Consider the following 44160-nt stretch of genomic DNA (forward strand, 5'->3'; position numbering starts at 1 on the left):
TATGTATCTTTTAAAGGACAAAAAGGTTGGATTCATAAAAGTAGAGTGAAAATAAATAACTAAAAAGTTAAGAATAGTAATAATTTTGAATATAAAAAGCGGAAGTATCTTAAAAAATCTTCCGCTTTTATTGATAGTAATGGCAAGGCAGAACTACAATTTACGATAGACGAGTGTTGGGAGCTGCAATATGCCAAAGAGGATAAAGGATATCTGGAGATTATACCAAAGGTTAACGATAATTTTTATGGGGGATTATCCACCAACCAGAACAATTATATCTACCGCCTTAAAGTAAGCCCCGAGGCAGAAAAACTAAATGTAGAAAAAAGCCCGCAAAGTTGTAATTTGGTACAAGTAGAGAAAGTAGCGGGGAGCAGGGATAAAAAGAGTAATAATGGTTGCCCTAATTGTGATGCAGATGAAAAAAGAAACAATCAAAAGTTTCTGTAAATAGAGTGCAAATAAAACAAGTCTTTTTTTTACTTTTAAGAGAAAGTTATGATCTGTTTCTCGATGCTATTGTAAGAAGCTGTCTAAAAAGTGATTTTTGATAAAATTTAGTAGAAATATTCATGATAATTTCTAAAAAAACTTTTTATTTCTTTCAGCAAAACCTTCTTTAGAACTATTTTTTTTGAAAAATTCACAATAAAAAAAGAGGGTGTTTGACTTTTCAGACACCCTCTTTTACTTCTTCTTGTACATTTAATAAATGTATCTGCTATTTTTTTTTGTTTTTAAGCTTATCTACGCTTTTTTTCTCGTCATTTTCTATATCTATAAAATGAGCAAATGTTTTGATTAATCTATTATGTTTGGTTACAAAAGGATTTGTTTTGTCCCAAACATAACCTGCCAGGACAGCACATATTTGTTTTTTGATTTCTGGGTTTTCAGGGCGATGAAAAAATAATTTCTGAAGATTTCCTGTGTACCACTCTTTTACATACGATGCAAAAACAGCTACCCCGTCTTTAATATATTTTGAGTATTCTTCTTCCCAGTCAACCACTTTATTATGTAGTTCTTTAGTAATAAGTTTTGCTGCCAACAAAGCAGATTCTGTGGCAAATGTAACACCCGAAGAAAATACAGGATCCAAAAATTCGGCACTATTTCCTGTTAATACATATCCTTTTCCATACAATTGTTTTACAGATTTTGAATAGTTTTTGATAAGCATAGGATCAAACATAAAACTAACATCTTTAAATCTCTCATAAAAATAATCTGAAAGTTTTAGCATTTGCATTAATTTTTCTGTCGCATTACCTTCAAAAGAATCCAGAAAATCTGTTGGCCCTACATAGCCTATACTGGTAACCCCATTAGAAAAAGGAATTACCCATAACCACGTTTCTGTACTAATCACATCAAATGTGATTAGTGTACCTTCCTTTCCGATAGGTCTGTGAATATCTTTAACATGCGTAAAAATAGAAGAGTGCTTAGGAAGCTCAGAAGGTTTGTCCAGATCTAATATTCTGGGCAATACTCTCCCATACCCGCTAGAATCTATAATATATTTTGCATGGATAACTTTATGTTTTCCATCTTTGTCTTTCAGAGTAGTTTTTGAAATATCATTTTCAAAAAGGACATCAATAACTTCTTCCTCAAAAGCAATATCAACCCCTTTTTTTATAAGCTCTTTTGCTAATGTGTTATCAAAATCTGCACGAGGTACTTGCCATGTCCAATCCCAGCCATCGGTATGCTTTTTGCTAAAGTCAAAATTACATACTTGCGATCCTTTTATAAACCGGGCTCCTGATTTTATTTCAAACCCAATATCTTTTAAACATTCTAATAAGCCCGCTTCTTCAAAATGATCCATACATCTGGGTAGCAGGCTTTCTCCGATCACAAATCTGGGAAAAGTATTTTTTTCTATAACCTTTATTTTAAAATCTTTAGCATGCAAATAAGAGGCCGCAACACAACCGGATGGACCAGCTCCAATTATTAAAACATCTATAATTTCATCATTCATAGCATTACTGTAGTTATTAATTCCCTAATTATTATAAATTTGCAAACCAAAATAACTGTTTTATTTTTGGTTATTGAAATAATATTCATTAAAATTTTGAGGAAAACATAAATGAGGATACTTAAAGGGAAACTAGAAATACAGGATTTTTTTAAAATTATATTTAATGAAGAACCAATTGCTATAGGAGAAAATGTTTTAGAGACGGTAGAAGAAAGTTTTAATTTTTTAAAAGAATTTTCTGAAAATAAAATCATTTATGGCGTAAATACAGGATTTGGGCCAATGGCACAATACAAAATAGATGATGACCAGAGAAACCAATTACAATATAATTTAATCAGGAGTCATGCATCGGGAACAGGAAACCCAATTCCTCCAATGTATGTAAAAGCAGCAATGCTAGCCCGGTTAAACACACTGTGCCTTGGGTATTCCGGGGTTCATAAATCTGTTATAGAAGTTATGACCTCTTTGATTAATAAAAACATTACCCCGCTTATTTATGAACACGGTGGCGTAGGTGCTAGTGGAGACTTAGTGCAATTAGCACATTTGGCTTTAACCCTTATTGGCGAAGGAGAAGTGTTTTATAAAGGAGAACGAAAAACCACTAAAGAAGTTTTTGAACAAGAAAACCTTAAGCCTATTACCGTTGCCTTAAGAGAAGGATTGGGTTTAATGAATGGTACTTCTGTAATGACAGGGGTAGGATTAGTAAATACTATTTATACAAGAAGACTGTTAAATTGGATGATTGCAGCATCATGCGCAATAAATGAAATAGTAAAAGCCTACGACGACCATTTATCTTATGAGCTTAACCACACAAAAAAGCATATCGGGCAACAACAAATAGCCAAGCAAATGCGTACACATCTGGAAAGCAGCTCTTTGATTAGAAAAAGAGAGGAATACCTGTATACCGATCAAACCGAAGTAACTGTTTTTAAAGAAAAAGTACAAGAATATTATTCATTACGCTGTGTTCCTCAAATATTAGGACCAGTATTGGATACATTAAACAATACAGAAAAAATTCTTATAGAAGAAGTAAACTCTGCCAATGATAATCCTATTATAGATGTTAAAGAAAAGCATGTGTATCATGGAGGGAATTTTCATGGAGATTACGTGTCTTTAGAAATGGATAAGCTGAAAATTGTAGTTACCAAAATGACCATGCTGGCAGAACGACAGTTAAATTATTTATTGAACTCAAAACTGAACGAGATACTCCCTCCGTTTGTAAATTTGGCTAAACTAGGTCTAAACTTTGGTATGCAAGGAGTGCAATTTACCGCTACTTCGACCACAGCAGAAAATCAAATGCTGTCCAATCCAATGTATGTACATAGTATCCCTAATAATAATGACAATCAGGATATTGTAAGTATGGGGACCAATGCAGCTTTAATTACAAAAAAAGTTATTGAAAATGCATTTGAGGTTGTAGCTATAGAATTAATTACAATTGTTCAGGCAATAGAGTACTTAGAAGTAAAAGATCAGGTTTCTTCCGATACCAAAAAAATGTACGATGCCATACGAAACATAGTTCCGGTATTTACAGAAGATGTTGTTATGTATCCTTATGTTAATCGGGTAAAAGATTTTATTATAACTAATGAAATAGCAGAAGCATAATGATTGCAAAAATACTTTTGATTGCTTTTGCTTTTGTTCAGGCTATAATTTCTATCTGGTCGACACAAAAGTATGTTATGCAATTGTATTGTTAAATCTATATAACAGGAATCAATTGATAATAACTAGTAATACCGTAGTCTCTTTACAGTGTATAATGTAATACAAAATATAGTTACTATATTTACAAAAGAGGTAGTTATACATCTGTATGAAAGCCGGATAAAAGATTTTATTACAAATAATAAAACTATAGAAACATGATAAGCACTAAATATTTTTTAATTTTTGTACTCTTTCTTTGTTCATTTGGTATAATATCTGCTCAAGAACTGGCATTAGCAAATTTTGAAGGCAAATTTGGCTATATTACAAAATCAGGGGATTGGCAAATAGCACCAACCTACAAGGATGCAAAAAACTTTTCTGAAGATTTGGCACCAGCATTAATAGATAAGTATTGGGGATTTATAAATAGAAAAGGAGAATGGGTTGTAAAACCTGATTATGATAAAGTTAAAGCTTTTGATTCTGGCATAGCAGTAGTTCTAAAAAATAAAGAATGGTTTTACATTAACAACAAAGGAGAAAAAATTCTTACTAATGTCAATACCGATAAAATCTATGACTTTAAAGATGGTTTTGCCATAATAAGAAATGAAGATAAAGTAGGGTTTATTAATACAAAAGGAGAAATCATAATAAAACCGAAATTTGAAAAAGTATTCGATTTTGAAAACGGATATGCTAAAGTAAAAGAAAATGAAAAATGGGGTTTGATAGACGGTTCTGGAAAATACTTTGTTAAACCCGATTTTGAAAGTATAAGTAATGTGTACAGCAATGTTATTGTCGCTACCAAAGGCCTGCTAAATGGATTAATTATCAAAGGACAATTCAAAGAAGTGCCCGGAGCTCAAAAGATTTGGGATTTTTCTGTAAATGGAGAATACGCTTATGCAAAAAAGAATGATAAAGTAGGATATATCAATAAAAATGGAGAATGGATAATTGAACCAATATTTGATAAGGCAAGAGCTTTTAAAAACGGATTAGCCCCTGTGTTTAAAGATGGTAAATGGGGATATATCAATACAAAAGGAGAAACAGCGATCCCTTTTAAATTTAAAGATGCAGAAATATTTAGTAACGACGGATTTGCACCGGTTAAATTAAAAAAATTGTGGGGATTTGTAAATACTAAAGGAGAACTTATTATTGAAGAAAATTATGAAATTACTGCAGGAGGTTTTTCGATTTTTGAAAAAAATACCCCAAAGGGTTTTGTAAATGGCTTAGCAAGAGTTAAATATAAAAAAGATTGGGGGTTTTTAAATACTAAAGGAGAAGTATTAAAAAATATGTGGTTTAAAAACCTGGAATTATTCAATTAATAAAAAACTTTGGAAGTTTTCCAAAATAAATTGAGATGGTTCACATCTAACTAAATAACAATACCAAAAATAAATGAAATGTGCTTTGATAACAGGTGGTTCCAGAGGAATTGGAAAAGCAATTTGCATACAACTCGCTAAAGACACGAACTATCATATACTAATAAATTACAATAGCAATGAAGTTGCCGCAAAAGACACTCTTCTAGAAGTGGAAGCAGCTGGCAAAACCGCAGAAATCATTCAATTTAATGTAGATGACTATGAGGATGTAAAAACAAAATTGGATTTGTGGCAAGAGAACAATAAAGAAGCTGTAATTGAAGTCATTATAAATAATGCCGGAATCACAAGAGATGGGTTATTTATGTGGATGCCCCAAAAGGACTGGAAAGATGTAATTAACACATCTCTTGATGGATTTTATAATGTTACAAATCATTTAATTCAAAAATTATTACGAAACAGATACGGGAGGATTGTAAATATAGCCTCTGTGTCAGGAGTTAAAGGAACAGCAGGGCAAACCAATTATTCTGCTGCAAAAGGAGCTATGGTAGGGGTGACAAAAGCTTTGGCGCAAGAGGTAGCCAAAAGAAACATTACCGTAAATGCAGTTGCACCCGGATTTATTAAGACAGATATGACCAATGAATTGGACGAAAACGAGCTTAAAAAGCTGATTCCGGTTAACAGGTTTGGAGAAGCCGAAGAAGTTGCACACCTGGTATCTTTTCTGGTTTCTAAAAAAGCCTCATATATTACTGGCGAAGTTATTAATATAAACGGAGGGATTTACTCATAAAATATTCAAAAAATATATGAGAAGAGTTGTAATTACAGGAATGGGGATATATTCTTGTATCGGTGAAAATTTAGAACAAGTAAAAACATCACTATACAATGGAACATCTGGAATTGGATTTGACCAAGAAAGACAAGAATTTGGATATCGGTCTTGTTTAACAGGAGTAATAAAAGAACCCGATCTTAAAAATATACTATCCAGACGACAACGTATTAGTATAGGTGAAGAAACAGCCTATGCGTATGTAGCGACGCTAGAAGCCTTAAAAAATGCAAAAATAGATCAGGTTTTTCTTGATGAAAATGAAGTAGGTATACTTTATGGCAATGACAGTACAGCAAAATCTGTTATTGAATCTGTAGATAAAATTAGGGAAAAAAAGGATACAACATTAGTAGGTTCCGGAGCTATTTTTAAAGGAATGAACTCTACCGTTACGATGAACCTTTCTACCATTTTTAAATTAAAAGGAATAAACTTTACAATTAGTGCAGCATGTGCCAGCGGTTCTCATGCAATAGGTCTGGCATATCAAATGATTAAAAGCGAAATGCAGGATTGTATTATTTGTGGTGGTGCACAGGAGATCAATAAACTGGCAATGGGAAGTTTTGACGGATTGGGAGTGTTTTCTACAAATATAGAAAATCCCGAAAAAGCTTCACGCCCTTTCGATAAAAACCGGGATGGATTAGTCCCTAGTGGCGGTGGAGCCACATTAATAGTAGAAAGCTATGAATCTGCCGTTAAAAGAGGAGCTCCAATATTAGGAGAAATCGTAGGATATGGATTCTCTTCAAATGGAGAACATATCTCTACCCCAAACGTCGATGGACCCTCCAGAGCAATGAAAAAAGCTTTGCAACAAGCAAATATCGATTCTTCAACTATTGATTATATAAATGCACATGCTACTTCAACACCAGTTGGAGATGCCAATGAAGCAAAAGCAATACTTGAAGTTTTTGGAGAAAATGGACCTTATGTAAGCTCTACAAAATCAATGACAGGGCATGAATGCTGGATGGCAGGAGCAAGCGAGGTTATTTACTCTATGCTTATGATGCAGCACTCTTTTATTGCTCCAAATATAAATTTAGAAAATCCCGATGAAGATGCAGCTAAACTAAATTTGGTTGAGAAAACCCTGAATAAAAAAATTGATGTATTTTTGTCTAATTCTTTTGGGTTTGGGGGAACAAATTCAGCATTGATAATAAAAAAAATTAATAAATAAAATATGGATAAAGAAGTTATTATTGAGAAGATAAACGACTTTCTTGTTGATGAATTTGAAGTAGAGAAAGATGATATTTTTCCAGAAGCAAACTTAAAAGAAGCCCTTGAGCTGGATAGCCTGGATTTTGTTGATCTTGTAGTAGCTGTTGAATCCAATTTTGGGGTAAAATTAATAGGCGAGGACTTTGTAAATGTGGTAACACTTCAAGATTTTTACGATCTTATAGAAAACAAAATAAAATCGCTATAGGCATATATGACTACTGAATGGAAAGGGAAGTCCAGAGGTACTGTGTTTGGATATAAAATATTTGTTTTTTTTATTCAAAAAGTAGGGCTGAGCTCTGCTTATTTTGTTTTGTATTTTGTTGCCCTGTATTTCTGTTTTTTCTCTTTGGCCAGTAGTAGATCTATATATTATTATTTTAATACAAGACTTAAATATTCTAAGCGTAAAAGTATTTTTAAAATATTTCAAAGCTATTATGTTTTTGGTCAAACTATTATTGATAAGGTGGCTATATCTTCGGGTCTTAGAAATAAATTTACATATAATTTTGATGGTGTCGAACTAATAAATGAAACACTAAAGCAAAAAAAAGGAGGGGTTCTTATTAGCGCGCACCTTGGTAACTTTGAAATTGCAGAGCATTTTTTTGGAGAACTGGAAGAAAATGCAGCAATTAGCCTCCTTACAACAAATACAGAACATACTGCTATAAAAGACTATCTGGATAGTGTTGTGCAAAAATCTAATATCAAGTTTATTTATATAAAAGAAGATCTTTCTCATATCTTTCATATTAATGCAGCTCTGGCAAGAAATGAAATTGTATGTATTACAGGAGATCGTTATTTTGAAGGAGCCAAATATTTAATTCAGGACCTGTTAGGGCAAGAAGCTAAGTTTCCGGCAGGCCCCTTCCTTTTAGCCTCAAGATTAAAAGTACCAGTGCTTTTTGTGTATGTAATGAAAGAAACCAATACACATTACCACCTTTATGCCAGAAAAGCAAAAGCAAAACACAGAGATGCCAAAGAGCTGTTAAAAGAATATACAGAAAGCGTAAAATGGATGTTAGATAAATATCCTTTACAATGGTTTAACTATTTCGATTTTTGGAATGCAAAAAAAGACAGATGAAAGAAGTATTGGTTATTTACTATTCACAAACAGGACAGCTGTTTGACATTGTTAGTAATATATCCTCTTCTTTAGAGGACGAAGATATAAATGTAACATATCTTCAGATAACCCCTAAGGATATGTACGAATTTCCTTGGAAAAAAGAAGCCTTTTTTGATGTATTCCCCGAGTCCTTCCTTCAAATTCCAAGCCCTGTTGAAGAACCTGACCCCAAAATATTCAACAAAAAATATGATCTGGTTATTTTAGGGTACCAAGTCTGGTATTTAACCCCATCCATTCCTGTCAATTCTTTTTTGAAATCCGAAAACGCAAAAAAAATACTCAATAATACCCCGGTAATTACTGTTATTGGATGTAGGAATATGTGGATTCAAGCACAAGAAAAAGTAAAAACTCTTTTGGTTTCTTGTAATGCAAAACTAGTTGGCAATATAGCATTGGTAGACAGACATATTAATCATATAAGTGTGCTAACCATAACACACTGGATGTTTAAAGGCAAAAAAAACAGGCTTTTAGGATTTTTTCCTAAACCAGGAATCTCTGATAAGGACATAAGTAATGTAGTAACTTTTGTACCTTCTATAAAAAAAGCATTACGGGCAAACAACTATGTAGGTTTGCAAAAAGAAATAGTAAAGTTAGGAGCAGTAAAAATTAAACCATTTTTAGTCTTAGCAGACAAAAGAGCCAATCTATTGTTTTCTAAATGGGCAAACCTAATATATAAAAGAGGGAAAGCAGGAGATCCAAAACGCAAAAAAAATCTTATTTTATTTAATTATTATTTGTTATTTGCTATTTGGATTATAGCACCACTAGTTTTTATTGTATTTTTGGTTACTTATATCTTTATGTATAAAAAAATAACCAGAGAAAAAATATATTATTCATCTGTTGACACAAAGAACAATTAATGAAAGACGTTTACATTACCAGAATATCAAAGTTTTTACCTAATGAACCTGTCGATAATGAAGATATGGAAGAAAGATTAGGTGTTGTTAATGGAAAAACATCTAAGGCCAGACGTGTTGTTTTACGTAACAATCAAATTAAAACCAGATATTACGCTCTTAATGATAAAGGAGAAATAACACATAATAATGCCCAACTTACCAAAGAAGCAATAGAACTTTTATGTGATGAAGATTTTACTACAGAAAACATTCAGTTGTTATCCTGTGGGACCGGAAGCCCGGATCAGATATTGCCATCTCATGCCGCTATGGTTCATGGATTTTTAAAAAATGGAAACATAGAAATCAATTCCCCTTCAGGAGCTTGTTGTTCTGGAATGAATGCTTTAAAATATGGTTATTTGGCAATCAAATCCGGACAAAATACCAATGCCGTTTGCACAGGGTCTGAACGAGCATCATCATGGATGAAATCTGGTATTTTTGAAAATGAAATAGAACATTTGAAAAAACTGGAAGAAACACCAATATTGGCTTTTAATAAAGATTTTTTACGTTGGATGTTATCCGATGGGGCAGGAGCCTTCCTTTTAGAAGATCAGCCTAATGGTAAGCTGCCATTAAAAATAGAATGGATGGAAGGTTATTCTTATGCAGGTCAAATCGAGGCATGTATGTATGCAGGAGGAGATAAGCTGGATACCGGATTGTTAAAATCATGGAGCGAATACCCCTCTGAGGAATGGGCTCAAAAATCATTGTTCGCAATAAAACAAGATGTTAAGCTACTTGCCGAAAATATCCTTGTAAAAGGAGTAGACAGTTTAAAAAAAGCACTAACAAAACATAATGTCAAACCTGAAGATATAACCTACTATCTGCCACATATTTCTTCGTACTATTTTAAAGAAAATTTATACCAGGAAATGAAAAATAATGCGGTAGAAATTCCATGGGAAAATTGGTTTATGAACTTAAAAAAAGTCGGTAATATCGGAGCGGCATCAATTTATATAATGTTGGAAGAACTGGTTGCATCAGGAAACCTTAAAAAAGGAGATAAAATATTATTGTCTGTTCCCGAAAGTGCAAGATTTTCTTATACCTATGCTTATTTAACAGTATGCTAAAATGAAAACAATAAACTTGCCTCTCACAAATATTGAACACCTCATACCTCAAAAAAAACCATTCGAAATGGTAAGTGCTTTGCTAGAGTTTTCAGAGACAAGTGTAGTATCGTCTTTAAAAATAAAAGAAGAAAATATCTTTTTTAAAGATAATTTATTTTTAGAACCCGGGCTCATAGAAAACATGGCCCAGACTGTCGCATTACATACAGGTTATGACTATTTTCTTAAAGGAAAACCAGCTCCAACAGGATATATCGGTTCCATAAAAAAAATAGAAATTTTTTCTCTTCCAAAATTGAATGAAACCATAACAACCAAGGCTGAAATCTTACATGAATTTATGGGGGTTACCATGGTAAAAATAGAAGTGTTTAATGCAAAAAAAGAAAAAATTGCCTCTGGAGAAATGAAAACCGTTATTGCTAATGATGAATAAATTTCAAAAATTAGATATCGCTAAATTTTTGCCACACAGAGCCCCGTTTTTAATGGTAGATAAAGTATTGTCCATAGATGATAATCACGTATTGACATCATTTGATATAAAATCAGACTGTATTTTTGTTAAAAACAATATTTTTAATGAAATAGGATTGATCGAAAACGCAGCACAAACCTGTTCGGCAATAGTTGGTAAAAGTTATTTTGAAGACGATGATATAGAAGGTAATGGAACCAAACTTATTGGTTTTATTAGTGCAATAAAAAAAGTAACTATTTATCATTGCCCCTGCGCAGAAAAAACAATAGTATCCAAAGCTGTTTTAAAATCCAGATTCGATACAGAACAATACAGCATTTGTACATTAGAGTGTAATATATACGAAGAAGAGAAAGAATTATTATCTTGTGAAATGAATTTATTTATTCAAGAAGTAAAATAGGTTTGTTATGAAAGAAAGTGAAGTTCCGCAAGACAAAAGTAGTTTAGAGTCCTCTAATTTTAAAGAGCTATGCTATGCAGTTAACGATAATGGAGAATACACAACAGCAAGCAGTAGTGGATGGACTCCCAAAACTATAGCCTTAAACAACGCTATACAAGAAATAAACGAGCGTGTGGAAAACGCAAAAAAAAGAGTTATAAATAAGGAAACAAGCCCTATAGAGTACTATATGGAACTTCATAAAATGGATGTAGGGATTTTGGCAAGTTATGTTGGTCTGTGGCAATGGCGAGTTAAAAGGCATTTTAAACCAAAAGTGTTTCAAAAACTACCTCAAAAAATAGTACAAAAATACGCTGACATTTTTGAAATAACGGTAGATCAATTAAAACATATTGAACATGGAAATTAATTTTACACACCATCAATCTGCACACTGTGAAAATGGTGTTGTGTCTAATTTAATGAAACACAATGGATTCAATGTTAGTGAACCCATGGTATTTGGTATTGGATCAGGTTTGTTATTTTGCTATATACCATTTTTAATGGTAAATCACGCCCCTGCCCTTACCTATAGAGCAATGCCCGGATTTATTTTTAAACGATTTGCCAAAAGGGTTGGGATAAAAATAAAACGAGAAAAATTTAAAACCCCTCAAAAGGCAAAAGCTCGTTTAGACGAAAACCTTCATAAAAATAACCCTGTAGGACTTCAGGTAGGAGTATATAATCTGGTATATTTTCCAGACGAATACAGATTTCATTTTAATGCCCATAACCTGGTTGTTTATGGCAAAAAAGAGGATACCTATTTAATAAGCGATCCCGTAATGGAAACAGTAACAACCTTAACAGAAAAAGAATTAGAAAAAGTACGTTTTGCCAAAGGCGCTTTTGCTCCCAAAGGGCACATGTATTATCCTACAGATTTTCCCAAAGAACTAACTATAGAAAAAGCTATAGTACAAGGAATAAAACAAACGTGCAGAGATATGCTGGCTCCAGTGCCAATCGTTGGAGTTAAAGGGATTCGGACAGTTGCTAAGTTAATTCGAAAATGGCCAAAAAAGAAAGGAACAAAAGTAGCTAACCATTACTTGGGACAAGTAGTAAGGATGCAGGAAGAAATAGGGACCGGAGGCGGAGGATTTCGATATATCTATGCAGCTTTTTTGCAAGAAGCAGGTAAACTCCTAAAAAACGATAAGCTAACCAAATTATCCGCAGAAATGACTTTGATAGGGGACTCGTGGAGAGATTTTGCCTTGGATGCCTCTCGTATTTATAAAAACAGAAGTGCTAAAGAGGATGTATATAACAATATAGCTTTACAATTAGAAACTATAGCAAATCAGGAAGAAACATTCTTTAAAAGACTAAAGAAAGCTATTTAATAATAAGGCATGATTAATATTGAACAATTATCTAAAAAATACAAAGACGCAGACACGTACTCTTTATCAAATTTAGATTTGTTTATTGCCGAAAAAGAAATTTTTGGACTACTTGGCCCAAATGGAGCAGGAAAAACTACTTTGATTTCATTACTGTGCTCTTTAATAAAACCAACATCAGGAACCTTTGCCATAGATGGATTGACCTATAAAACTTCAAAAAACCAATTGAAACAATTAATAGGGATAGTACCGCAAGAGTACGCTTTATACCCATCTTTGACAGCTTTTGAAAACCTTATGTATTTTGGGGGCATGTATGGGTTAAAAGGCAAAGAATTAAAACTTAAAGTAATGGAAGCAATGGATATACTAGGGCTGTCCAGATTTGCAAATAAAAAAGTAGACACATTTTCTGGCGGAATGAAACGGCGCGTTAATTTGATAGCAAGTATATTACATGAGCCTAAAGTGTTATTTTTGGACGAACCAACCGTAGGGGTAGATGTGCAATCCAAAAACGTAATTATTAAGTATTTAAGGGATTTGAATAAAAAAGGAACCACTATTGTTTATACATCACATCACCTTAATGAAGCCGAAGATTTTTGTACTAAAGTTGCAATTATAGATCACGGAAAAATAATAACCCAAGGGCAACCAAAAGAACTAATTTCTAATCAAGAAAATGCAAATAATCTGGAAGACATATTTTTATCCTTAACAGGAAAAGCACTAAGGGATCATGCATAAATTATTAGCATCTACATACAAAGAGTTTTTATTGCTTACCAGGGATATTGGGGGGATTGCCATTTTATTTATAATGCCAGTCGTGTTAATTATAACTATAACAATAATTCAAGATAGTTCTTTTAAAGCTATCGGAGAAAATAAAATACCAATACTTCTTGTAAATAATGACAATGGTTTAGTATCCGAAACTATAATTAACAGTTTGACAGAATCTAATACTTTTCAGGTTATTCAAAAAAACGAAGAAGAAAAAGCAAAAGAACTAGTATTTAAAGGAGATTATCAATTAGCTATAATAATTCCCGAAAAGTTGTCAACGGATTTAGAAAAGAAGGTTAACCAGAATGTAGAAAGTATTTTGGCTAAGTTTGGGTTGGAAGAAGAGGTTGGGGTTAAGCCAAAAGAAAAAATTTTAAATAAAGAAGTCAGGCTTTATTTTGATCCTGCTACCCAACAAACTTTTAAAAGTTCAGTAAAAAATGGTATTGATAAAATGATTTCTAAAATAGAAACACAATCTATATACAATGCTTTTCAGGAACAAATATCCGAAGACGATACAGAAGCCGTTTTTGAAACAGATAATTTTATTAGTTTTAAAGAAATAGTACCAAAGCAAGGAGATAAAGAAATGATTCCTAATTCTGTTCAACATAATATACCTGCCTGGACACTATTTGCGATCTTTTTTATTATTGTACCATTATCTATAAATATAGTAAAAGAAAAAAATCAGGGAACCTTTGTGCGATTAAGAACAAACCCGGTGTCGTACGCAACAGTTTTGGGAGGAAAAACAATCGTTTATTTAGCCGTTTGCTTAATTCAATTCGTTTTAATGCTGTTGATAGGTGTGTTTTTGTTTCCCAAAATGGGCCTGCCAACATTAGACGTTTCAGAAAGATTGCCTAATTTATTTATTGTGGCCTTTTTTGCAGGCTTAGCAGCAATCGGTTTAGGTTTATTGTTAGGTACAGTTGCAAAAACACAAGAACAATCAGCACCATTTGGGGCAACCTTTGTAGTTATCCTGGCAGCTTTGGGAGGTGTTTGGGTACCAGTTTTTATAATGCCAAAATTCATGCAGCTTTTATCAAATATTTCACCAATGAACTGGGGTTTAAATGCTTTTTATGACGTGTTTTTAAGGAATGCTGGTTTTGTAGAAATTATTCCCGAAATAACATTACTTTTATCGTTTTTTATAATAACAGCCTTAATTTCTATTATTTATAATGAAAAGAAAAATGCAGTATAAAAATAATAAGGAAATAAGTTTTATTACTCAGGTAAGAGTGCGATTTGTAGAAACCGACCCTTTAGGGATCGTTTGGCATGGTAATTATATTCAATATTTTGAAGATGGCAGAGAAGCTTTTGGAAGGCATCATGGTATTTCTTATCTGGATCAAAAAAAATTTGGCTATGCCACGCCAATTGTAAAATCCAGTACAGAACATAAATTACCTTTGCGGTATGGAGATATTGCCACTATAAAAACAATTTATGTAGACAGCCCTGCCGCCAAAATGATTTTTAGATATGAAATCTATAATCAAGATCAAAAATTAGTTTGTACAGGTGAAACAGTACAAGTATTTGTAGGAGATACAGGAAATGGGGATTTATCTCTTACAATACCATCTTTTTTTAAAAAATGGAAACAAAAAGAAGGACTTATAAGTATAGATGAATAAAATTTACGCTTCATATAATAATATAATATCATCCCTTGGTTTTGATAGTGAATCTGTTGTGCAAAATATTCATGATCAAAACTCTGGCTTACAGCTTATAGAAGATAAAAGTATATTGTCTCAGCCATTTTATTCTTCCATAATAAACAAAAAAGATTTACTTGTCAATTTTAATTTGCTAGGTATTAAAGGAAATTTTACCCACTTAGAACAAATGATGATTTCATCATTAAGTAAAGTCATAAGTTTATCAAAAATACCATTGACCAATCGGGCAGGGCTAATAATTTCAACCACAAAAGGAAATATAGATGTTTTGGATAAAAACAGTAAATTCCCCAAAGAGAGAGCTTATTTAAGCACATTAGGGCAAGTAATAAAAGAAGCGTTGGGTTTTAAAAAAGAAGCTATTGTAGTTTCAAATGCATGTGTTTCAGGAATTTTATCTATTGCAATAGCAAAACGATACATTAATCAAGGAGTATATGATAATGTATTTATCGTTAGCGGAGACATTGTAACTGAATTTATAGTAACCGGATTTAATTCATTTCAGGCATTAAGTAATGAACCATGCAAACCTTATGATAAAAACCGATCAGGAGTAAATATAGGAGAAGTTGCAGCAAGTATTTTGATCACTAAGGATGAAAATGCTTTGTCAAAAAATGCAGTTGTTGTTTTGGGAGAAGGTTCTGGTAATGATGCAAACCATATTTCTGGCCCCTCCCGAACCGGAGAAGGATTGTGTCGAAGTGTAAAATCTGCTGTAAATGAAAGTAATCTTACTTTTGAAAACATTGACTACATTTCAGCACATGGCACAGCAACATTGTTTAATGACGAAACAGAAGCAATCGCATTTAACAGATTAGGATTAAATAAAGTACCATTAAATAGTTTAAAAGGCTATTTTGGACACACATTAGGAGCCTCAGGACTGGTAGAGACTATTGTCGGGATGCATTCATTACAAAACAATACCTTGTATACCTCTTTAGGATTTAGCGAGCCGGGAGTATCAAAACCTTTAAATATTATAACAAAAACAACATCAAAAAAATTAGATGTTTTTTTAAAAACAGCCTCTGGATTTGGAGGCTGTAATACAGCAGTATTATTTCAAAAAGTAAAATAATTTATTCTAAAAGATATGTCAATTCAAAAGATAAAAGCTATAGATGCAATTCAGGAAGCTCAAAAAATAGCTTTTGCGCCTTTTGTTTTTCAAGCTACAATTTCATTAAGAAAACTAGGTGTTCTAGATCTTATTTTTAATAGACGAAAAAAAGGAGGGATTTCTATAGAGGATATTTCCAAAGAACTATCCATTAGCGTTTATGGTATTGGAGTTCTGTTAGAAATTGCCGAAAGCTCAAATATTGTTATCAAAAACGACGATAACAAATATGAGATCACTACAATTGGTTATTTTTTGACATATAATAAAACGGTCGACGTTAATATTAATTTCACCAATGATGTGTGTTATAAAGGGCTGTACCATTTAAACGATTCTATTAAAGAAGGAAAACCAGAAGGATTAAAAGAATTAGGAAACTGGGATACTATATACGAAGGCCTGTCACAATTAACTCCCGAAGTACAAAAATCCTGGTTTGAATTTGACCATCACTATTCTGATGACATATTTCAAGATGCCCTAGAAATAGTTTTTAGAAAAAACCCTGGATTGATATTTGATATTGGAGCCAATACAGGAAAATTTGCAATTAGTGGTTGCAAGTACAATGAAACAGTATCTATAAAAATGATTGATTTGCCAGGGCAGTTAAAAAAAGCATTGGTTAATGTAAAAGATAAAGGATTTGAAAATCGGGTTTCAGGGCATGAAATAGATTGGTTGTCAGAAAACCCTAAAATCCCTACAGGAGCAGATGTTATTTGGATGTGCCAGTTTTTGGATTGCTTTTCTAAAGATGAAATTTTAAAAATATTAAAAGTTTGTGTTGGATCCATGGAGGAGAATACAGAGCTTTTAATTATGGAAACATATACAGACAGACAAAAATTTGATAATGCTAAGTTTATTTTAGAAGCTACATCCTTATATTTTACCGTATTGGCCAATGGAAACAGTAAAATGTATAAAGCAACCGAATTGATGGAACTGGTAGACCAAGCTGGGTTGACCATAAAAGAAGATTTAGCGGTTGGAGAATATCATACCATATTTGTTTGTAAAAAAAAGTAACTGATTTATGAATGCCAATTATTACATAAAATCATTTAGCCAGATAAAAAATAATAAGGTAGCATTAAATAAATCTGTGTTGTATAATTGTGAAGAATCTTTTGATTTTTTAGAATTTATAAAAGCAGCGTACAGAAGTATGGATATCAAATATCCCAAGTTTTTTAAAATGGATGGGCTAAGCAAACTAGCTTTTTTGGCATCCGAAGTTTTATTAAGCAAAGAAAAACTAAATCCCGAAGAAGAAAATAACATTGCTATAGTGTTTTCAAATAAATCATCAAGTTTAGATACCGACAAAAAACATCAGGAATCTATTCAGGATAAAGATAATTATTATCCAAGCCCCGCAGTTTTTGTATATACATTGCCCAATATTTGTATTGGGGAGATAAGTATTAAACATAAATTATATTCTGAAAATAGTTTTTTTATCTTTGACAGCTTTAATGCACAATATCTGTTAGACTACACAAACAGTTTGCTGTCTGCAAACAAAGCCAGCGAAGTACTTTGCGGTTGGGTAGAGTTTGATGGAATAACGTATGAAGCGTTTTTATATTTGGTTTCTAAAGAAGGAACTATAGCACATACCAAAAAAAATATAGTAAAATTATATAATACATAATATGGAGGTTTTAAAACAAGAACTAAAAAAGAACATTATTGAGCAATTAAACTTAGAAGATATAACCGTTGAAGATATTGCAGATGACGATGTCCTTTTTGGTGATGGTTTAGGTTTGGATTCGATTGATGCATTAGAACTTATTGTGATGCTGGATAAAAACTATGGAATTAAATTAACAGATCCAAAAGAAGGGCGCGCAATTTTTGGATCGATAGAAGTAATGGCAAAATATATTACAGAGCACAGAACAAAATAAATAAGTTATATTGTTTATTAAATGAATAAAGGTGTTGCTATAACCGGAATGGGAATAATTTCTTCTATTGGAAACAATGTCGAAGAAAATTATCAATCGCTTATAAATGGTAAAAAAGGAATTTCCAGGATTTCCAAAATTAATACCATTCATAAGGAGGATATTATGGTTGGTGAAATAGCATCCACAAATCTTGAGTTAGAAAAACAATTAGGATTGTCCCCCGATAATAACTATTCCAGAACAGCATTACTAGGAGCTATTGCAGCCAAACAGGCTGTACAACACGCAGGGATATTAGATATTAACACATATAAAACAGGGCTTATTTCGGCCACCAGTGTTGGCGGGATGGATAAAACAGAAGCTTATTATTACGATTATCTCAAAAATAAAGAGATTCAAAAATACATCGAAGGGCATCATGCTGGAGATTCTACTCAAAAAATAGCAGAACAATTAGGAATCAAAAAAAGCCTGGTTACCACCATAAGCACAGCTTGCTCTTCTGCCGCAAACGCTATAATGTTTGGTGCCAGATTAATCAAATCCGGTAAATTAGACAGAGTTGTTGTAGGCGGTACAGATTGTTTGTCAAAATTTACTATTAACGGGTTCAAAACCTTAATGATATTATCAGACACATATAATACTCCTTTTGACGAAAATAGAAAAGGTTTAAATTTGGGTGAGGCCGCAGCATTTTTAGTATTAGAATCAGACAAAGTTGTTGTTGCAGAAAATAAAGAGGTATTAGGATATGTAAAAGGATATGGAAATGCAAATGATGCGTATCACCAAACAGCATCTTCAGATAATGGGGACGGGGCAACTTTAGCAATGCAAAAAGCTTTGGAAATTGCAGAATTTACATCAGGCGATATTGATTATATCAATGCACACGGAACCGCAACGGGAAATAATGATTTGTCTGAAGGACGTGCAATTATAAGAGTGTTTGGAGACAAGGTTCCCGATTTTAGCTCTACCAAGGCATATACAGGGCATACTCTTGCAGCAGCAGGAGCTATTGAAGCTGTATATGCGGTATTGGCACTTCAAAACAATGTGATTTATCCTAATCTGAATTTTAAGACCCAAATGAAAGAGCTGGATATAACCCCTCAATTAAAACTCAAAGAAAAAAAGTTGAAAACAGTATTGTCTAATTCCTTAGGTTTTGGAGGTAATTGTTCTACATTGATTTTTTCGAAAGAACAATAATAAACGTAGTGCCCGATATTTGTATAAATGTTGCTTAGTTAAATATATATGAGGAAAGTCTATATAACCGGTGTTGGATCTATTTCATCTCAAAAAACTTTTGATAACAATATTTTTTTAGAGGAAACCCTAACGTATACCAATAACGTAATTTCTGTGGTTAATCCGGATTATAAACAATACATCAATCCGGCAGCAGCACGCAGAATGGCAAAAGGAATTAAAATGGGGGTTGTTGCTTCTAAAATAGCGTTAAAAGATGCTAATTTAGAAAATGTAGATGCTATTATTACAGGTACAGGTATGGGGTGCGTTAGAGATTCAGAAAAATTTGTTAGTGCAATTATAGATAATGAAGAACAATACCTTACACCAACATCCTTTATACAATCCACACATAACACAGTAGGGGGGCAAATAGCTTTAGAACTTCAGTGCAAAGGCTATAATTTTACTTATGTACATGCAAGCATATCTTTTGAGTCAGCATTATTAGATGCCAAATTACAATTAGAAAATAACGAAGCAAATGCAATCCTTATTGGTGGGGTTGATGAACATGGAGACCATACAGTAACGATCCATAAACTTATTAATCATATTAAGCCAGAAAAAATTGAAACTGCCAAAATATTAAGCTCTGATACAGAAGGCGCAATTTTTGGTGAAGGCGCAAATTTCTTTGTGTTATCTAATAAAAAACAAGATTCTTGTTATGCAGAAATTTTAGCAATAGAAACCTATAATATAATACCAGAAATTGAGATTTTAAATACCGCGCAACAATTTTTAAAAGATAATAATATAAATGTTGAGGATATAGATATTATTGTACTAGGAAATAATGGAGACGTAAAATACGATGATACATTTTACAATCAATTAAGTTCAGGGTTATTTAAGGATACCCAGCAAGTGTACTATAAACATTTGTGTGGCGAGTTTCATACAGCATCCTCTTTTGGGATATGGCTGGCTTCAAAAATATTAAAAACACAGAAACTGCCAGAAATAGCCAAAATAAATAAAACTCCGGGATCCAACTATACTACTATTTTGTTGTACAATCAGTACAGGGGAGAAAATCATAGCTTCACTTTACTACGTAAATGCTAAGTTTTAAATACATCAATACGATAACAGCGCTCGTTTTTTTGGTTTTACTTATAACCAATTATGTAGTTGATGTACCCTTGTGGTTTTATTTTATATTAGCCCTTATTTGGTTTAATATTACAGTCTGTGGTTCTGTATTTATACAGTGGAACTATCATTTTAAATCTTTGAACTCTAACAAGAATATTAAAAAAAATCAGGTTTCTATTACATTTGATGATGGTCCGAATCCTGAATTTACCCCCTTGGTTCTAAAACTCTTAAAAAAATATAATGCAAAAGCTACCTTTTTTTGTATAGGACAGAATATCAAAAGGTATCCCGAATTAGTCAAAGATTGTATTCAACAAGGCCACTCTATAGGTAATCATACCTACTCACATTCTAATTATTTTGGTTTTTTGAGCACAAAAAAAGTAATATCAGAGCTGCAACAAACAAATACTTTGACAAAAAAACTAATAGGGGTAACCATGCAATTTTACAGACCAGCTTTTGGGGTGACCAACCCAAGGATCAAAAGAGCATTAAAAACCACAGGTTTGCAATCCATTGGCTGGAGTATCAGGTCACTGGATACAACATCAAGGAGTGCAGATAAAGTACTAAAACGAATTACAAAAAAAATATCCAGAGGCGATATTATTTTACTTCATGATACTAGTTTAAAAACAATTGTTGTTTTGGAACAGTTATTGTTATTTTTACAACAACAAAATATAGAATCAGTAACCATAGATTCTTTATTTAAGATAAAAGCACATGCATAAAATTGTCTATTTCATACTATTATTTATCGTTACCGCTCTGAACGCTCAAACCAAAATGAGTATTGCAGAAGCTAAAGCTTTAAAAGAAAAAGTAAAAACCCACGCTATAGAAACAAAAACCATATCTAGTGATTTTACACAATTTAAACATTTGGATTTTTTGTCCAACGATATTGTTACAACAGGAAAACTAGCTTTTAAAACACCAAATACGGTAAAATGGGAATATGTAAAACCTTTTAAATACTCGGTGGTATTTAAAAATGAAAAACTTTACATTAATGACGAAGGTAATAAAAGCAATATTGACATAGGCTCTAGTGAGCAATTCAAAAAATTGAACAACCTCATTGTTAGCAGTGTAAAAGGAGATATGTTTGATGATAGCGAGTTTATTATAAACTATTATAAAAAACAAGGTAACAGCGAAGTTCATTTTAGTCCTAAAGACAAAAAATTAGAAAAATATATTAAAGTATTTTATATAACATTCAATCCCGAAGGAGATGTAGTTGAGGTTAAAATGATAGAACCTTCAAATGATTATACAAAAATAGTATTTACTAATAGAATATTAAATTCTTCTCTGCCAGATGAGGTATTTGCTCATTAGTTTTTGTTTTTTCTTGATGGGATGCGCTTCATATCCGGATAAAAACAACTTTGTAAAAAACAAAGTATCTGATTCAGACCTTAAAAACATATACTTTTCAGATAAAAACCAAGACTATGTTTATAAAGCAAATATTGATCTGTATAACAAGCATTTTGGCGGGGTTTTTATTGTAAAAAAAATTACAGATAACAATCATCGTGTAGTATTTACTACAGAAATGGGAAACAAAATTTTTGATTTTTCATTTATTAACGAAGACTTTAAAGTAAATTATATCCTGCAGGATATTAATAAAAAGATATTGATCCATATCTTAAAAAAAGATTTTAAAGTGTTGATTGAAGAATCCCCCCTGTTTTTAAATTCGTACACCTTTAATAATTATATTGTCTTTGAAACAGAGATTTATAATAAAAAACATTATTATTATACAATCAATAATCAAATACACAAAATTATTAGATCAGGAAAAGGAAAAGAAAAAGTAGTTTTTACATTTAAAAGCACAGATAATTTTATTGCAGATTTAATAGAAATAAATCATAAAAACTTAAAGCTTACCATTAATTTGAAATCGATTTGAAAATGAAAAACCTTTTTTTGACAGTAATTTTTTTTAGCACTTTAGGAATAGTGTCCGCTCAAAGCAAAGCATCTTTTGGGTTACGGGGAGGAGCCAATATCTCCAACCTTTCCAATTCAGGTTTAGAAACTAAATTAGGAGGGTATGCAGGAGCTTTTATAAATATTAGATTTTCAAAGCTTTATGCTCTTCAGCCCGAAGTTGGATATTCAAACCAAGGAGGTAAGACTAAACTTTTTAACGCAGATGATGTCGAAATTCATTATATCTCTATAACGGCAGCAAATAAATTTTACGTTAAAGGTACAGGGTTACATTTTATAATTGCCCCAAGTCTTGATTTTGACTTTGATGATACTCCGGTAAGTCTTGTAAACAGGGAAGAAGGTAATGACATTACTTTTATAGATATCTCAATCGCTGTAGGATTGGGTTATGAATTTAAAAATGGTCTTGGTATAGAGGCTAGATATAAACAAGGTACATTAGATGTTTTTTCTGGAGACTTTCATGATTTTTCAGAAGAACAATCCTTGTACGAAGAAAAAAACCAGTTCAACAAAGTTTTTCAACTAGGGTTGTCATACAGATTTAATTTTTAGTTATTTATGCTACTAAAGGACTTTTACAAAACAAGCACATTAGAAACCGTAGATAATGTTTCAACAGCTACGATTACTATCAACAAAAACCACGAGATTTTTAAAGGGCATTTTCCAGGAAATCCTGTTACCCCGGGCGTATGTATGATGCAAATAATAAAAGAGCTAACAGAGGATATTGTAAATAAAGAGTTGTTTATGGAATCCTCGGGCAATATCAAATTTATGGCTATTATAAATCCTGAAAAAAATCCCGATTTGGTTTTGACCCTGGATATAACCAAAACAGAGGATAGCTATAAAGTAAAAAATGTAACTAAATTTGAAGATACAGTAGCATTAAAATTAACTGCAAATTTTAAAGTAAAGTAAGTTGATAACATGAAATTTTTAATCCTGTTCCTGCCCCTGTTTTTTATTATTATGCCTGTAGATCTGGATGCCATTAGAAATGCGTATAAAGAAGCAGCTCATGATAAAACAAAAGTAACAGCACTAAACAAGCAGTTATCTGCAATTACCAAAGACGATGATATTGTTTTGGTAGCTTATAAAGGAGCTGCTATTACTTTGCAGGCTAGGTATGAAAAAAATCTTAAAGAAAAAAAAAGACTATTTATAGAAGGGGTTGGTTATATAGAATTTGCCATAAATAAATCACCAAATGCTATCGAACCTCGTTTTATACGTATAGGAATACAAGAAAATACACCTAAATTACTAAAGTATAAATCCAATATAAAAGAAGATAAATTATTTTTACTGAAGCAATATAAAACTATAAAACACGAAATTTTAAAAAACCATATCAAGGAGTATATTTTGCAATCGAAAGCTTTTAGTGATGAAGAAAAAGCAGTAATTTTGACTCCTTAAATATTGAAACACTTCTAATTGAGTGATAAAAGAATATACAAAACAAAAAACAGACCTATTTAACGTATGTGTAATAATTCCTACTTACAATAATTACAAAACATTAACAAGGGTTATTGACGGTGTATTGCTTTATACCAGTAATGTTATAGTTGTAAATGATGGATCAACAGATACTACGCTACAAATACTAAAGAGATATCCTCAAATCCAACAAATTCATTTATCAAAAAACAAAGGAAAAGGTAATGCTTTACGTGTAGGGTTTGCTCACGCACAAAAATGTAATTTTAAGTACGCGATTACTATAGACTCTGATGGGCAGCATTTTCCAGAAGATATTTCGGTTTTTATTACAGCTTTAGAAAAGGCAGAAAATAAAAACCTATTACTTATTGGCGCAAGAAATATGAGTCAGGAAAGTGTTCCTAAAAAAAGTAGCTTTGGAAATAAATTTTCTAATTTTTGGTTTTGGGTAGAAACAGGGATACGACTTCAAGATACCCAATCTGGTTACAGATTATATCCATTACAAAAATTAAAGGATATTAAGTTTTATACCACAAAATTTGAATTTGAAATCGAAGTTATTGTAAAAGCAGCATGGAGGGATGTTGTTGTAAAAAACGTTCCTGTTAAGGTATTATATGATGAAACAGAAAGAGTTTCTCATTTTAGACCATTTAAAGACTTTACAAGGATAAGCATCCTTAATACCTGGCTGGTTATTGTTACTTTTTTATACATTAAACCGCGAAATCTTTTTCGGAACCTAAAAAAAAAAGGAATTAAACGATTCTTTGTAGAAGATTTTTTAGCAAATCAGGACTCACCAAGAAAAAAAGCATTGTCAATCGCTCTGGGAGTTTTTATTGGCCTTACCCCCTTTTGGGGATTTCATACAGTTTTGGTCCTTTTTTTGGCAATGACCTTAAAATTAAACAAAGTCATAGCATTTGGGTTCTCTAATGTAAGTTTGCCACCTTTTATTCCTTTTATAATATATGCAAGCGTTAAAATTGGACAATTTGTTCTGGGAACAGACAACTCTTATACTATACAAGAAATATCTATAGATTTTAAAGCTTTTAAGCATCTTAAAACATATATTGTAGGTAGTTTCTCTTTGGCCATAATTTCTGCAATTATTTTTGGGATTTTAGGCTATGTGTTTTTTGCAATTTTTCATAAAAAAACAATACATCATAATGAATAGCTTTTTTTATAGCGTATATAAATCTATTTCACCCAAAAAAAACGTAAGCTTTGGTATACTGGTTATTATTATGTCCTGTTTGCTGTTTGTAGCTTCAAAAATTGAATTTGAAGAGGATATTACCAAGCTCATCCCTTCAGGCAATAAAACTTCTGAAATCCAAAAAGTACTAAAAACAGTAAATTTTGCAGACAAAATTATTGTAAATATCTCACGAGAACCTGAAGGGTCGGTGGATGATCTTACGCGATATGCCTCGCAATTAGTGGACAGTATTACCATAAAATCAGGACAAAACATTAAACAAATTCAAGGCAAAGTAAAAGAAGAAGAAATCTTTAATATTTTGGATTTTGTATATAAAAACCTACCTCTTTTTTTACAAGAAAATGATTATAAGGTTATTCATAATAAAATTCAAAAAGATAGCATAGAAGCTATAACCAATAGTAATTATAAAACTTTAGTTTCTCCAACAGGAATAATAGCCAAAGATAATATCCTAAGAGACCCGCTTGGATTATCATTCATTGCATTAAAAAAATTACAACAACTTAGTTTTGGGGATGATTTTACATTGCACAATGGTTTTTTGCTTAGTAAAGACAAAAATCATGTTCTGTTATTTATAACTCCTAAATTAAAATCTAGTGAGACAGACAAAAATGCTGCGTTTGTAAAAGATCTTTATCAAATAAACAATCAACTTAACAATCTTTTTAAAGATAAAGTCAAAAGCGAATATTTTGGAGGCACTTTAATAGCCGTAGCAAATGCCAGACAAATAAAACAAGATATTCAATTAACCATAGGTATAGCCATTGTTATTTTATTGGTTATACTAATTCTCTTCTATAAAAAAATCACTATTCCGTTAGTTTTATTTGTGCCAACAGTTTTTGGAGGGCTATTGGCAATCGCTCTTTTATATTTAATTCGCGCAAAAATCTCGGCAATATCCCTGGGTATTGGCTCGGTGCTATTAGGGGTTACTTTAGACTATTCTCTCCATATTCTAACACATATCAGAAATAACACTAATATTAAAGCAGTATATAAAGAAATAACCACTCCGGTTTTGATGAGTAGTTTAACTACCGCTTTGGCATTTTTATGCTTATTGTTTTTAAACTCACAAGCACTTCAGGACTTAGGTATTTTTGCAGCAATTAGTGTTGTCGGGTCTTCTCTTTTTGCATTGATTTTTATACCTCAGGTATATAAAGGTACTTCTCAAAAAAAATCAAAAACAACGTTGATTGATAGTGCAGCAAAATACCCTTTGCATAAAAACAAATGGGCAATTATAGCATTAACGTTATTGTTGGCAGTAAGCTTGTTTACTTATGATCGGGTGCAATTTAACAAGGATATTTCAAAACTAAACTTTGAGCCAAAAGAGCTGAAAGAAGCACAACTAAGGCTGGATGTTTTGACCAACATTGCTTCAAAATCGATTTATTTGGCAGCCTATGCAAACTCGCAGCAAAACGCTTTAGAAGTAAATGATAGTATCTTCAAAAAACTGCAAATACTTAAAGAAGAAGGGAAAGTAATAGACTTTAGCTCTGTCGGATCTTTAATTCATTCAAAAAATACTCAAAAAGAAAGAATTTCGAAGTGGAATTTATTTTGGGACACCAATACAATAGCAAATACAAAAGCAAACCTTATAGAGAGTGGAAATAAACTAGGATTTAAACCTAATAGCTTTGATGCATTTTATACCCTTTTAGAATCCAATTTTAAACCTCTTGAAATTATAGATTATAACGACCTAAAAACGATTTCTATTGCAGATTATATTACAACAAAAGATGATTTTATTACGGTAACAACGCTCGTAAAAGTAAAAGATGAAAACATACAAGATATAGTAAATATTTTTAAAGACCAGTCCCAAACCATAGTTATTGATAGAAAACATATAAACGAAACCTTTTTGGGAAACCTCAAAAATGATTTTAACAAATTGGTTGGCTACTCGTTGATTGTTGTATTGCTAATACTTTTGTTGTTTTATAAAAGTCTATCTCTAACCCTTGTAACCAGTATTCCGATAGCACTAACCTGGCTGTTAACAATAGGGTTGATGGGATTGTTTTCCTTAGAGTTTAATATCTTTAATATTATAATTTCCACCTTTATTTTTGGTTTGGGAATCGATTATAGTATTTTTATGACCAATGGGTTGTTACATGAGCACAGAACGGGGGAAAAAGCAGTGGCAACGCATAAAACATCCATTATTTTATCTGTTATAACCACTATTTTGGGAGTAGGTGTTTTGATATTCGCAAAACATCCGGCACTTTATACCATATCGTTGCTTTCTATTATAGGAATATTATCTGCAATTGTCATTTCATTTACAATTCAACCTTTGTTGTTTAACCTTTTTATAGGGAGTAAAACAAAAAGACCTATAACACTTAGGTTATTTTTACATTCTGTTCTTTCTTTTGGATATTATGGATTAGGAGGTTTGTTGCTCTCTTTATTTAGCGTGTTTTTGATAAAAATTATTCCATTACCCAAAAAAACAAAGATGAAATGGTTTCATAAAATAATGTCAAAGTTTATGGGATCCGTATTGTATACAAATCCTTTTGTAAGCAAAAAGATCATAAACCAAGGTAATGAAACCTTTAAAAAACCGGCAGTTATTATCGCAAACCATACTTCTTTTTTAGATATTTTGGCAATAGGTATGTTGTATCCAAAATTGATTTTTCTGGTAAATGACTGGGTATATAATTCTCCCATTTTTGGAAAAGCAGTACAATTGGCTGGTTTTTATCCCGTATCTAATGGTATAGAAAAAGGATTGGAACATTTAAAGAAAAAAATAGAACAAGGATACTCACTTATAGCTTTTCCCGAAGGAACAAGGTCGGATACCAATAAAATTAAACGATTTCATAAAGGAGCTTTTTATCTTGCAGAACAATTTGAGTTGGATATTATTCCAATACTTATTCATGGAAATTCTGAGGTACTCCCAAAAGGAAGCTTTATTATCAAAGACGGTAGTATAACCATCAAAATACTCGACAGGATAAAAGCAAACGACACTGGTTTTGGTGAAAATTATACTAAAAAAACAAAACAAATCGGAGCATATTTTAAAAACGAATTTGAAAAACTTAGAAAAGAGATAGAGCAGGATACCTACTTTCATAATATTATTCTTGAAGAATACAGGTATAAAGGAGATATTCTTTACAAAGAAGTGCAAAAAGATTTAAAAATCAATAAAGCAAATTATAAAAAAATCATAGATACGATCGAAAAAAGAGAGAATATAATTCATTTGTCAAAAGATTCGGGACAGTTAGACTTTCTATTATCTTTAGATGGTCCGGACAGAAAAATTATTAATTATATTCAAAAAGAAAATAGTAGACAAATAGTTAAAAATAGTTATATAACAAATAATCATAGTAAAATTATTTGCGAGGATAGCCTAAAAGAAATATTATTATATGATGCAAGTGTTCTTATTCTAAATTTAGAAACAGTCACACAAGATCAATTGCAAAAAGTGTTAGATAGTAAAATCAAGCAGATAATTTTACTAAAAGAAAGTCGGGATGAATACATACAAACGATGATCGATCTGGGATTTGAAATTAAATACAAAATAGATAATATGGCTATTTTGGAAAAATAAAAAAACTAAAAAAATGAAACCAACACGATTAAAAAAATACTTAAGGACAAAAGGTAATGATTGTTTTAATCGTTTAAAATTTTATCTAATCCATACAACAAATATAAGTAGATGAAAGAGCATTATGATGTAGTAATTGTAGGAAGCGGTTTGGGTGGATTAGTTTCTGCAATTATTTTGGCCAAAGAAGGATACAGTGTATGTGTATTAGAAAAAAACAATCAATATGGCGGAAATTTACAAACCTTTGTAAGAGATAAAACAATTTTTGACACAGGAGTACATTATATTGGAGGGTTGTCTGAAGGACAAAACCTGTATCAATATTTTGAATACCTTAATATTAATGAAGATTTAAAACTGAAAAAGCTGGACGAAGATGGTTTTGATATTATAACCTTTGCAGGAGACGAAAAAGAGTACAAGCATGCCCAAGGCTATGAAAATTTTATAAAAGTTTTAGTCGCTCAATTTCCAGAAGAAGAAAAAGCTATTAGAACCTATTGTGATAAATTAAAAGATACGTGCAGTAAATTCCCGCTTTACCAATTAAAACAAGGTAAACCCTATTTTGATGACAGTGAGATTTTTGAACTCAACGCAAAAGAGTATATCAATTCTCTTACCGATAATAAAAAACTACAAGGAGTTCTTGCCGGTACAAACTATCTGTATGCAGGGGATAGTGATCGTACCCCTTTTTATGTACATGCATTGTGTATTAATTCATATATCGAAAGTTCCTATCGATGTATAAATGGAGGAAGCCAGATCACAAAAGTATTAATTAAAAGATTAAAAGAACATGGTGGAGAAACATACAAACACCATGAGGTTATTAAGTTTGGATTTAATGAAGATAAAATTATCTCGGCAATATGTAAAAATGGCAAAAAAATAAGTGGAGATTTGTTTATTTCTAATATAGAACCAAAACTTACTTTGCAACTAGCAGGAGAAGATAAGTTTAGGAAATCATACGTCAACAGAGTCAAAAAAATTCAAAGCACAATAGCTGCTTTTACATTATATATCGTATTAAAACCAAACACATTTGCCTATCAAAATAAAAATTTTTACCATTTTAATCATCCGGATAGGGTTTGGGACACACAAAATTATACGCAGCAAAGTTGGCCAGAAGGATATATGATGACTATGGGAGTCAATAAAAATACAGATAAATATGGAGATAGTATTGCCGTAATGGCATATATGCGTTATGAAGAGGTAGAGCCTTGGGTAAATACAGTAAATACTGTAGCAAACAAAAACGAAAGAGGACAGACTTATGAAGATTTTAAAACCGAAAAAGCCGAAAAAATTATAGGAGAATTACAAAAAAAATTCCCTGATATAAAAGATTGTATTCAAGAAATGTACACATCAACACCATTATCATACAGGGATTATATTGGTAGTAATCAAGGATCAATGTACGGATACGTTAAGGATGTAAATAAACCAATGCATTCCTTTTTGTCTCCAAGAACCAAAATAAAAAACCTAATGTTTACAGGACAGAGTTTAAACATGCACGGTATTTTGGGCGTCACCATTAGTGCAGTTACTACATGTTCAGAAATAGTAGGAAAAGATTATTTACTCGATAAAATACAAAAAGCTAATAAGTAATAGAATAATTTAAAATCAGGCGATATGGGGCAATTTAAAATTACGCCAATAGTACGGGTTACAAATATTTCTAAACAAGAATTTATAGAACAGTTTTATAAACCACAGCGTCCTGTTTTGATCGAAGGTTTAACCAAAAACTGGCAAGCATATAAAAAATGGAACCTGGATTATATTCAAAAGCAGGCAGGAGATCAAGTTGTTCCTTTATATAATAACGAACCCGCAAAAGGAAAACAAAATGTGTATAATCCTGTAAAAGAAATGAAATTGTATGATTATATACAACTTCTTAAAACCGAACCCACAGATTTGCGTATATTCTTTTACAATATTTTGGATAATATGCCCGGGTTGTTGTCAGATTTTGAATACCCCGATATTGGATTAAAATTTTTTAAACGACTACCTGCTTTATTTTTTGGAGGAGAAAACTCAAAAGTATTCATGCATTATGATATTGATTTACCAGATAATATGCATTTCCATTTTCATGGCAACAAAAGCGTAATGTTATTTTCTCCCAAGCAAACAAAATACCTGTACAAAGTTCCGTTCTCTATTCATAATATAGATAAAATAGATATGGACAACCCCGATTTTGAAAGATATCCAGCTCTAAAATACGCACAAGGGATTAAAGCAGAGATGACTCATGGGGATGCTTTGTATATGCCAAGTGGATATTGGCATTATATAAAATATCTTGACGGGGGATTTTCTATGACGCTTAGAGCATTGCCCAGAAAACCCAAACGTATTGCAGTTATGTTGTACAATGTATTTATTATGCGCCATTTTGATAATATAATGAGAGCAACTAAGGGACAAAAATGGTTGGATTATAAAGAGCAACTAGCATATAACCGAACAAATAAGAACCTAATAGCATAGTATGAAATTTAAAAAACTAGTTTTGCATAGGTTTTTATATGCAGTAATACTGTATTCCTTATTGCTGTCCTGTGGGGTTTCTAAATCAATAAAAGATATCCCCGATGTTAGTATATATGATTCCTCTATTCAAAAAAGAATAAAAGTTTCAGATTCTGCCTTTACTATAGAAAACAACTTTCTTGGTAAAAACAAACAAGGACTATGGGAGCTTTATGTAGAAGGTGACCCGCTACAAATAGGTTTATTGACCGGAAGCCTGACACAAGAACTATTCAAAAAACAAGAACATGTTTTTTTATCTAAGGTCGAAGAATTGGTGCCTTCAAAAACAAAGCAATATTTGTTAAAAAAGATAGTAGCATGGTATAACAGGAAAATGTATTTGCATGTTCCTTCAGAGTATAAAGCAGAAATATATGGGCTTTCTAAATATGCGTCAAACGACTATAATCATATAGCAGATAACTACTTAAGAATACTTTACCTTCATGGAGCTCACGATATAGGGCACGCATTACAAGATTTAGCACTGGTAGGATGTTCTTCTTTTGCTGCTTGGGGAGAAAAAACCATAGATGGAGATTTAATCATTGGCAGGAATTTCGATTTTTATGCAGGAGACGACTTTGCCAAAGATAAAATCATTGCTTTTGTAAGCCCAACCAAGGGTCATAAATTTATGTCGGTAACCTGGGGAGGAATGATTGGAGTAGTCTCAGGAATGAATGAACATGGGCTTACCGTTACTATTAATGCAGGAAAATCTAAAATACCTTTATTGGCAAAAACACCAATATCCATTGTAACTCGTGAGATTTTGCAATATGCTTCGACTATAAATGAAGCTATTGCAATTGCAAAAAAACGAGAGGTTTTTGTATCTGAATCTATATTTATAGGAAGTGCAAAAGATAAAAAAGCGATTACAATAGAAGTATCTCCAGAAAAATTTGGAGTGTATGAGGTTTCTAACTCTAATCAATTAATTTGCTCTAATCATTTTCAAAGCGATGTTTATAAAGAGGACCAAAACAATATAAAACAAATTGCAGAAAGTCATTCTCTATATCGTTATAAAAGGATGCAGGAACTATTGCAACAGGAGCCAAAAGTAACTCCAAAAATTGCTGTCGATATTTTAAGAAATAAAGAAGGATTAGATAACAAACAAATTGGATATGGTAATGAAAAAGCGCTAAATCAATTATTGGCACATCATGGTATTGTTTTTAAACCAGAAGATCGTATGGTATGGGTATCCTCAAATCCATATCAATTAGGAGAATTTGTTGCGTATAATCTGAATGATATTTTTAATAAAAAACATACAAAAACAACATTATCTCAATCTGAATTAAATATTGAAAAAGACCCTTTTCAATTTACTAAGGCATATAAAGATTACGAAAACTACAGACGGTTACGTAAAGATCTTCAAAAAGCAATTGATAACAATGAAATGTTAGATCCCGCTTTTATTGGGACCTTTCAGAAGGTCAATCCAGAGTATTGGGAAGTATATTATTTAATTGGGAAGTATTATTACGAAAAACAATATTATACTGCCGCATTGCAAGCCTTTGAAAAGGCAAAAAATAAAGAGGTTACGGCAGTTCCTGATAAACGCGAGATAGATTCGTATATTAAAAAATTAAAAAGGAAATTAAAAAAATGATTCCTGAAATAGAAAAAGCACCATTAGCTCAGATCAAAAAGGTACAAGAGCAAAAATTAAAGAAATTAATATCTTATTTAGATACGCATTCTGTCTATTATCAAGGTGTTTTTGCAGCACATGATATTACTCCTTCAACGATAAATACGCTTGAGGATCTGGTTAAAATACCAGTTACCACCAAAGAACAATTACAACAGTTTAATGAGGATTTTATCTGTGTGCCAAGAAGCGAAATTATTGATTATGTTACTACTTCGGGAACCTTGGGAGAACCAGTTACTTTTGCATTAACAGATAATGATTTAAAAAGACTGGCATATAATGAAGCAATCTCTTTTGCTTGTGCAGGCGTAAAAAAAGAAGATGTACTGCAATTAATGACCACTATAGACAGGCGCTTTATGGCAGGATTAGCATATTTTCTGGGTGCACGAGAGTTAGGGGCAGGAATCATACGGGTAGGAGCAGGTATTCCCGAATTGCAATGGGATTCTATATTAAAGTTTAAACCCACCTATCTGATTGTTGTTCCATCATTTTTATTGAAATTAATTAAATATGCTAAAGAACACGATATTGATCTTAATGCATCAGGGATAAAAGGTGCTATTTGTATAGGAGAACCTCTTAGAAATCAAGATTTTTCTTTAAACACCCTTGCAAAAAACATAAAAGAAAACTGGAATATAGAACTATATTCTACCTATGCCTCTACAGAAATGAATACTGCATTTACAGAGTGTAGTGAGCAACAAGGAGGACATCATCATCCAGAACTTATTATCGTAGAAATTTTGGACGACAACAATACTCCTGTTTCTTCTGGCGAAATAGGAGAGCTTACCGTTACCACTTTGGGGGTAGAAGCAATGCCATTATTGCGGTTTAAAACAGGAGATATGGTAAGGGCGCATACATCGGGCTGTGCATGCGGGCGTAATACAATGCGTTTGGGACCTGTGATTGGACGAAAAAAACAAATGATAAAATATAAAGGAACAACTTTGTATCCTCCCGCAATGGATAATATCCTCAATGATTTTAAAGAAGTAGAAAATTATATCATCGAGATTTTTCATAATGAAATAGGTACAGATGAAATTTTAATTAAAATAGATACGCAAAATCCTACAGACGATTTGCTTCATGATATAAAAGATCATTTTAGAGCAAAGCTAAGAGTATCTCCAAAAATTGAATTTCACAATAAAAAAGACATTCAAAAACTTCAATTTCCTGTGCTAAGCAGAAAACCAATAATTGTTATCGATAAAAGAAAAACAGAATAACTTTTTTTGAAAATGCAAAAACGAGTATTTTGAAAATTTAATAAAGGTAAACAAATATTATAACGAATTAGAAGAAGGTCTTTTACTGTCGGTGGTCAATCGTGCTTTTTTAACTTCTATTTTGCGTAGCATCCAGTCTGGATAATCAGAAGAGTCTTCGGCATCATAAATACGAACATCCTGATTTATATTAGCATCTGGCGCAATAAGATCATCCTGTCTGCATTTAAGTATTATTGCAGCAGTCTGGACTCCAGAATAACTTGCTCCCGCTACTCCATGAGATGAAATACTAGCACCGCACAGATATAAATTTTCGATCTCACTTTTTGGTTTATAAGCCAAAGGCCCTATATGGCGTAAACTTTTTTCAGTACCATATACACACCCGTTAGTCGAATTTATATAATATTTATTAGTAATTGGAGTGCCTAATTCTTTATGTACAATATGCTTACTGATTTTTGGAACTACTTTTTCAAGACTATTAATAAACTTTTGAATCAATTTTTCCTTGAATTGTAAATATTCTGAAGAACGTTCTTTATCCTCATCTTTAAACCTTTCAAAAGCTTGATAATTAATATACGTAATAACTTCTATGGTATGATATCTGCCATCAAAGCTTATCGGGTCCTTAAGAGTTGTGCAACTTATAAAAAGACCTGCAAATTCATCACCTTGTTCAATGTCAATTCTTTGCATTTCTGCAAACTGCTCATCCATGTCACCATTTTTAGGCATCATCCAAATATTGCCAGAATCGAGTCCTGCTTTGCGAAGATCCATATCCACTGTCAAAAACAACATAAGTGATGTGCATGAATATTTTGTTTTATCCAGTTTTTTTGATAGTGCATTACTTATATTGTCTCTGCCTACCATATCCAGGTACGTTTTTCCCGGGTCTGCATTAGAAATTATTCTTTTTGCAAAAATTTGCTCTCCATTTTCAAGTTCAACTCCAATAGCACGTTTTTTCTTTTCTCCTTCTAATAATATACGTTTTACATTTTGACTGGTACGTACTTCACTACCGTGTTTTTTGATAACATTGGTCATTGCCTTTACTATGGCACCTCCTCCTCCCATAGGATAAAAACCACCATCAAAATAATGGTCCATTACAGCACAATGCAAAGGAAAGCTTGCTTTGCCAGGTGGTAATCCATGATCTCCATATTGCATGTTGAGTATCGTTTTGAGCAATGGGTCTTTGAGATACCAATTAATAACTCTTTTTAAACTAAATAAAGCATATTTACCCATGTATTTTGTGCGAAAAGGAATCGTAACGTGATCCCAAAAACCTTTTATTTTAGGAATTAGTTGTATTTGGCGACTCACTGTGTGAACCATGGTAAGGTATTTTACAATATTTTTCTTTTCCTTAGGAAAACGTTGCGATAACGAATGGCATAGTTTTTCGAAATTAGCAGGAAAATCAAAGCGTTCATCTCCAATCCAACAATGTTCATACCCCTTAGTATTCATTCTAAAAAAAGCAATATCATTTGCTATTCCCAGGCCTTTATATAATTCGCTTGTAGATTGCCCTTTGTCTAATAAGCCTACATAATGTACTCCCGGTGTAAAACGATAACCATTCAAATAAAAACTATGACACCAACCTCCCGGAACATCATGCTGTTCCAAAACTAATACACGTTGTCCTGTACGGGCAAGACAAATAGCAGAAGCAAGCCCTCCAACGCCAGAACCAACGATAATAGTGTCTATTTCAGTCTCATTATTGTCTTTTAATTTTAAATTGGATGTTTCTTGAGAGTTGTTTTTCATTGCTTATAATAAAAAAGGAACAGCTAAACTGTATTTATAATGTAATGATACAACTATATTTTAAGAGTTATTGATGAAAACTAGGAGGTTATAAGAATTTTCCTGAAAAACAATACATTAAAATTGCCAAGACTTTTGTTATCAAATTATTGTCAAAAAAAATTCAGGATAAACCATTAACCCAATAGTAAGCTTACGGATATATTTATAAGAATGTGTTTTTTTGAGCACAGTTTTCAGATAATCAGGTTTTTAAGAAGGTAGTGGGGTAAAAATTAAAGAGAAACACCAACTAATACGCCAACACCTATACCCCCTATAGCGATAAGTACTTTTTCGAAAACCCCTTTTCTTCGTTGTTTTTTCACGTTTTTTTCTACAAGATCCAGACTGTTTGTCGCTTTTTCCAAGCTATTTATAGTATAGTCCAATGCTTTTTGAGTATTACTCAAAGTAGCTTGGGTTCTTTCGTAAACCGCCTTATCTAAAGCATCATTTTCATCAAAGTTTATTTTTAACTTACTTTCAAGCTCCAAATTACGCCTAAGAGTTTTTGTGTAATTTTCTAAAAGAGCATTTGTCATATCATTTCGATTGCTCATGTTTTTATAAAAACTCTCTAATGCAAGAAAAGATTTTTTGTTAACCAGATAGATGTCAGGGGTATGAAACAGATATAAACTATCTTTTTTTACCATAAAAGGCTGTCCTTGCCTATCGGCATAAGATTCAGGAATTTCAATAACTTTTAAGGAGTCTGGTTCCTGACTATAAGAAAAACATGTAAATAGCCCAAGAAAGAGAAAAATAAATAAGTTTTTCATGATTTTAAAAATGTGTGCGTTATTTTTTGATTAATTACTATAAGATTATCAAATAATCCAATAGTTTATTCCAGACCAAAAAGCCTGTCAAGTAATGCTTTTTCTTCGGTTAGCTTTTTATTGTTTTTAAAAATACTATCTTTTATGGCCTCCAACTCGTTCCAGTCTTTAGCATTTTTTCTTTTAAAGTCAAATAATAAAGAATCTCTTTGTCTAATAATGATATCTTTTTGAAGATTCATTTTTTTAAGTTCTTGAATAGAGTTTTGCAGATTAGATTTTGTTACAGCCAAAGTATCTCTGGATACTTTTAATTCATCTCTTGCCTTGTCCAATTCAGATTTTATGATTTTCCAGTTAGATTCGGAGTTAAAAGTCATGTAACCAATAATAATCAAAAAAATGAGCGCTACTACCTGAAGAATAGTGCTAATATTAGTGCTTTTCATGAATTGCTTTTTGTGTTAATTATAAAATATTAAAAACAAGCATTATTTTTAATAGATGGTTAATCCTGTTTACATAGTAAATGTAAGTATTTTTATTCTATTTGAATAGAGAGAATATCCCCAAATACAGGAGATTTTTTATTTTTTGCAGGAGTTTTAATTGAGCATCCAAGCACAATGTTGTTAAAAAAACCAAATCAGTGATTTTTTAAATGCTATAACTAACAGAAGTAAATCTTTGAAGCAAGCAAACTATCTCTTAAATTTTTGATAAGAATTTTTTATGAGTTTTATTGTTCATATATTTAATTGTACATTGCTACCCACACCTCAAAACCTAATAATTATGTCAGAATTTTGGCTTTATGTAAAGCTAGGCTTTGGTCATGTGCTGGATTGGCATGCTTATGATCATATCTTGTTTTTAATAGTACTTACTGTAGGATATACATTTGATAACTGGAAACGAATTTTAGCACTGGTAACACTGTTTACACTTGGGCATACCATATCTTTGTTTTTAGCATCATATAATGTAGTTTCGGTAAACTCAAAACTAGTAGAATTTCTAATACCACTAACTATTTTAATAACAGGTCTGTTTGCTGTTTTTACAGCAAAAAACACTTCCAAAAATAGTAAAGCAGGAGTTTTTTATGGAGTAACTGTTTTTTTTGGACTTATTCATGGACTCGGTTTTTCAAGCTATTTTAGGGCGATTAGCAGTAATGTAAACTCCAAAATTTTACCATTAATTGAGTTTGCATTAGGAGTCGAAGCAGCACAAATAGTTATTGTACTACTTGTTTTGATTATTAGTTTCATATTTCAGACTTTCTTTAGGTTTTCAAAACGAGATTGGGTACTGGTTATTTCTTCGATTGTAATAGGAATGGTAATCCCTATGCTTATTGCAAATAAAATTTGGTGAATAAGTAATAATTAAGGTTGTATTTGCCACATCGTAATAATATATTCGTATTTTCAATTGTTATCCATTTGTTATTTTTCTGCCGTATGTCCAAAAAGAAGCAACTTAAATATGATAAAGCGTATCTTAGAATAGCAAATGAGTGGGGTAAATTATCTCACTGTGAACGAAAAAAAGTTGGTGCGGTTATTGTTAAAGACAGAATGATTATTTCTGATGGGTTTAATGGAACTCCAACTGGTTTTGAAAACCCATGCGAAGATGAAAACGGGTATACAAAGTGGTATGTGTTACATGCAGAAGCAAACGCTATTTCTAAAGTAGCATCCTCTACACAATCCTGTAGCGGAGCAACACTGTATATAACCTTGTCTCCTTGCAAAGAATGTAGTAAGTTAATACACCAGGCAGGAATAAAACGTATTGTATATCAATTGGATTATAAAGATAATTCTGGCCTGCAGTTTCTTGAAAAAGCAGGGGTAGAAATTGAACAGATTACAGATTTAGAAGAATAAATGGGATATTCAAAAAAATACTTACCTTTATTTTTAGGACTGGCCGTTGGTGCCGGGGTGTTTTTGGGCAGTAAACTAAATTTTAGCAACCCATCAGCAAAATTATTTTCGTATAATTCCAAAAAAGAAAAACTAAACAGACTTATTGATTATATCGATTATGAATATGTCGATGAGATCAATACAGATAGTATAGTAGAAGTTACCGTAAACCGAATATTAGAAAATCTGGATCCACACTCTGTTTATATCCCCCCTGAAGACCTCGAAGGAGTTACAGAAAGTATGCAAGGTGATTTTATTGGTATTGGAGTTAGTTATTACCCGTACAGAGATACAATATCTGTAATTAGTACTATAAAAGGCGGGCCTAGTGAAAAATCCGGGATTAAAGCAGGAGACAGGATTTTAATGGCAGACAAAGATACTTTGTATGGAGAACGTCTTGTAAGAGAAGGATTAGCAAATAAACTGAAAGGAGAATTAAATAGCCAGGTACAGCTCAAAATCTTTAGAAAAGGTAAAGGAGTGTTTGATGTGTTTGTTAAAAGAGGTCGAGTGCCTTTGCAAAGTGTAGACGCATCCTATATGTTAAATGATGATCTGGGGTATGTTAAGGTAAATAGATTTGCAGAAACTACATATAAAGAATTTAAAGCAGCTTTAAATAAACTAATTACAAAAGGAGCCAGAAAGATTGTAATTGACCTTAGGGATAATGGAGGAGGGTTTATTGCTCCCGCATTAAAAATGGCAGACGAATTTCTTAAAGACGATGTTCTTATTATGTTCACCAAAAACAAAAAAGGAGCTATAGAAAAGAACTACGCAACCAGTAAAGGAAATTTTGAAAAAGGTAAAGTTTATGTGTTGATTAATGAAAATTCGGCCTCTGCTAGTGAAATTTTTGCAGGAGCAATACAAGATAATGACAGAGGAGTTATTATAGGCAGACGATCTTATGGTAAAGGATTGGTGCAAAGAGAAATGGCTTTAGGAGACGGTAGCGCAGTCAGGCTAACTATTTCAAGATATTACACACCTACAGGAAGATCTATACAAAAACCTTACAGCAATGGAAATAAAGAATACTTTAATGAATATCTGGAACGATATAAAAACGGAGAGTTGCAGAGTGCAGATAGTATTCAAGTAGCAGATTCTTTAAAATTTAAAACCCCAAAAGGTAAAATTGTTTATGGTGGAGGAGGGATTATCCCTGATATATTTATAAGCAAAGACACCACACGCGTTGGAGAAACATTAGACTATATGTTACGCTCTGGTCGTATGGGGGGATATGTATTTGAAAAACTGGATAAAGATAGAGAATATTACAATAATTTGTCTGAAGATGAGTTTAATGAAAAAATCAATATCGATGATGAGTTTGCAGAAGAATTTTTAAAATATGCAAAAAAAAGAGGTATAGAAATAGAGTTAAAGAATTATAAGGAACAATTAAAAAAATACTTAAAAGCTACTATGGCACAACAACTTTTTGGTACCGGCGCATTTGAAAGAATAATAAATAAAGATGATGCAATGATTAATAAGGTAGTGGTGCTTGCGCAAAAAGAATAACTTATATCTCTAATATGTCAGAATTTGAAGAATATTTAATAGCTATAGGGATTTGTTCACCACTCTTTTTTTTTATTATAGCAGTTGCTTTCAGGTTATTAGATAATAGTGCTTCCATCTTTTTAAAGCACGATATTTTGGTAGATACCTCTTATGTCTCAGGAGACATAATTCGAGAACATATATATCGTAATTCTGAAGACAAAAAGCTTAAAAAATCTTTGCTTCGGGCACTTTTGTTTAGGAGATTACATAATTTTTTCATGATATTAACCGTAATCACTATTCCTCCTGCAATTATTGCCTGTTTTTTTGTTTTTTAATCCCTTACTCTATAAAAGGGTATAATCCCGCATAAAGAGCAACTCCCCGAGACTTCCCCTGAAAACAAAATATGTTTTCAGCAAAGTATATCCGGTAAGCCCATAAGGTTTTTTATAAAAGGATTATCTGCCCCTCTTTTTTTCTTGAATACTTCTGGATACTAGTAAAATCAACAGTAATACAACCACACAGGCAGAAGAAAATACACCTATAAGAGCAGTCCTGCTATCTTTGACCAGTAAATTATCAAAATCTATATACGTAGTGTTGTAAATCATTAAGCTTATTGCAATAGCAATTAATATGTATATAAAATATTTCATTTAACATGTATTTATTGTTCCTGTTTTTGATATTTCATCGAAAAATTAATTTTCCAGAGCTTTACTTAAAAACAAAATATATTTAAAAAGTTTACCTTATGAGCTTGTTGGTTTAAAAAAGACCTTTAATGTTTGTGGCAAATAACTTAACTGCTATTGCAAGTAAAATCACACCAAATATTTTTCGAACCACATTAATTCCTTGTTTACCCAAAACCCTTTCTATTTTACGAGAAGATTTTAAAACAATATATACAAAAACAATATTGATTAAAATTGCGATTATAATGTTAATTGTATGGTATTCAGCTCTTAATGAAAGTATAGAGGTCATCGTTCCGGCACCAGCAATCAAAGGAAAGGCAAGAGGGACAACCGCAGCGGTTTCTGGGGCATCATCTCTGTATAACTGTATGCCCAATATCATTTCTATCGCTAAAAAGAAAATAATAAAAGACCCGGCAACAGCAAAAGAATTAACATCTATTCCGATTAAACTTAGAATTTCTTTCCCTACAAAAAGAAAAAGAACCATTATTATGGCAGCAACTATAGATGCTTTTTCGCTTTGTATATGCCCTACCTTTTTACGAAGGTCTATAATAATAGGAATGCTTCCTATGATATCTATTACGGCAAACAGAATCATACTAGCTGTTAATATCTCTTTCAGGTCGAAGTTCATAAAAAAAGTTTCAAAAATTTATGCAAATGTAATTAGACTTTATTGAATAAAGGTATTATAAAAAGATGAATAAATGGTAAAAATATATAGTATAAGAATTATCTTTGTACCATGTTTCAATTAGGAAAAACCATAGTTTCTGAGGATATCATAGAAAAGGATTTTATGTGTAACCTCTATGCCTGTAAAGGGGCTTGTTGTATTGATGGAGAGGCAGGAGCGCCTCTGGAAGAATCAGAAATACATAAACTTAAAGAAATTTACCCCATAGTAAAAACTTATTTAAGAAAAGAAGGTATAGATGCTATTGAGAAGCAAGGGGTTTATGTAAAAACCGAAAATGGAGAGTTAGAAACACCTTTGATTGACGGGGCAGATTGTGCGTATGTGATTTTTGATAAAAAAGGAACTGCTTTATGCGCAATAGAAGAAGCATATAACCAAGGAGAAGTAGATTGGAAAAAACCAGTATCCTGCCATTTGTACCCTGTTAGAGTTCAAGAATATACCGAGTTTTCTGCCGTTAATTATCATAAATGGGAAATATGTGATGATGCTTGCTCACTAGGTAAAGAATTACAAGTTCCGGTATATAAATTTGTAAAAGAAGCCTTGGTTAGAAAATTTGGAGAAGATTGGTATACAGAACTTGAAAATGTAGCAGCAAGTTTAAAAAAATAACCCTTGTTTTATATATTCGAACATAAAATCCTATCTTTTTTCACCTTTTTTTTGTTAAAATATCTTATTTTTTTAATTACGGTTTACCCGTAAATATCGATGTTTTTCCCTTTTATTTTTTTGACCCCAAAAACACGGTTAGTAAGTGGAAAACGGGAGGTTTCCGAAGGTAATTACTAATCAATTTGGGATTTTTGATAAAGAGATAAATTGTTGATAAACAGTATTTTATGTGTAATTTTGAAATTGTTCCTTTTTTACCTCTGTTTACCTTCGTGTTGAAAACTTTGTTGAAAACGTTTGTTAGTTTTTGGTAGAACTTTTAACATATTTTTTGATCTTTGTAAGACCGTTTGAAAAGAAAAAAATTACAAAAAAGCTAAAGAAATTTAAGATGAGTGTTGTAGAACCTATTTTACAAGAAAATAAAGATCGATTCGTAATTTTTCCTATTCAACATCACGATATTTGGGAGTGGTATAAGAAATCAGAAGCTAGTTTTTGGACGGCAGAAGAGATCGACCTGCATCAGGACATTACAGATTGGGCAACCAAGTTAAGTGATGATGAAAAATATTTCATCAAACACATTTTAGCTTTTTTTGCAGCATCTGATGGGATAGTAAACGAAAACCTTGCAGAAAATTTCGTAAATGAGGTACAGTACAGTGAAGCAAAGTTTTTCTACGGTTTTCAGATTATGATGGAAAATATTCATTCTGAAACATACTCATTGCTTATTGATACTTATGTTAAAGACGAGAAAGAAAAGAATGTTCTGTTTAATGCGATAGATAATTTTCCTGCTATTAAGAAAAAAGCAGATTGGGCATTAAAATGGATCGAATCAGATTCTTTTGCAGAACGTTTAATTGCTTTTGCAGCAGTAGAAGGAATATTCTTTTCCGGAGCATTTTGTTCTATATTTTGGCTGAAAAAAAGAGGGCTAATGCCAGGGCTTACTTTTTCTAATGAGTTAATTTCAAGAGATGAAGGAGTACATTGTGACTTTGCAGTTCACCTTCATAATAAACATTTGGTAAATAAAGTCCCAAAGGATAGAATACGTGAAATTATAGTCGATGCCCTTACTATCGAAAGAGAATTTATTACAGAATCTCTTCCTGTAAGCTTAATAGGTATGAATGCTAATTTAATGACCCAATATCTGGAGTTTGTTACCGACAGGTTATTGGTAGAATTAGAATGCGAAAAAAAATACGGTACAGCAAATCCATTTGATTTTATGGATATGATCTCTTTGCAAGGAAAAACTAATTTCTTTGAAAAACGAGTTTCAGAATATCAAAAAGCAGGTGTGCTAAATAAAGATACCGAAGAAAATAAAATAAGTTTTGACGCAGATTTTTAATATAAAATCTTTCAAAACAAACAATATATTCATTCTGAGCTAATCAAAAACATTTCTTCTGTTTATTACAGGATTAGCTCAGTTTGATACAGCTTGGTAAAAGCTTTATAAAAAAGAACAAAAGGGGCGAGTCATATATTATATTTTACTTATAGAATCACTCGGGTTTTAGAATCTGGAGGTTTCTTTTTAATATCTAATATTAATTAGGTACAGTATAATTTTTTGACTCTTTAATAATAAAAATAGTAACACGAATTAGTATCACTTTCTTTACAAAAAAAGAAAATTTAAAAACCAAAAAAGCATATGTATGTAGTAAAAAGAGATGGTCGTAAAGAGCCAGTTATGTTCGACAAGATTACCGC

45 protein-coding genes are annotated in these 44160 nt (G+C 32.0%); 39 read left to right on the forward strand and 6 right to left on the reverse strand.

Features of this window, described 5'->3' with window-relative positions:
* Nucleotides 1-724: 724 nt before the first annotated feature.
* Nucleotides 725-1996, reverse strand: coding sequence for an NAD(P)/FAD-dependent oxidoreductase (locus ACZIYX_RS17905; RefSeq protein WP_462683628.1), 1272 nt, complete (start codon nt 1994-1996; stop codon nt 725-727).
* Nucleotides 1997-2107: 111 nt separating this feature from the next.
* Here ACZIYX_RS17905 and flxA point away from each other — a divergent pair, with 111 nt between their 5' ends.
* The 33 genes from flxA (at nt 2108) to flxY (ending at nt 34301) form a co-directional block, all read left to right on the forward strand.
* Nucleotides 2108-3643, forward strand: coding sequence for a flexirubin biosynthesis tyrosine ammonia-lyase FlxA (gene flxA / locus ACZIYX_RS17910; RefSeq protein ID WP_462683629.1), 1536 nt, complete (start codon nt 2108-2110; stop codon nt 3641-3643).
* Between the two features lie 260 nt (nt 3644-3903).
* Nucleotides 3904-5037, forward strand: coding sequence for a WG repeat-containing protein (locus ACZIYX_RS17915; RefSeq protein ID WP_462683630.1), 1134 nt, complete (start codon nt 3904-3906; stop codon nt 5035-5037).
* A 73-nt stretch (nt 5038-5110) separates the two neighbouring features.
* Nucleotides 5111-5842, forward strand: coding sequence for a flexirubin biosynthesis SDR family reductase FlxB (gene flxB / locus ACZIYX_RS17920; protein WP_462683631.1), 732 nt, complete (start codon nt 5111-5113; stop codon nt 5840-5842).
* A gap of 16 nt (nt 5843-5858) precedes the next feature.
* The gene (locus ACZIYX_RS17925; RefSeq protein ID WP_462683632.1) at nt 5859-7082 is read left to right on the forward strand and encodes a beta-ketoacyl-[acyl-carrier-protein] synthase family protein; all 1224 of its coding nucleotides are present in this window, start codon (nt 5859-5861) and stop codon (nt 7080-7082) included.
* Between the two features lie 3 nt (nt 7083-7085).
* Nucleotides 7086-7334: an acyl carrier protein gene (locus ACZIYX_RS17930; RefSeq protein ID WP_462683633.1), complete on the forward strand. Its 249-nt coding sequence runs from the start codon at nt 7086-7088 to the stop codon at nt 7332-7334.
* A gap of 6 nt (nt 7335-7340) precedes the next feature.
* Nucleotides 7341-8228 (forward strand): LpxL/LpxP family acyltransferase, encoded by an 888-nt coding sequence (locus tag ACZIYX_RS17935; RefSeq protein ID WP_462683634.1) that lies wholly within the window; start codon nt 7341-7343, stop codon nt 8226-8228.
* Entirely contained in the window at nt 8225-9151 is a 927-nt protein-coding gene (locus ACZIYX_RS17940) for a dialkylrecorsinol condensing enzyme DarA (RefSeq protein WP_462683635.1), read from the forward strand. Before ACZIYX_RS17935 ends, ACZIYX_RS17940 begins: the two co-directional genes overlap by 4 nt.
* Nucleotides 9151-10284 (forward strand): dialkylresorcinol biosynthesis protein DarB, encoded by a 1134-nt coding sequence (darB, locus tag ACZIYX_RS17945; RefSeq protein ID WP_462683636.1) that lies wholly within the window; start codon nt 9151-9153, stop codon nt 10282-10284. The genes ACZIYX_RS17940 and darB overlap by 1 nt, the downstream gene beginning before the upstream one ends.
* Nucleotide 10285: 1 nt before the next feature.
* On the forward strand, nt 10286-10723 hold the full coding sequence (locus tag ACZIYX_RS17950; protein WP_462683637.1) for a hypothetical protein: 438 nt from the start codon (nt 10286-10288) through the stop codon (nt 10721-10723).
* Nucleotides 10713-11171 carry an ABC transporter permease gene (locus ACZIYX_RS17955; RefSeq protein WP_462683638.1) on the forward strand — a complete coding sequence of 153 codons (459 nt, stop codon included), beginning with the start codon at nt 10713-10715 and terminating at the stop codon, nt 11169-11171. Before ACZIYX_RS17950 ends, ACZIYX_RS17955 begins: the two co-directional genes overlap by 11 nt.
* A gap of 7 nt (nt 11172-11178) precedes the next feature.
* Nucleotides 11179-11586, forward strand: a complete 408-nt coding sequence (DarG, locus tag ACZIYX_RS17960; RefSeq protein ID WP_462683639.1) for a flexirubin biosynthesis protein DarG — start codon at nt 11179-11181, stop codon at nt 11584-11586.
* Nucleotides 11576-12571, forward strand: coding sequence for a BtrH-related acyltransferase DarH (gene darH / locus ACZIYX_RS17965; RefSeq protein ID WP_462683640.1), 996 nt, complete (start codon nt 11576-11578; stop codon nt 12569-12571). Before DarG ends, darH begins: the two co-directional genes overlap by 11 nt.
* Before the next feature lie 9 nt (nt 12572-12580).
* Nucleotides 12581-13324, forward strand: a complete 744-nt coding sequence (locus ACZIYX_RS17970) for an ABC transporter ATP-binding protein (RefSeq protein ID WP_462683641.1) — start codon at nt 12581-12583, stop codon at nt 13322-13324.
* Entirely contained in the window at nt 13317-14585 is a 1269-nt protein-coding gene (locus ACZIYX_RS17975; protein WP_462683642.1) for an ABC transporter permease, read from the forward strand. Before ACZIYX_RS17970 ends, ACZIYX_RS17975 begins: the two co-directional genes overlap by 8 nt.
* On the forward strand, nt 14575-15024 hold the full coding sequence (locus ACZIYX_RS17980; protein ID WP_462683643.1) for an acyl-CoA thioesterase: 450 nt from the start codon (nt 14575-14577) through the stop codon (nt 15022-15024). Before ACZIYX_RS17975 ends, ACZIYX_RS17980 begins: the two co-directional genes overlap by 11 nt.
* Nucleotides 15017-16162, forward strand: coding sequence for a beta-ketoacyl synthase N-terminal-like domain-containing protein (locus ACZIYX_RS17985; RefSeq protein ID WP_462683644.1), 1146 nt, complete (start codon nt 15017-15019; stop codon nt 16160-16162). Before ACZIYX_RS17980 ends, ACZIYX_RS17985 begins: the two co-directional genes overlap by 8 nt.
* 15 nt (nt 16163-16177) lie before the next feature.
* A complete protein-coding gene (locus ACZIYX_RS17990) occupies nt 16178-17239 on the forward strand; it encodes a methyltransferase (RefSeq protein WP_462683645.1) in 1062 nt (353 codons plus the stop codon).
* A 7-nt stretch (nt 17240-17246) separates the two neighbouring features.
* Nucleotides 17247-17867: a 3-oxoacyl-ACP synthase gene (locus tag ACZIYX_RS17995; RefSeq protein WP_462683646.1), complete on the forward strand. Its 621-nt coding sequence runs from the start codon at nt 17247-17249 to the stop codon at nt 17865-17867.
* Nucleotide 17868: 1 nt separating this feature from the next.
* The gene (locus ACZIYX_RS18000; RefSeq protein ID WP_462683647.1) at nt 17869-18126 is read left to right on the forward strand and encodes a phosphopantetheine-binding protein; all 258 of its coding nucleotides are present in this window, start codon (nt 17869-17871) and stop codon (nt 18124-18126) included.
* Nucleotides 18127-18147: 21 nt separating this feature from the next.
* Nucleotides 18148-19350 (forward strand): beta-ketoacyl-[acyl-carrier-protein] synthase family protein, encoded by a 1203-nt coding sequence (locus ACZIYX_RS18005; RefSeq protein ID WP_462683648.1) that lies wholly within the window; start codon nt 18148-18150, stop codon nt 19348-19350.
* 48 nt (nt 19351-19398) lie between these two features.
* Nucleotides 19399-20466 carry a beta-ketoacyl synthase N-terminal-like domain-containing protein gene (locus ACZIYX_RS18010; protein ID WP_462683649.1) on the forward strand — a complete coding sequence of 356 codons (1068 nt, stop codon included), beginning with the start codon at nt 19399-19401 and terminating at the stop codon, nt 20464-20466.
* Between the two features lie 167 nt (nt 20467-20633).
* Nucleotides 20634-21236 carry a polysaccharide deacetylase family protein gene (locus ACZIYX_RS18015; protein ID WP_462683650.1) on the forward strand — a complete coding sequence of 201 codons (603 nt, stop codon included), beginning with the start codon at nt 20634-20636 and terminating at the stop codon, nt 21234-21236.
* The gene (gene lolA2 / locus ACZIYX_RS18020; protein ID WP_462683651.1) at nt 21229-21849 is read left to right on the forward strand and encodes a flexirubin biosynthesis/transport protein LolA2; all 621 of its coding nucleotides are present in this window, start codon (nt 21229-21231) and stop codon (nt 21847-21849) included. Before ACZIYX_RS18015 ends, lolA2 begins: the two co-directional genes overlap by 8 nt.
* Nucleotides 21830-22435, forward strand: a complete 606-nt coding sequence (gene lolB2, locus ACZIYX_RS18025) for a flexirubin biosynthesis protein LolB2 (RefSeq protein ID WP_462683652.1) — start codon at nt 21830-21832, stop codon at nt 22433-22435. The genes lolA2 and lolB2 overlap by 20 nt, the downstream gene beginning before the upstream one ends.
* Nucleotides 22436-22452: 17 nt before the next feature.
* Nucleotides 22453-23037: a porin family protein gene (locus tag ACZIYX_RS18030; RefSeq protein ID WP_462683653.1), complete on the forward strand. Its 585-nt coding sequence runs from the start codon at nt 22453-22455 to the stop codon at nt 23035-23037.
* A 6-nt stretch (nt 23038-23043) separates the two neighbouring features.
* Entirely contained in the window at nt 23044-23409 is a 366-nt protein-coding gene (locus ACZIYX_RS18035; protein ID WP_462683654.1) for a 3-hydroxyacyl-ACP dehydratase, read from the forward strand.
* A 9-nt stretch (nt 23410-23418) separates the two neighbouring features.
* Nucleotides 23419-23913: a hypothetical protein gene (locus tag ACZIYX_RS18040; protein ID WP_462683655.1), complete on the forward strand. Its 495-nt coding sequence runs from the start codon at nt 23419-23421 to the stop codon at nt 23911-23913.
* A gap of 22 nt (nt 23914-23935) precedes the next feature.
* Nucleotides 23936-25129, forward strand: a complete 1194-nt coding sequence (locus ACZIYX_RS18045) for a DUF2062 domain-containing protein (RefSeq protein WP_462683656.1) — start codon at nt 23936-23938, stop codon at nt 25127-25129.
* The gene (locus ACZIYX_RS18050; RefSeq protein ID WP_462683657.1) at nt 25122-28802 is read left to right on the forward strand and encodes an MMPL family transporter; all 3681 of its coding nucleotides are present in this window, start codon (nt 25122-25124) and stop codon (nt 28800-28802) included. Before ACZIYX_RS18045 ends, ACZIYX_RS18050 begins: the two co-directional genes overlap by 8 nt.
* Nucleotides 28803-28913: 111 nt before the next feature.
* Nucleotides 28914-30437 (forward strand): phytoene desaturase family protein, encoded by a 1524-nt coding sequence (locus ACZIYX_RS18055; RefSeq protein ID WP_462683658.1) that lies wholly within the window; start codon nt 28914-28916, stop codon nt 30435-30437.
* Between the two features lie 24 nt (nt 30438-30461).
* On the forward strand, nt 30462-31331 hold the full coding sequence (locus tag ACZIYX_RS18060; protein WP_462683659.1) for a cupin-like domain-containing protein: 870 nt from the start codon (nt 30462-30464) through the stop codon (nt 31329-31331).
* A gap of 1 nt (nt 31332) precedes the next feature.
* The gene (locus tag ACZIYX_RS18065; protein WP_462683660.1) at nt 31333-33009 is read left to right on the forward strand and encodes a C45 family autoproteolytic acyltransferase/hydolase; all 1677 of its coding nucleotides are present in this window, start codon (nt 31333-31335) and stop codon (nt 33007-33009) included.
* The gene (gene flxY / locus ACZIYX_RS18070) at nt 33006-34301 is read left to right on the forward strand and encodes a flexirubin biosynthesis putative acyl-CoA ligase FlxY (protein WP_462683661.1); all 1296 of its coding nucleotides are present in this window, start codon (nt 33006-33008) and stop codon (nt 34299-34301) included. The genes ACZIYX_RS18065 and flxY overlap by 4 nt, the downstream gene beginning before the upstream one ends.
* A 57-nt stretch (nt 34302-34358) precedes the next feature.
* Here flxY and ACZIYX_RS18075 read toward each other — a convergent pair whose 3' ends face one another.
* From ACZIYX_RS18075 to ACZIYX_RS18085, 3 genes are all read right to left on the reverse strand, one after another.
* A complete protein-coding gene (locus ACZIYX_RS18075) occupies nt 34359-36101 on the reverse strand; it encodes a phytoene desaturase family protein (protein WP_462683662.1) in 1743 nt (580 codons plus the stop codon).
* A 275-nt stretch (nt 36102-36376) separates the two neighbouring features.
* The gene (locus tag ACZIYX_RS18080; protein ID WP_462683663.1) at nt 36377-36925 is read right to left on the reverse strand and encodes a hypothetical protein; all 549 of its coding nucleotides are present in this window, start codon (nt 36923-36925) and stop codon (nt 36377-36379) included.
* Nucleotides 36926-36990: 65 nt separating this feature from the next.
* On the reverse strand, nt 36991-37374 hold the full coding sequence (locus ACZIYX_RS18085; protein ID WP_462683664.1) for a hypothetical protein: 384 nt from the start codon (nt 37372-37374) through the stop codon (nt 36991-36993).
* Between the two features lie 346 nt (nt 37375-37720).
* Between ACZIYX_RS18085 and ACZIYX_RS18090 the strand changes: the two genes are divergently transcribed.
* The 4 genes from ACZIYX_RS18090 to ACZIYX_RS18105 all read left to right on the forward strand — a co-directional run bounded on the left by ACZIYX_RS18090 (nt 37721) and on the right by ACZIYX_RS18105 (nt 40730).
* Nucleotides 37721-38305 (forward strand): HupE/UreJ family protein, encoded by a 585-nt coding sequence (locus ACZIYX_RS18090; RefSeq protein WP_462683665.1) that lies wholly within the window; start codon nt 37721-37723, stop codon nt 38303-38305.
* Between the two features lie 86 nt (nt 38306-38391).
* Nucleotides 38392-38823: a deoxycytidylate deaminase gene (locus tag ACZIYX_RS18095; RefSeq protein WP_462683666.1), complete on the forward strand. Its 432-nt coding sequence runs from the start codon at nt 38392-38394 to the stop codon at nt 38821-38823.
* Nucleotides 38824-40407 carry a S41 family peptidase gene (locus ACZIYX_RS18100; RefSeq protein WP_462683667.1) on the forward strand — a complete coding sequence of 528 codons (1584 nt, stop codon included), beginning with the start codon at nt 38824-38826 and terminating at the stop codon, nt 40405-40407.
* A gap of 14 nt (nt 40408-40421) precedes the next feature.
* A complete protein-coding gene (locus tag ACZIYX_RS18105) occupies nt 40422-40730 on the forward strand; it encodes a hypothetical protein (protein WP_462683668.1) in 309 nt (102 codons plus the stop codon).
* Between the two features lie 123 nt (nt 40731-40853).
* On the opposite strand, the gene ACZIYX_RS18110 is transcribed toward ACZIYX_RS18105, so the two are convergent.
* On the reverse strand, nt 40854-41054 hold the full coding sequence (locus tag ACZIYX_RS18110) for a hypothetical protein (RefSeq protein WP_462683669.1): 201 nt from the start codon (nt 41052-41054) through the stop codon (nt 40854-40856).
* Between the two features lie 112 nt (nt 41055-41166).
* Nucleotides 41167-41739, reverse strand: a complete 573-nt coding sequence (locus ACZIYX_RS18115; protein WP_462683670.1) for a MarC family protein — start codon at nt 41737-41739, stop codon at nt 41167-41169.
* A 111-nt stretch (nt 41740-41850) separates the two neighbouring features.
* On the opposite strand from ACZIYX_RS18115, the gene ACZIYX_RS18120 reads away from it, so the two are divergent.
* Nucleotides 41851-42420, forward strand: coding sequence for a DUF3109 family protein (locus ACZIYX_RS18120; RefSeq protein WP_462683671.1), 570 nt, complete (start codon nt 41851-41853; stop codon nt 42418-42420).
* Nucleotides 42421-42814: 394 nt separating this feature from the next.
* Complete coding sequence (locus ACZIYX_RS18125) at nt 42815-43792, forward strand: ribonucleotide-diphosphate reductase subunit beta (protein ID WP_462683672.1); 978 nt, start codon at nt 42815-42817, stop codon at nt 43790-43792.
* Nucleotides 43793-44160: the final 368 nt, after the last annotated feature.

The organism is Aquimarina sp. (genome assembly GCF_977115655.1).

Excerpts from the sequence above, each read along its gene's own strand:
- ACZIYX_RS17905 (WP_462683628.1), bottom strand. The coding sequence starts at position 1,996 with ATGAATGATGAAATTATAGATGTTTTAATAATTGGAGCTGGTCCATCC.
- flxA (WP_462683629.1), top strand. The coding sequence starts at position 2,108 with ATGAGGATACTTAAAGGGAAACTAGAAATACAGGATTTTTTTAAAATT.
- ACZIYX_RS17915 (WP_462683630.1), top strand. The coding sequence starts at position 3,904 with ATGATAAGCACTAAATATTTTTTAATTTTTGTACTCTTTCTTTGTTCA.
- flxB (WP_462683631.1), top strand. The coding sequence starts at position 5,111 with ATGAAATGTGCTTTGATAACAGGTGGTTCCAGAGGAATTGGAAAAGCA.
- ACZIYX_RS17925 (WP_462683632.1), top strand. The coding sequence starts at position 5,859 with ATGAGAAGAGTTGTAATTACAGGAATGGGGATATATTCTTGTATCGGT.
- ACZIYX_RS17930 (WP_462683633.1), top strand. The coding sequence starts at position 7,086 with ATGGATAAAGAAGTTATTATTGAGAAGATAAACGACTTTCTTGTTGAT.
- ACZIYX_RS17935 (WP_462683634.1), top strand. The coding sequence starts at position 7,341 with ATGACTACTGAATGGAAAGGGAAGTCCAGAGGTACTGTGTTTGGATAT.
- ACZIYX_RS17940 (WP_462683635.1), top strand. The coding sequence starts at position 8,225 with ATGAAAGAAGTATTGGTTATTTACTATTCACAAACAGGACAGCTGTTT.
- darB (WP_462683636.1), top strand. The coding sequence starts at position 9,151 with ATGAAAGACGTTTACATTACCAGAATATCAAAGTTTTTACCTAATGAA.
- ACZIYX_RS17950 (WP_462683637.1), top strand. The coding sequence starts at position 10,286 with ATGAAAACAATAAACTTGCCTCTCACAAATATTGAACACCTCATACCT.
- ACZIYX_RS17955 (WP_462683638.1), top strand. The coding sequence starts at position 10,713 with ATGATGAATAAATTTCAAAAATTAGATATCGCTAAATTTTTGCCACAC.
- DarG (WP_462683639.1), top strand. The coding sequence starts at position 11,179 with ATGAAAGAAAGTGAAGTTCCGCAAGACAAAAGTAGTTTAGAGTCCTCT.
- darH (WP_462683640.1), top strand. The coding sequence starts at position 11,576 with ATGGAAATTAATTTTACACACCATCAATCTGCACACTGTGAAAATGGT.
- ACZIYX_RS17970 (WP_462683641.1), top strand. The coding sequence starts at position 12,581 with ATGATTAATATTGAACAATTATCTAAAAAATACAAAGACGCAGACACG.
- ACZIYX_RS17975 (WP_462683642.1), top strand. The coding sequence starts at position 13,317 with ATGCATAAATTATTAGCATCTACATACAAAGAGTTTTTATTGCTTACC.
- ACZIYX_RS17980 (WP_462683643.1), top strand. The coding sequence starts at position 14,575 with ATGCAGTATAAAAATAATAAGGAAATAAGTTTTATTACTCAGGTAAGA.
- ACZIYX_RS17985 (WP_462683644.1), top strand. The coding sequence starts at position 15,017 with ATGAATAAAATTTACGCTTCATATAATAATATAATATCATCCCTTGGT.
- ACZIYX_RS17990 (WP_462683645.1), top strand. The coding sequence starts at position 16,178 with ATGTCAATTCAAAAGATAAAAGCTATAGATGCAATTCAGGAAGCTCAA.
- ACZIYX_RS17995 (WP_462683646.1), top strand. The coding sequence starts at position 17,247 with ATGAATGCCAATTATTACATAAAATCATTTAGCCAGATAAAAAATAAT.
- ACZIYX_RS18000 (WP_462683647.1), top strand. The coding sequence starts at position 17,869 with ATGGAGGTTTTAAAACAAGAACTAAAAAAGAACATTATTGAGCAATTA.
- ACZIYX_RS18005 (WP_462683648.1), top strand. The coding sequence starts at position 18,148 with ATGAATAAAGGTGTTGCTATAACCGGAATGGGAATAATTTCTTCTATT.
- ACZIYX_RS18010 (WP_462683649.1), top strand. The coding sequence starts at position 19,399 with ATGAGGAAAGTCTATATAACCGGTGTTGGATCTATTTCATCTCAAAAA.
- lolA2 (WP_462683651.1), top strand. The coding sequence starts at position 21,229 with ATGCATAAAATTGTCTATTTCATACTATTATTTATCGTTACCGCTCTG.
- lolB2 (WP_462683652.1), top strand. The coding sequence starts at position 21,830 with ATGAGGTATTTGCTCATTAGTTTTTGTTTTTTCTTGATGGGATGCGCT.
- ACZIYX_RS18035 (WP_462683654.1), top strand. The coding sequence starts at position 23,044 with ATGCTACTAAAGGACTTTTACAAAACAAGCACATTAGAAACCGTAGAT.
- ACZIYX_RS18040 (WP_462683655.1), top strand. The coding sequence starts at position 23,419 with ATGAAATTTTTAATCCTGTTCCTGCCCCTGTTTTTTATTATTATGCCT.
- ACZIYX_RS18050 (WP_462683657.1), top strand. The coding sequence starts at position 25,122 with ATGAATAGCTTTTTTTATAGCGTATATAAATCTATTTCACCCAAAAAA.
- ACZIYX_RS18055 (WP_462683658.1), top strand. The coding sequence starts at position 28,914 with ATGAAAGAGCATTATGATGTAGTAATTGTAGGAAGCGGTTTGGGTGGA.
- ACZIYX_RS18060 (WP_462683659.1), top strand. The coding sequence starts at position 30,462 with ATGGGGCAATTTAAAATTACGCCAATAGTACGGGTTACAAATATTTCT.
- ACZIYX_RS18065 (WP_462683660.1), top strand. The coding sequence starts at position 31,333 with ATGAAATTTAAAAAACTAGTTTTGCATAGGTTTTTATATGCAGTAATA.
- flxY (WP_462683661.1), top strand. The coding sequence starts at position 33,006 with ATGATTCCTGAAATAGAAAAAGCACCATTAGCTCAGATCAAAAAGGTA.
- ACZIYX_RS18075 (WP_462683662.1), bottom strand. The coding sequence starts at position 36,101 with ATGAAAAACAACTCTCAAGAAACATCCAATTTAAAATTAAAAGACAAT.
- ACZIYX_RS18080 (WP_462683663.1), bottom strand. The coding sequence starts at position 36,925 with ATGAAAAACTTATTTATTTTTCTCTTTCTTGGGCTATTTACATGTTTT.
- ACZIYX_RS18085 (WP_462683664.1), bottom strand. The coding sequence starts at position 37,374 with ATGAAAAGCACTAATATTAGCACTATTCTTCAGGTAGTAGCGCTCATT.
- ACZIYX_RS18090 (WP_462683665.1), top strand. The coding sequence starts at position 37,721 with ATGTCAGAATTTTGGCTTTATGTAAAGCTAGGCTTTGGTCATGTGCTG.
- ACZIYX_RS18095 (WP_462683666.1), top strand. The coding sequence starts at position 38,392 with ATGTCCAAAAAGAAGCAACTTAAATATGATAAAGCGTATCTTAGAATA.
- ACZIYX_RS18100 (WP_462683667.1), top strand. The coding sequence starts at position 38,824 with ATGGGATATTCAAAAAAATACTTACCTTTATTTTTAGGACTGGCCGTT.
- ACZIYX_RS18105 (WP_462683668.1), top strand. The coding sequence starts at position 40,422 with ATGTCAGAATTTGAAGAATATTTAATAGCTATAGGGATTTGTTCACCA.
- ACZIYX_RS18110 (WP_462683669.1), bottom strand. The coding sequence starts at position 41,054 with ATGAAATATTTTATATACATATTAATTGCTATTGCAATAAGCTTAATG.
- ACZIYX_RS18115 (WP_462683670.1), bottom strand. The coding sequence starts at position 41,739 with ATGAACTTCGACCTGAAAGAGATATTAACAGCTAGTATGATTCTGTTT.
- ACZIYX_RS18120 (WP_462683671.1), top strand. The coding sequence starts at position 41,851 with ATGTTTCAATTAGGAAAAACCATAGTTTCTGAGGATATCATAGAAAAG.
- ACZIYX_RS18125 (WP_462683672.1), top strand. The coding sequence starts at position 42,815 with ATGAGTGTTGTAGAACCTATTTTACAAGAAAATAAAGATCGATTCGTA.